Origin of the sequence: Pseudomonas gorinensis, assembly GCF_042015035.1 — a bacterium.
Classification (GTDB): Bacteria; Pseudomonadota; Gammaproteobacteria; order Pseudomonadales; family Pseudomonadaceae; genus Aquipseudomonas; species Aquipseudomonas gorinensis.
Map to the genome: position 1 here is coordinate 5,891,403 of NZ_CP167125.1, position 57,079 is coordinate 5,948,481.

59 protein-coding genes and 1 pseudogene (2 of these 60 only partly in view) are annotated in these 57,079 nt (G+C 55.1%); 57 read left to right on the forward strand and 3 right to left on the reverse strand.

Annotated elements, in window-relative coordinates:
* From AB7933_RS26870 to AB7933_RS27125, 52 genes are all read left to right on the forward strand, one after another.
* Positions 1 to 34 carry the 3' portion of a ParB family protein gene (locus tag AB7933_RS26870; protein WP_056791333.1) on the forward strand. 1,733 nt of this gene lie to the left of the window's left edge, so the window shows 34 of its 1,767 coding nt (coding positions 1,734-1,767); its start codon lies off the left edge, out of view; the stop codon is at positions 32 to 34.
* A gap of 27 nt (positions 35 to 61) precedes the next feature.
* A complete protein-coding gene (locus AB7933_RS26875; RefSeq protein WP_056791329.1) occupies positions 62 to 769 on the forward strand; it encodes a DUF2857 domain-containing protein in 708 nt (235 codons plus the stop codon).
* The gene (locus AB7933_RS26880; protein WP_020303009.1) at positions 766 to 2,076 is read left to right on the forward strand and encodes an STY4528 family pathogenicity island replication protein; all 1,311 of its coding nucleotides are present in this window, start codon (positions 766 to 768) and stop codon (positions 2,074 to 2,076) included. The genes AB7933_RS26875 and AB7933_RS26880 overlap by 4 nt, the downstream gene beginning before the upstream one ends.
* Positions 2,073 to 3,506: a hypothetical protein gene (locus tag AB7933_RS26885; protein ID WP_375156296.1), complete on the forward strand. Its 1,434-nt coding sequence runs from the start codon at positions 2,073 to 2,075 to the stop codon at positions 3,504 to 3,506. The genes AB7933_RS26880 and AB7933_RS26885 overlap by 4 nt, the downstream gene beginning before the upstream one ends.
* Before the next feature lie 7 nt (positions 3,507 to 3,513).
* Entirely contained in the window at positions 3,514 to 4,239 is a 726-nt protein-coding gene (locus AB7933_RS26890) for a PFL_4669 family integrating conjugative element protein (RefSeq protein ID WP_056791325.1), read from the forward strand.
* Between the two features lie 5 nt (positions 4,240 to 4,244).
* The gene (locus tag AB7933_RS26895; RefSeq protein WP_056791646.1) at positions 4,245 to 4,784 is read left to right on the forward strand and encodes a DUF3158 family protein; all 540 of its coding nucleotides are present in this window, start codon (positions 4,245 to 4,247) and stop codon (positions 4,782 to 4,784) included.
* Between the two features lie 15 nt (positions 4,785 to 4,799).
* On the forward strand, positions 4,800 to 5,255 hold the full coding sequence (locus AB7933_RS26900) for a single-stranded DNA-binding protein (protein WP_056791322.1): 456 nt from the start codon (positions 4,800 to 4,802) through the stop codon (positions 5,253 to 5,255).
* Between the two features lie 103 nt (positions 5,256 to 5,358).
* Positions 5,359 to 5,802 carry a hypothetical protein gene (locus AB7933_RS26905; protein ID WP_056791318.1) on the forward strand — a complete coding sequence of 148 codons (444 nt, stop codon included), beginning with the start codon at positions 5,359 to 5,361 and terminating at the stop codon, positions 5,800 to 5,802.
* Between the two features lie 61 nt (positions 5,803 to 5,863).
* Positions 5,864 to 6,061, forward strand: coding sequence for a CrpP family ICE-associated protein (locus AB7933_RS26910; protein ID WP_198712263.1), 198 nt, complete (start codon positions 5,864 to 5,866; stop codon positions 6,059 to 6,061).
* 97 nt (positions 6,062 to 6,158) lie between these two features.
* Positions 6,159 to 8,063 (forward strand): type I DNA topoisomerase, encoded by a 1,905-nt coding sequence (gene topA, locus AB7933_RS26915; RefSeq protein WP_198712262.1) that lies wholly within the window; start codon positions 6,159 to 6,161, stop codon positions 8,061 to 8,063.
* Positions 8,064 to 8,171: 108 nt separating this feature from the next.
* Positions 8,172 to 10,052 carry a hypothetical protein gene (locus AB7933_RS26920; protein WP_106118570.1) on the forward strand — a complete coding sequence of 627 codons (1,881 nt, stop codon included), beginning with the start codon at positions 8,172 to 8,174 and terminating at the stop codon, positions 10,050 to 10,052.
* On the forward strand, positions 10,049 to 12,004 hold the full coding sequence (locus AB7933_RS26925; protein ID WP_305452916.1) for a DEAD/DEAH box helicase: 1,956 nt from the start codon (positions 10,049 to 10,051) through the stop codon (positions 12,002 to 12,004). The genes AB7933_RS26920 and AB7933_RS26925 overlap by 4 nt, the downstream gene beginning before the upstream one ends.
* A 165-nt stretch (positions 12,005 to 12,169) precedes the next feature.
* Entirely contained in the window at positions 12,170 to 13,312 is a 1,143-nt protein-coding gene (locus AB7933_RS26930; protein ID WP_056791304.1) for a TcpQ domain-containing protein, read from the forward strand.
* The gene (locus tag AB7933_RS26935) at positions 13,312 to 15,120 is read left to right on the forward strand and encodes a PilN family type IVB pilus formation outer membrane protein (protein ID WP_305452913.1); all 1,809 of its coding nucleotides are present in this window, start codon (positions 13,312 to 13,314) and stop codon (positions 15,118 to 15,120) included. Before AB7933_RS26930 ends, AB7933_RS26935 begins: the two co-directional genes overlap by 1 nt.
* Before the next feature lie 3 nt (positions 15,121 to 15,123).
* A complete protein-coding gene (pilO2, locus tag AB7933_RS26940) occupies positions 15,124 to 16,455 on the forward strand; it encodes a type 4b pilus protein PilO2 (RefSeq protein WP_106118566.1) in 1,332 nt (443 codons plus the stop codon).
* Complete coding sequence (pilP, locus tag AB7933_RS26945; protein WP_073451680.1) at positions 16,445 to 17,014, forward strand: type IV pilus biogenesis protein PilP; 570 nt, start codon at positions 16,445 to 16,447, stop codon at positions 17,012 to 17,014. The genes pilO2 and pilP overlap by 11 nt, the downstream gene beginning before the upstream one ends.
* A 12-nt stretch (positions 17,015 to 17,026) precedes the next feature.
* Positions 17,027 to 18,586, forward strand: a complete 1,560-nt coding sequence (locus AB7933_RS26950) for a GspE/PulE family protein (RefSeq protein WP_375156298.1) — start codon at positions 17,027 to 17,029, stop codon at positions 18,584 to 18,586.
* Complete coding sequence (locus tag AB7933_RS26955) at positions 18,576 to 19,718, forward strand: type II secretion system F family protein (protein ID WP_305452908.1); 1,143 nt, start codon at positions 18,576 to 18,578, stop codon at positions 19,716 to 19,718. Before AB7933_RS26950 ends, AB7933_RS26955 begins: the two co-directional genes overlap by 11 nt.
* Before the next feature lie 20 nt (positions 19,719 to 19,738).
* Positions 19,739 to 20,254, forward strand: a complete 516-nt coding sequence (locus AB7933_RS26960) for a type 4 pilus major pilin (RefSeq protein ID WP_032905001.1) — start codon at positions 19,739 to 19,741, stop codon at positions 20,252 to 20,254.
* Positions 20,255 to 20,264: 10 nt separating this feature from the next.
* Positions 20,265 to 21,206, forward strand: coding sequence for an ATPase, T2SS/T4P/T4SS family (locus AB7933_RS26965; protein WP_056791287.1), 942 nt, complete (start codon positions 20,265 to 20,267; stop codon positions 21,204 to 21,206).
* Positions 21,196 to 22,512: a shufflon system plasmid conjugative transfer pilus tip adhesin PilV gene (gene pilV / locus AB7933_RS26970; protein ID WP_056791284.1), complete on the forward strand. Its 1,317-nt coding sequence runs from the start codon at positions 21,196 to 21,198 to the stop codon at positions 22,510 to 22,512. Before AB7933_RS26965 ends, pilV begins: the two co-directional genes overlap by 11 nt.
* A 411-nt stretch (positions 22,513 to 22,923) precedes the next feature.
* Complete coding sequence (gene pilM / locus AB7933_RS26975) at positions 22,924 to 23,364, forward strand: type IV pilus biogenesis protein PilM (RefSeq protein WP_073451684.1); 441 nt, start codon at positions 22,924 to 22,926, stop codon at positions 23,362 to 23,364.
* Between the two features lie 927 nt (positions 23,365 to 24,291).
* Positions 24,292 to 24,597 (forward strand): hypothetical protein, encoded by a 306-nt coding sequence (locus AB7933_RS26980; RefSeq protein WP_073451686.1) that lies wholly within the window; start codon positions 24,292 to 24,294, stop codon positions 24,595 to 24,597.
* A gap of 304 nt (positions 24,598 to 24,901) precedes the next feature.
* Positions 24,902 to 25,168 carry a hypothetical protein gene (locus AB7933_RS26985; protein ID WP_056791280.1) on the forward strand — a complete coding sequence of 89 codons (267 nt, stop codon included), beginning with the start codon at positions 24,902 to 24,904 and terminating at the stop codon, positions 25,166 to 25,168.
* 97 nt (positions 25,169 to 25,265) lie between these two features.
* Positions 25,266 to 25,772, forward strand: coding sequence for an STY4534 family ICE replication protein (locus AB7933_RS26990; RefSeq protein ID WP_056791276.1), 507 nt, complete (start codon positions 25,266 to 25,268; stop codon positions 25,770 to 25,772).
* A gap of 96 nt (positions 25,773 to 25,868) precedes the next feature.
* A complete protein-coding gene (locus tag AB7933_RS26995; RefSeq protein WP_056791271.1) occupies positions 25,869 to 26,186 on the forward strand; it encodes a hypothetical protein in 318 nt (105 codons plus the stop codon).
* Positions 26,187 to 26,296: 110 nt separating this feature from the next.
* Entirely contained in the window at positions 26,297 to 26,632 is a 336-nt protein-coding gene (locus AB7933_RS27000; protein ID WP_020302986.1) for a hypothetical protein, read from the forward strand.
* 104 nt (positions 26,633 to 26,736) lie between these two features.
* Positions 26,737 to 27,390: a DUF3275 family protein gene (locus tag AB7933_RS27005; protein ID WP_056791267.1), complete on the forward strand. Its 654-nt coding sequence runs from the start codon at positions 26,737 to 26,739 to the stop codon at positions 27,388 to 27,390.
* On the forward strand, positions 27,387 to 27,650 hold the full coding sequence (locus AB7933_RS27010) for a hypothetical protein (RefSeq protein WP_056791264.1): 264 nt from the start codon (positions 27,387 to 27,389) through the stop codon (positions 27,648 to 27,650). The genes AB7933_RS27005 and AB7933_RS27010 overlap by 4 nt, the downstream gene beginning before the upstream one ends.
* 77 nt (positions 27,651 to 27,727) lie before the next feature.
* Positions 27,728 to 28,333 carry a hypothetical protein gene (locus tag AB7933_RS27015; RefSeq protein WP_056791261.1) on the forward strand — a complete coding sequence of 202 codons (606 nt, stop codon included), beginning with the start codon at positions 27,728 to 27,730 and terminating at the stop codon, positions 28,331 to 28,333.
* Between the two features lie 22 nt (positions 28,334 to 28,355).
* Complete coding sequence (locus tag AB7933_RS27020; protein WP_020302982.1) at positions 28,356 to 29,813, forward strand: DUF6094 domain-containing protein; 1,458 nt, start codon at positions 28,356 to 28,358, stop codon at positions 29,811 to 29,813.
* Positions 29,814 to 29,914: 101 nt separating this feature from the next.
* Positions 29,915 to 32,155, forward strand: a complete 2,241-nt coding sequence (locus tag AB7933_RS27025; RefSeq protein WP_106118562.1) for a DEAD/DEAH box helicase — start codon at positions 29,915 to 29,917, stop codon at positions 32,153 to 32,155.
* A gap of 161 nt (positions 32,156 to 32,316) precedes the next feature.
* Positions 32,317 to 33,027: a hypothetical protein gene (locus tag AB7933_RS27030; RefSeq protein ID WP_056791255.1), complete on the forward strand. Its 711-nt coding sequence runs from the start codon at positions 32,317 to 32,319 to the stop codon at positions 33,025 to 33,027.
* A gap of 40 nt (positions 33,028 to 33,067) precedes the next feature.
* Positions 33,068 to 33,817 (forward strand): TIGR03759 family integrating conjugative element protein, encoded by a 750-nt coding sequence (locus AB7933_RS27035; protein WP_056791643.1) that lies wholly within the window; start codon positions 33,068 to 33,070, stop codon positions 33,815 to 33,817.
* The gene (locus tag AB7933_RS27040; RefSeq protein ID WP_056791252.1) at positions 33,802 to 34,359 is read left to right on the forward strand and encodes a lytic transglycosylase; all 558 of its coding nucleotides are present in this window, start codon (positions 33,802 to 33,804) and stop codon (positions 34,357 to 34,359) included. The genes AB7933_RS27035 and AB7933_RS27040 overlap by 16 nt, the downstream gene beginning before the upstream one ends.
* Positions 34,356 to 34,859: an integrating conjugative element protein gene (locus AB7933_RS27045; RefSeq protein ID WP_073451690.1), complete on the forward strand. Its 504-nt coding sequence runs from the start codon at positions 34,356 to 34,358 to the stop codon at positions 34,857 to 34,859. The genes AB7933_RS27040 and AB7933_RS27045 overlap by 4 nt, the downstream gene beginning before the upstream one ends.
* A gap of 264 nt (positions 34,860 to 35,123) precedes the next feature.
* Positions 35,124 to 37,358 carry a type IV conjugative transfer system coupling protein TraD gene (gene traD / locus AB7933_RS27050; RefSeq protein ID WP_056791246.1) on the forward strand — a complete coding sequence of 745 codons (2,235 nt, stop codon included), beginning with the start codon at positions 35,124 to 35,126 and terminating at the stop codon, positions 37,356 to 37,358.
* Between the two features lie 17 nt (positions 37,359 to 37,375).
* Complete coding sequence (locus AB7933_RS27055) at positions 37,376 to 38,131, forward strand: TIGR03747 family integrating conjugative element membrane protein (protein ID WP_056791243.1); 756 nt, start codon at positions 37,376 to 37,378, stop codon at positions 38,129 to 38,131.
* Positions 38,132 to 38,140: 9 nt separating this feature from the next.
* Entirely contained in the window at positions 38,141 to 39,646 is a 1,506-nt protein-coding gene (locus AB7933_RS27060; RefSeq protein ID WP_056791239.1) for a UvrD-helicase domain-containing protein, read from the forward strand.
* 164 nt (positions 39,647 to 39,810) lie between these two features.
* Positions 39,811 to 40,125, forward strand: a complete 315-nt coding sequence (locus AB7933_RS27065) for a hypothetical protein (protein WP_056791236.1) — start codon at positions 39,811 to 39,813, stop codon at positions 40,123 to 40,125.
* Between the two features lie 163 nt (positions 40,126 to 40,288).
* The gene (locus AB7933_RS27070) at positions 40,289 to 40,588 is read left to right on the forward strand and encodes an RAQPRD family integrative conjugative element protein (protein ID WP_232925741.1); all 300 of its coding nucleotides are present in this window, start codon (positions 40,289 to 40,291) and stop codon (positions 40,586 to 40,588) included.
* Positions 40,585 to 40,824 carry a TIGR03758 family integrating conjugative element protein gene (locus AB7933_RS27075; RefSeq protein WP_056791233.1) on the forward strand — a complete coding sequence of 80 codons (240 nt, stop codon included), beginning with the start codon at positions 40,585 to 40,587 and terminating at the stop codon, positions 40,822 to 40,824. The genes AB7933_RS27070 and AB7933_RS27075 overlap by 4 nt, the downstream gene beginning before the upstream one ends.
* 17 nt (positions 40,825 to 40,841) lie before the next feature.
* Positions 40,842 to 41,180, forward strand: coding sequence for a TIGR03745 family integrating conjugative element membrane protein (locus AB7933_RS27080; RefSeq protein ID WP_056791230.1), 339 nt, complete (start codon positions 40,842 to 40,844; stop codon positions 41,178 to 41,180).
* A gap of 12 nt (positions 41,181 to 41,192) precedes the next feature.
* Positions 41,193 to 41,573, forward strand: a complete 381-nt coding sequence (locus AB7933_RS27085) for a TIGR03750 family conjugal transfer protein (RefSeq protein WP_056791228.1) — start codon at positions 41,193 to 41,195, stop codon at positions 41,571 to 41,573.
* Complete coding sequence (locus tag AB7933_RS27090; RefSeq protein WP_056791225.1) at positions 41,570 to 42,223, forward strand: PFL_4703 family integrating conjugative element protein; 654 nt, start codon at positions 41,570 to 41,572, stop codon at positions 42,221 to 42,223. The genes AB7933_RS27085 and AB7933_RS27090 overlap by 4 nt, the downstream gene beginning before the upstream one ends.
* The gene (locus tag AB7933_RS27095; protein ID WP_093235602.1) at positions 42,223 to 43,116 is read left to right on the forward strand and encodes a TIGR03749 family integrating conjugative element protein; all 894 of its coding nucleotides are present in this window, start codon (positions 42,223 to 42,225) and stop codon (positions 43,114 to 43,116) included. Before AB7933_RS27090 ends, AB7933_RS27095 begins: the two co-directional genes overlap by 1 nt.
* On the forward strand, positions 43,106 to 44,596 hold the full coding sequence (locus AB7933_RS27100; protein WP_056791222.1) for a TIGR03752 family integrating conjugative element protein: 1,491 nt from the start codon (positions 43,106 to 43,108) through the stop codon (positions 44,594 to 44,596). Before AB7933_RS27095 ends, AB7933_RS27100 begins: the two co-directional genes overlap by 11 nt.
* Entirely contained in the window at positions 44,574 to 45,017 is a 444-nt protein-coding gene (locus tag AB7933_RS27105; protein ID WP_050513954.1) for a TIGR03751 family conjugal transfer lipoprotein, read from the forward strand. The genes AB7933_RS27100 and AB7933_RS27105 overlap by 23 nt, the downstream gene beginning before the upstream one ends.
* Positions 45,017 to 47,980 carry a conjugative transfer ATPase gene (locus AB7933_RS27110; RefSeq protein WP_093235605.1) on the forward strand — a complete coding sequence of 988 codons (2,964 nt, stop codon included), beginning with the start codon at positions 45,017 to 45,019 and terminating at the stop codon, positions 47,978 to 47,980. Before AB7933_RS27105 ends, AB7933_RS27110 begins: the two co-directional genes overlap by 1 nt.
* The gene (locus AB7933_RS27115) at positions 47,977 to 48,276 is read left to right on the forward strand and encodes a hypothetical protein (RefSeq protein ID WP_093235608.1); all 300 of its coding nucleotides are present in this window, start codon (positions 47,977 to 47,979) and stop codon (positions 48,274 to 48,276) included. The genes AB7933_RS27110 and AB7933_RS27115 overlap by 4 nt, the downstream gene beginning before the upstream one ends.
* 38 nt (positions 48,277 to 48,314) lie before the next feature.
* Entirely contained in the window at positions 48,315 to 48,908 is a 594-nt protein-coding gene (locus AB7933_RS27120) for a DsbA family protein (RefSeq protein WP_256335325.1), read from the forward strand.
* 397 nt (positions 48,909 to 49,305) lie between these two features.
* Entirely contained in the window at positions 49,306 to 49,995 is a 690-nt protein-coding gene (locus AB7933_RS27125; RefSeq protein WP_052439838.1) for a hypothetical protein, read from the forward strand.
* A 3-nt stretch (positions 49,996 to 49,998) separates the two neighbouring features.
* Here AB7933_RS27125 and AB7933_RS27130 read toward each other — a convergent pair whose 3' ends face one another.
* The 3 genes and pseudogenes from AB7933_RS27130 to AB7933_RS27140 all read right to left on the reverse strand — a co-directional run bounded on the left by AB7933_RS27130 (position 49,999) and on the right by AB7933_RS27140 (position 52,362).
* On the reverse strand, positions 49,999 to 50,634 hold the full coding sequence (locus AB7933_RS27130) for an SOS response-associated peptidase (protein WP_093235613.1): 636 nt from the start codon (positions 50,632 to 50,634) through the stop codon (positions 49,999 to 50,001).
* 28 nt (positions 50,635 to 50,662) lie between these two features.
* A pseudogene (gene umuC / locus AB7933_RS27135) lies at positions 50,663 to 51,931 on the reverse strand (translesion error-prone DNA polymerase V subunit UmuC).
* Positions 51,928 to 52,362, reverse strand: a complete 435-nt coding sequence (locus AB7933_RS27140; protein ID WP_093235615.1) for a LexA family protein — start codon at positions 52,360 to 52,362, stop codon at positions 51,928 to 51,930. The pseudogene umuC and the gene AB7933_RS27140 overlap by 4 nt, the downstream one beginning before the upstream one ends.
* 249 nt (positions 52,363 to 52,611) lie before the next feature.
* Between AB7933_RS27140 and AB7933_RS27145 the strand changes: the two genes are divergently transcribed.
* The 5 genes in view from AB7933_RS27145 to AB7933_RS27165 are tightly spaced (at most 22 nt apart) and all read left to right on the forward strand, a layout consistent with a single transcriptional unit that may run on beyond the window.
* A complete protein-coding gene (locus AB7933_RS27145; RefSeq protein WP_093235633.1) occupies positions 52,612 to 52,992 on the forward strand; it encodes a TIGR03757 family integrating conjugative element protein in 381 nt (126 codons plus the stop codon).
* The gene (locus AB7933_RS27150) at positions 52,989 to 53,930 is read left to right on the forward strand and encodes a TIGR03756 family integrating conjugative element protein (protein ID WP_032905014.1); all 942 of its coding nucleotides are present in this window, start codon (positions 52,989 to 52,991) and stop codon (positions 53,928 to 53,930) included. The genes AB7933_RS27145 and AB7933_RS27150 overlap by 4 nt, the downstream gene beginning before the upstream one ends.
* Before the next feature lie 22 nt (positions 53,931 to 53,952).
* Positions 53,953 to 55,311, forward strand: coding sequence for an integrating conjugative element protein (locus AB7933_RS27155; protein WP_093235618.1), 1,359 nt, complete (start codon positions 53,953 to 53,955; stop codon positions 55,309 to 55,311).
* Between the two features lie 11 nt (positions 55,312 to 55,322).
* Positions 55,323 to 55,691 (forward strand): hypothetical protein, encoded by a 369-nt coding sequence (locus AB7933_RS27160; RefSeq protein WP_093235620.1) that lies wholly within the window; start codon positions 55,323 to 55,325, stop codon positions 55,689 to 55,691.
* Positions 55,688 to 57,079, forward strand: partial view of a conjugal transfer protein TraG N-terminal domain-containing protein gene (locus tag AB7933_RS27165; protein WP_093235623.1) — the 5' portion only. It continues 123 nt past the right edge of the window; the window shows 1,392 of its 1,515 coding nt (coding positions 1-1,392); its start codon is at positions 55,688 to 55,690; the stop codon falls past the right edge of the window. The genes AB7933_RS27160 and AB7933_RS27165 overlap by 4 nt, the downstream gene beginning before the upstream one ends.

Here is a 57,079-nt window from a genome sequence, read left to right on the forward strand (position 1 = left end):
AATGGCCAACAACAATCCGAGTTCACCTAGCTGATTGGGTCGATGGCAGGGAGAGAGTCGTATGTCCAAAACACCTATCAATGAAGCCATCCTGTCTCAGGTGCTGCACCACATGCGCAACGGCCAACTCCGTCGCTGCATAGAGATGGGATTGGAGCCCGAAATCTTGGCCCAGCTTCAACAACCTTCGGTGCTGAGCTTGCTGCTTAACACTCCCGTTTCCTGGTGCAGTGTCACGATAGATGGAGACATGGTGAAAAAGCTTCTGACCGGGGCTCAACGATCAGACGAGGAAGTGCGCATGATTGAACGTGCTCTTCGACTCGGGGCAACGACACAGATGCTGCAACAGTTCTTTGGCTTATCCCCCCAGGATGTTGCCCTTCAACGCCTGGTGATTGGCGTAACAGCACGCCGTGGCCGGTGGCGAGAGTTTAGCGAAGAGATGGATGCTCAGCTTTGGTACCGCTGGACCCATCTGATGAAAGAGCATCAGGTTGAGCTGGATGACAGCCTGGCGTTGCTGGACGTGGCCATGCTGGTGGCAGAAGAACTCAATGCTCCACAGGGCGCCGACTCAATTGAAGGCACGGAAAACCTCAGTTTAGCGATAATCTGGCACCGCGTTCAGTCATGGATCAGAGACGGCCTTTATCCGCCTTCGCATCCAAGCGCTGGATTTACAAAAGGTTTGAAGCTGGTGTCATCGGCCAACCATCAGTTGGCCCTACCAGTAGTTACACTGGGGCAAGGTGACAACGACCTATGAAGTTGTCCCGGCTCCCCTTCTCGACACTTCTGGACTCTGCATCAGGGCATCTTGAGGCTCATCTGCGTCAGAAAAAAGAGTCGATGCCCCCGGGGATTGAGGGCTCAGCGCCCTACTCCGGCATTATTTTCAGCGGTAACCCTCATGAGACAGTTCCTCGTCGATTGCTTCTGGATGATCGACTGTCTCCGCTTGAACGAAACGCCTGGCAGGTATTTCGCCTACTGATCAATGACGACGGCCTGACGGCGTTCCCCACCTATGAGCAGCTACGGCCATACCTGGGCATGCTACCCGGCAGACCGGCGTCCCGTGAAACGGTATCAAAAGCCTTGGTCACCCTTCGCCTGACTCGCTGGCTCAGCCTCGGTCGTCGCGTGCGTAATGACCTCAGTGGTCAGGTTCAAGGCAACGTCTACCTTCTTCACGATGAACCTGTAACGCCTGGTGAAGCGCTGGAGTTCGACAAAGACTATCTGCAGTTACTCGCTCAATCGATGGAGCATCAGACCAAGGCGATTCGTGAAGTTGCTGAAATAGCCTGGAAGGAGTTCGCCGCAGATCCGGAGGTTGGTCAGCGATTACCGACTCGGTTGAACATCATCGAAGCTCGCTTGAACAGTCAGCCATGGGTTCAGGCAACAGCCCTTCAGCCTTTGACTGCTCCCGAGTTCGGAATCCGAACTCAGCAAAATATAGCTGCCTCCACACTGAGTTCGGAATCCGAACTCAGTGAATCCAGCGGTAAGCGAATCGCTTTTGAGCTGAGTTCGGAATCCGAACTCAGCCGTAAATCACTGAGTTCGGACTCAGTTCGGAATCCGAACTCATATAGTACGTATACAGATACAAACAAAGATGTTTGTAAAAGCTCTGTACATGTACCGCCCACGTCAGATGACACGGCTGCAGACCTCCTGGATGCCCTGCACCGGCTGCCCACGGATCAGAAACAGAGTGCCCTTGTGGCGTTGCAGAAAGTCCCACCAGAGGTGAAGCCTGCGCTCATCAAGCAATGGGTGCACCGTTGTGACACGGGAGGCGTTCGAAACCCTTTTGGGTATCTGATGACGCTTGTCGCCACGGCGGTACGAGGTGACTTCAACAGCAATTGGAAGCCAGACGACAAACCACGTCTCAACCACATGAACACGGGTAGCCCGTCGACGGGCTCAAGCACCGTTGAAGTTGCTCAACCGGTGAAAGCGATGGTGACTCCACGCAATCCGGAATCGATACAAACCGCCAATCAAACACTGAGCGAGATGCTGCACCTGCTAAAGCCCAATCGGAGCACACATTCATGACTCCGGACGGAAATGTCAGTCAGCCAAGCTATGCCGCCCGCATGGCGCTGACCAGACTTGATACCGGTTATGGCAGAGAGCTGAGTGATTCGGGCCGAATCATTCAACCAGGATCCCAGGTCAGCGGCATAGCCGAGCTGAGTGTTGCTGCCCGCAACACCCAGCCAGGATTCGATATCGGTGGAGGCATTCAGCCAAGTGATGCGGCCCGCATCACCCTGACAGAATCCGTAATCTGTGGTGGCCGTCGGCTGAGTGCTGTGGCCCACACCACTCACCAGGGATCAGATACTCCAGGTGGCAACTCAAAGCTATGTGGGCCACATAACTACCGGCTGGATGATGCGGCCCGCATCACCCTGACAGAATCCGTAATCTGTGGTGGCCGTCGGCTGAGTGCTGTGGCCCACACCACTCACCAGGGATCAGATACTCCAGGTGGCAACTCAAAGCTATGTGGGCCACATAACTACCGGCTGGATGATGCGGCCCGCATCACCCTGACAGAATCCGTAATCTGTGGTGGCCGTCGGCTGAGTGCTGTGGCCCACACCACTCACCAGGGATCAGATACTCCAGGTGGCAACTCAAAGCTATGTGGGCCACATAACTACCGGCTGGATGATGCGGCCCGCATCACCCTGACAGAATCCGTAATCTGTGGTGGCCGTCGGCTGAGTGCTGTGGCCCACACCACTCACCAGGGATCAGATACTCCAGGTGGCAACTCAAAGCTATGTGGGCCACATAACTACCGGCTGGATGATGCGGCCCGCATCACCCTGACAGAATCCGTAATCTGTGGTGGCCGTCGGCTGAGTGCTGTGGCCCACACCACTCACCAGGGATCAGATACTCCAGGTGGCAACTCAAAGCTATGTGGGCCACATAACTACCGGCTGGATGATGCGGCCCGCATCACCCTGACAGAATCCGTAATCTGTGGTGGCCGTCGGCTGAGTGCTGTGGCCCACACCACTCACCAGGGATCAGATACTCCAGGTGGCAACTCAAAGCTATGTGGGCCACATAACTACCGGCTGGATGATGTGTCCCGCATCACCCTGACAGGAACCGTGATCTGTGGTGGCCGTCGGCTCAGTGCTGTGGCCCACAACACTCAACAGGGATTCGATACTCCAGGTGGCAACTCGAAGCTATGTGGGCCACATAACTACCGACTGGATGATGCGCACCGCATCACCCTGACAGGATCCGTAATCTGTGGTGGCCGTCGGCTCAGTGCTGTGGCCCACAACACTTACCAGGGATCCCGGATCGCTGACGGCAGTCAGACAGACAATGTTGCTTCTCTCCTTCTATATATAGACGCCTCAACAAATCCCCTTCCGTCTGACTATGGATTTAATGCTGCGTCCGTAGCAGCCCAATTGCAGCATGGCCATGTCAATCCTCTTTCCAAGGAATAACTGCACCATGGCTGACAATTACCGGCTCAATATTGGCTCACTACGCAGCGATGTGAAGCTCACCCTTCACACCCATCATGCTGCACGGATCTGGATGGGACGCCCAAAAAACGATCTCAAGGTCGGCATCATCGGATTGTCGGGCTTCTGCACTGTAGTCAACCGCATGTCACGTGGCGCCCAGCAGGATGATCCGTATTCAGACTGGTGGATGATCCAGCTTGAAGAGAAGATCCACGATTCAAAGGAGGCACTCAAAACCATCGAAGATCGTCTCGATACAGCCATGGCTTCCCTCCCCCCGGCCATCAGTATCAGCGAGAACCTGTCCATCCAGCCTGTCAGCCTCCCTCTATACATCGCCAATCCACTCGGCTTCCAAGCCGTGTACCTACTGACCAACTACGACGAAATTGTCAGGCGCATTTTGCTGGCCCAGCACGTCGGTCTGGTCGGTCGTCACGACATGGAAACTTGGATCGATGAAGGCGCTGCCGTGCTGCGCAGACTTTTTGGTCTGGCCCAGATCTATAAATACTCCGGCGCTGCACGCGATGACTTCGCCGCCAACAATGCCAAGGCTGAAGCAGCCCGCAAAATGTATGAGCGTTACGGAGAACTGCCGCAGGACATCCTGGAAGGCACCCGCCGCTCCAACTTTGCTCCCCCCATCATTCGCGGCCAACAGCAATCCGAGGCGAGTGATCACTTTGATGATGCCGAGGAAGGCTGATGGTCATGGGCCAGACGTCCTCAGAAGACGGCGTGCTGCAACAGACCGCCTTCCGACCACTGCAACAGGATGCCTTCCAACGACTGCAACAGGCTGCCTCACTAAAAGGCCTTTTAAAGCCTTTTAAAGGTAAGGGGGAGTTGAGCCAATTTGCCGATCTATGCCGGGTTCAAGAATCGGAATTGAAAGCACTTGCCCAGGAAGTGCTGAGCCAGGCTCGCCGGTATCCATTCACCCTTGTGCCAGTTCGACTGACAGAACAGAACACCCAGGCCGGAACCCAATTTCTGAGATGGCAGCAGGTGACGGACCGCCGAATGGGCGTCGGTGTTTGGGCAGACATGATGGGTTCATCCAGAACACCAGAAATCATGCTGCAGGACTTGTACGCAATGGAACTGCAGCGCATCACGCTGAACATGCAAATGAGCCTGATGCACTCAATTGCCAAACAGGCCGCCGATTGCGCCGAAAAAATGGGCCAGGCAGAGGCCGTGTACACCGCTCGACTGCAGAAGCTCACCAATCAAACGCAACATCCATAACCTCGGAGAATACTCATGTCCACACCCGTACAAGGCTGGGAAGGCAATATCGGCTCCACCCCGGAATTCAAAGAGTTCGCCAACGGCAACAAGGACCCACGGAGGCTCATGCGGGTCAACGTCTACTTCGACAACTCGATTCCGGACGGTAAAGGCGGGTATGAAGATCGTGGGGGGTTCTGGGCGAACGTCGAGTGGTGGCACAAAGATGCTGAACACTACTCGCACCTGTTTCAGAAGGGCATGCGCGTGATCGTTTCCGGCCGAGCCGTAATGGATCGCTGGGAAAAAGATGGGGAGGAAAATGCGGCTCTGAAGGTTCAAGCCTCGCGGGTCGCCATCTTGCCGCACAGGATTGCGAGCGTGACCCTGTCACCGTCGCAGGGCCAAGGCAGCCCGTCACGTGATCAGTCCAGTCCGCAACCTGCCCCTGATTTCGACGACTACCCGGACCCCGACCGTCCGTTCTGATTGCAGGGGCTTAATTTTGGCCCCCCAATCGTTAAGCTCGTGGTGGAGGGAAAAACATCAACGTCTTTCCCTCCCCAATCGTGAAGCCTTAAGGTGTATGACAATGCGGGACGATGATGAGGTGAGGTGTCCAGATGGCTGGCTTCTGGTAGCAGCGGATCACCCCACGTTGGGACGGCTGTACTGGCGGTACTGTGATGAGAGCGACGTCAACGCAGCAGACTTCTACGGTATCACCGACAACATTCGACTCGCCTCCTGGATAAAAGCTGGTTGGCGTGATAAAGACGTCTGGGCTGATGACTACAGTGACATGAGCTCATTCGTTGCACGAAGATTCATACAAGAGCTTTTGAACCCTGATCGCTACGACACCAACTATTTCGAACTTTTCAACTGGGATGATGAGTCTGAGGATCTTGAGCTTCATGGCGATTTACACGATTTTCAACGACGAAGTGGTCAGTCCGTTGAGTTCTTCGTGCATTGGCTAAGGGCCACCAATTGGTTCGACATCCCGGCACCTGGCTGCAACACCCTCCCGTAAAAAAATCGCGCCAAGCGCGGATCTGCTGGAAGATGAATTTGAGCATCGTGGAGCAACCGGCATGGGTGATAACGCTTTCTTCCCTACAGCCTCTGACAGGCGACGGTGCAACAATCCTCACCTGACGGTTTTTGCCACTGGTGCGGCCGCTGCGCGGAAAGGGCTACGGGTGTATGACTGCCCTTACCAACATCCCGCTATGCGTGCGTCTTGGCTAAAGGGCTTTGCCCAGGCACAGCAGCTCTCGCTGGACCTATAGCCGCTTAATGCCCTCCCCCGCGCATTGACCATTTCCTATTGAAGCCCTACCTGCCTGAGGCAACAGTCCCACTCTGATTATTTGAGAGGGACACACCGTGAAGCTATTGATCATCGAGGCACCTGGTAAGCTGAAAAAGCTCCAGCCAATGATGAAGAAGCTACGCCCAGGCGAAGACTGGCAGGTGGTTGCCAGTGGTGGGCACATCCGCGACCTGCCGGCCAAAGGTCAGGACGACAGCATGATCACCACCGGAGTACGTAAAAACTACACACCGGTGTACGAGATCCTGGATAAGAGCGGCAGAGCCGTCAAAACGATCAAGGCCGCAGCGAAACAGGCCAGTGAAATTTACCTCGCAACCGACCCTGATCGTGAAGGTGAAAGCATCAGCTGGCACATCCAGCAGGTACTGGCGGTCAAAAACTACAAACGCATTACTTTTAACGAGATCACTCTCAAGCGCGTTGAAGAAGCACTGGCCAATCCACGACAAATCGATCTGAACAGGGTTGCCTCACAGGAATGCCGGCGTGTTCTGGATCGCCTAGTGGGTTACCTAGTGACCCAAGAGTTGCGGCGCCTGATGGGCAAACCTACTTCCGCTGGCCGCGTTCAATCACCCGCCGTGTTTCTCGTGGTCTTGCGCGAACGCGAGATCCGCAACTTTCAGGTGATCAATCACTTTGGCGTGCGTCTGTTCTTTGCCGACGTGAGTCGGGGCACCACTTGGTATGCCGAGTGGCAACCGGTACCGGATTTCGCAAGCAAGGACTTCCCCTACGTTCAGGATATCAACCTGGCCCAACTCGTCGCCGGCACGCGCAACATCGTTGTCGAGTCCTGCGAGGATCGCAAGGCCGAGCGTCATCCTCCCGCACCATTCATCTCCTCGACCCTTCAACAAGCTGCTAGCAACGCCTTGAAATGGGATCCGGACAAAACCATGCAGGTGGCCCAGCGCTTGTACGAGCAAGGCGTGATCACTTATCACCGGACGGACAACCCCAATGTCCCAGACGAAGCCATGGAGGATATTCGAACGGTGGCCAACGCTCTTGGATTGAACGCCGTAGATGAACGGCGCACGTTTAAAGCGGCCGAAGGCGCGCAGGAAGGTCACCCTGCCATTACACCGACCTATTGGTCCGAAAGATCCGCCGGTGAAAAAGATGACGAACTGGCCCTGTACAAGTTGATCTGGGTTCGGGCGTTGGCCAGCCAGCTTGAGGCCGCTATCTACGACGTGCGTACTGCGAAACTGCTCGCTGTTGGTCCAGGCGGCAAAGCCCTGCGCTTCACTGCATCGGGCAAAACACTCTGCCATCCGGGATGGATGAAGGTGCTCAAGGGCGATGATACGGATGAAGAGGAAGACGCAGAAGCAGACAACCCTGTGCCAGCGCTCACTCCAAAACAGATTCATTCGGTCCACAGCGGCGAACTGCTGAAGAAGAAAACTCAACCACCGTCACGCTACACCAAGGCCAGCCTGATCAAAGAAATGGAACGGCGCGGTATCGGTCGTCCAAGTACGTTCGCCTCCATCTTGAAGAACATCACCAGCAAAGGACTGATCGAGGAAAAGAGCCGCAAACTGGTACCGGCGCCTCTGGGGGAGGAAACGATCGCGAAGCTCGAAGGGTTCTTCAGTTTCGTGGAGCTGGATTTTACGCGGGAATTGGAGCGCGACCTGGACAAAATCGCCCAGGGCCAAGACACCTACGGCGCCGTCGTTGCACGTCTGCATAAGCGCCTGGAAGAGGAACTGTCTCAGCAACGTGGTATGCCAAGTGTGCCAATGGCGTCAGCTCCACGCCCAGCCACAGCCGGTGGCGCTTTCAACTGTCCCAAATGCAATCAGCCTCTCGCAAGGCGTCAGAAAAAAGGGGACGGCGGCTATGACTTCTGGGGCTGCACCGGGTACAGGTCCAACGGCTGCAAAGTCAGCTTTCCCTCACTGAATGGCAAACCAGACTTCGATAAACCCAGAGGGGTTTAACTCTTACTACCGAGAGCATAATTCACTGCTAACGGTGTTATGCATTAACGCTGGAACCTACCTCTTCCGTACCTGACATTCCTCTGCGAATAGCGGAGGAGGTCACGGGTGAGCGAACAGAAAAGACAATCGGTGTTGGGACTGCGCATCTTAGCGCCGAAGCTGGAAAAGTTCTCAGATCGCCAGATTGAAGTGGCCCAGACTTGGGCTTTGCATTTTCAGATCTCACCTTCCCTCCTGACCTCGTTCATCGAGCACTACCTCAACTCTAATGTCCACTCCCGCTGCTGGTGTGTGGCATGGGACAGTACCAATGCTCAAACGCGCCAGGTTCTGGCCAGGATCGGCAACCAGCTTCAGTACTTCGACGGCCAGCAATTAATGGCCTGCAAGATCGTAACTAAAGATCGCGTACATAAAAAAAAGCCGTCCGTCCAGGTAGCCCAGCAGCTGCTGCTGAGATTTAAGGGGCGTTGGTTTGCTGATGTGCTTCTGACGTCGTTTTGCAAGTCTGCACGAGCGGCAGCAGTTGCGCTCGCGGTTGAGGATCTGGGTAGTTTTATTCGCAAAGGCTCGGATGCGTCGGTAAGCAACAATCGTTACTTCAACCCGCGCACGCAGTTTTACTTGAAACAGATCGGCAGCACGCTGAAGCAGTATTGCCAGTGCCTGGACCAGGAACTTCTATTCGCTATTCGTTCAGCGCAGTGCCCTTCCCCAAAGCTCTATAACTGGCTGGCTCAAGGGGACCGCGTACGTCGACTACAAGCCCTCAAGGTTCAACCGGTGCTAATCCCTCTCTTAGTTTTGGCCAACCAATGGCCTTGGCCATGGGACGAAGAGCAAAAGATTTTCCTGGAAAGCCCATGGGATGAACTTCAAGAGTTTCGACCTATCTTGCGCGACGACGACTACTGCGTGGAATCCAGGGAATGCCTAGTGGGCCGTATCACGGACGCTGGCCTCCCCCTGAACGACATCTTGGCATGGCTCTTACAAGCTCCAAGAACATCAGTTCGGTACTTGGGCCAACAACGCGTTTTTGATACCGGCAGCGCATTGACGCGAATAAGCCGTGAAGGTCCGGATACTCCGTGGCATCGATTGCTGCTTGGAGCAGCAATGGTCAACCGCCGCCCTTCGACTAAGACGCACTGGAAAACCTTTTTTGCATTGCTGGATAAGATTCCCTATCAACTTTTGGAGCAGACAAAAGACTGGAGCAGGTTGTTCTCAGGATGTCCGACAGAGTGGTCCAACCCTGATTGGCTTCAAATTGCTGATAGGCTGCAAGATCTGAATGATGTTTTTAATAGCGTTGATGAAAGCGACGGACCCGACGCCCGTGACGCACTGCAAAAACTCAAAAGCTTCATAGGTACTGCTACCTATCACCAGATCGCCAACTTAGTGGATGGCTTTCACCTGGCACTGATAGACATACGTGAAGCTCTTGATGCCGCAGATCCCCAAACAAAAGCGGACTCTTCAACGCCCTGGAGGACGCTGCTTAATTCGAACGACACACTTCTCGTAAGCCCGAATGGGCTGCAAATTGTCGAGCTGAAATGCCCAGCGGACCTTGATGCAGAACATCGAGCGCTAGGCCATTGCATTGATGGTTACGACTACAGCGCTTATCGAGGCAACTGCCGTCTTTTTTCAGTACGCGAAAACGGACAATCATTGGCCTCTGCCGAAATCCAAATGGATGAGAGTGCCTGGGGCAAGACACCGGCAAAATTGACTTCTAAACACTTGGTCACGATACAGCTGAGAGGGCTCCGCAATCGCACACCTAGGTCGGGCTCAAGGGTTGACCGGGCTTACCAATGGTTTTGGGCAAAGATCAAATCAGGTGAGATCGAGGTCAACCTGGAATGGCCCGACCACACACTATCCATGCCCCGCTATACAAATCGAAACCGGAAAAAGCTGCACGCTCAAGCGTGCACAGAATGGATCAACCAGCGTTTGAGTAAAACATGAGCCGTCCGCGCCTTTTGAATAGTCGGCCCCATCTGGTCGAGAAGGTTATTTTCGACGGTTATGACTTCGGGATTCTGCTGCAGTACGTCGAGGGGGCCAACCGCCTGTTTCTTGAGCGTGATGGGTTCTACATACGCCGTGCGGAGCATCCTCAACATCGCTACTGGCGAATGCCCAAGGGTAAATTGCTGGATGACCTGGATCTGCTCTTCCACCGTCTGATGGAGTTGACGGAAGGCCGTTTCAACGAGAGCTGGCAGACCTTCTCTGCAAAGCTTGCAGCAGCACAACAATCACCAGACCGGCAAGCATTCACCTGGGGTCTAACGTTTCGAATTGCTCCACTGGCTCAGGGCGGCATTCTGCTGTCGGGCGACTATCACCCTGGAGCCGTCGCGGTATCTCGACGTATGCACGGCGTGTTCCTTGGCCAGTCGAAGTCTTGGCGCATTGATTCGACCGCCGAACTGGTGCGTTCCAACCTCATTCTTGAGTTGGGGCTTTCTGAAGATCAGTTTGAGATCCTGGACACCGTGCAGGAGCTGCTGACCGACGGATCCATTGTTCCGGCCGATGAAGTCACCCGCATCAGCCTCGGAGGTCCGCCGCAAGAGCGCGCAGCCCCAATCGGAAATGAAGAGGTCTCAACAGACGTTTACCTTGCCGCTGTGCCATCCATCGAGCGGACCGAGTTCACTAGCGAGCAAATCGACCAGGCGTTGACGGGGCATTCATTGCTGGACCATCAACCGGCAGGCATCCGGCATCTGCTGCAACGGACTAGCGCTTTACTTGCAGATGATATGGGCCTTGGGAAAACGCGCCAGGCCATCATCGCTGCCGCAATTCGAGCGGGAGACAGCCCCATCCTCGTCATCACCTTGTCGACTCTGATCATCAACTGGCAACGTGAAATCCAGATGGTGTATCCCGAAGCCAGAATAGGCCAGCAGGTCTTCGATCCCTCGTTGCAGTGGACCATCATTAACTACGAGCGCTTGGGCGACTATGTCCTGCAGGCCGGCCATTTTGAAGTGATGATCATCGATGAGGCTCACCGCCTGAAAGAGCCCACCGCAGCGTGGACACGCCATGGCTTCGACATTGCCGCCAAGGTGCCCAATCGCTATTTGTTGACTGGTACACCCGTCCTGAATCGAGAGTCAGAACTTCACACGCTATTGCGGCTTTCCGGCCATCCCGTTGGGAAGCTGTCACTCAAAGAGTTCTGCGAACAGTTCGCCGGCAGCCCAGAGTTTCGCAAGAACCTTCGAGAGGCGATTGGCGACTGGATGCTTAGGCGCCGCAAAGACGTGCTCACGGAGCTCAAGGGTAAGCAACGGCAGACTTTGCCGGTAGAGCTGTCAGTCGAGGAGCGTCGTGAATACGACCGGACACGCCTTGAAGACAGACCAAGTCTTGCCAGGCTAGGCTCACTGCGCCAGTTGCTGGAGCAGGTGAAAGTTCGGGTCGTCATGGAGCTGCTGTGCGAACTGGATGTGGAAGACAAAGTCATCCTGTTCTGTGAGTTCAAGGACACCGTCAGCACGCTGCGTGCTGAGTGCGAACAAGCCGGATACGGCTGCGTTACCGTGGTAGGCAGTGACTCCCTGGGCAAACGCCAAAAAGCGATCGACCGTTTTCAAAGCGATCCCGACACCAGAGTGTTCGCAGCGACCACCTCTGCCGCTGGTACCGGAAATAATCTAACTGCTGCCAATTATGTGATGTTCCTGGGGCTGCCCTGGACGCCAGGACTACAGGATCAGGCTGAGGATAGAGCCTACCGGAATGGGCAGCTACGCATGGTTGTGGTGAAAATCCCGCTGGTGGAGAACACCATTGATCAGATGCTCTGGCAAATGCTGCTTGATAAACGCCAACTGGCGAGTGACCTAATCGAGCCCGATGCAGCGGCCAAAACTAGATCCGAACTGCTGACTTACTTGTAAGCAATTCAGTAGGCTTTCTCCAAGACTGAATATCACAATGTTATTGGCAGACAGCTTGGTTTAGCGCTCGCATAAAAACCCTAAGACTCAGTTCTCTATTTCCTGCTGCGTCGTCAATGACTGGCTGTCACTGTGCCTCCATCATCAAAGGGGGCCTTTCGGCACATGATCAGGCACTTCACCACACTCTCCCTGCTCGCACTCGTTGCCAGCTGCGCAACCCATACGCCACAGACGCCTAAACCGGCGTTTGATAGCAGCCGTAACCCGGACATGTTGACGCCGGACCTCTACCCCAGCGGCGCCGTGCCTGAAAAAGAGCCCGTCGTGCGCTACGGCCGTTACACCCTGGTCAGTACCTTGCCTGACTCGGGTCAGCGTGACCTGATGGCTCAGATCATTGACATCAGCATTCCTGCCAACATGCACCCCAATGTACGCGATGCTATGCAGTACGTCGTGGACCGTTCCGGATACACGCTGTGCTCGCCCGACACCGGTCACGTCAACATCCTTTACACGCGTCCACTCCCCGCGGCCCAGTACAAGCTTGGACCCATGACACTGCGCAATACGCTGCAAGTACTCGCTGGTCCGGCCTGGCAGGTGAAGGTGGACGAAGTGAATCGCCAGGTTTGCTACGTGCTGCGACCTGGTTACCAGCTCCCGGAAACATCGCGCACTGCTCCAACCCAAGTGGCAGCCATCTCCGTACCTTCCACTCCATCGACTGCAGCTACTCCGAAAAACACTACCATCGGCGAAACGCCCAGCACCGTTGTGGTCGCCACCGTACCCTCACCGGCGCCGATCAAAACTGCTACTGCAGCACCTGCAACTGCAACCCCAGTATCTACCCCAGCAGTGCCCGCCAAGGATGGCCCTATTACGACCTTATCCGGGAAAACCACATCGAGCCCGGCAGTCGCCTCGCCGCTTAACGCTTCCACCACTCAGCCTGCAAGCATTGAGAAGTTTGGAAACGTTGCCCCAAGTACCTCAGTCGCGTCAAAGCCTGCTCTCGCGGTGGTAACCGCTCCAAAGCCGCTGGCCCAGATATGGACGGCGACCACTGGCTCAACACTTCGGCAAACCGTGGAAGCCTGGGCAGCAAGGGCTAAGTGGACGCTTATCTGGAAGGTCGACGACTTGGATTACCCGATTGATGCACCGCTTCGATTCGAAGGCAGCTTTGAGGATGCTATCAAAGAGATCTTTCCGCTGTACGACTCAGCCCCACGGTCATTCATCGTAGACGGCAGCCCGGCACCACAGCAGGTGGTTTACATCGCAGAGAGGAAAAAATGATGACTGTACGCCTCTGGATTCGAGGCACAGCCTCATTACTGGTCATGGCTCTGATCAGCGCCTGCTCGCTGCAGCGCGTGAATGAGTCGGCCAGCCGTGCCGAAAACGACGCAGCGACCGCCTCCCAATACAGCCGTTTCTTGCGCAATCAGCAACAAGAGCCGGCACGCGAAACCGTCGTTTTCAGCGACAAGCCATGGGTCTCAAAACAACCCCTGGTCGCCAAGCGCGGTTTGCCGCTGGCCATGGATTGCGACATTACTTATCGCCCTTCTTACAACGTTGGGATCGCAGAGGTCGCGAACTACATCACCAGCGAGTGTGGCGTTCCAGTCATCGTGGCTCCAGATGCGATCGATCCAAGCGTCCTGTCCATTCGCAATCAAGGTAACGCAGGATCTAATTCGCCTCCGGTTATGGCCTCGCCGGATAACCTGTCCAGTTTCATGCCAGCCGGTGTCATCGGCACCATGCCGAGCAACGCCCGATCTTCGGGTATGGATGGGTTCTATGCACCGCGTACATTCCCAATTAAGTACAGCGGCAAGCTTTCTGGTTTGTTGAATCAGGTGACCGCTCAACAGGGCCTGGCATGGAACTATTTATCCGATGATCGCAGCGTGCACGTCACCTACTTCGATACCAAAACGTTCGATGTCTGGGCCTTTGGTGATGATCAAGTCATCGAAAGCACCGTGAAATCCGGTTTGCTGACATCCACTGGCAGTGGCAGCTCAGGAGGGGGTGGCGGATCTTCATCATCAGGCGCTTCGGGCGAGTCTGGCAGCAACCAGAGCACCACCGTCTCAATCAAGACATCGCTGATCGGTGACATTGAAAAGAACGTCCAAGCGATGCTAAGCCAGCAGCCGCAGGGTCGTATGTTCCTTTCCCGGTCTACTGGGACCTTGACGGTAAGCGATCGCCCAGAGGTTCTTTCCAACGTTTCGAAGTACTTGACCTCCCTTAACCGCAGTATTACCCGCCAGGTGCTATTCAATGTCAAAGTCTTTGAAGTAACCCTCACCGACAAGGATCAAACAGGCCTAGATTGGTCTGCGGTTTACACTAATCTGAGCAGCAAGTGGGGCTTTTCCCTAAAAAATGCCACAACTGGAATTACCACTAATGCGGTCTCCAGCTCGTTCAATGTTTTAGATACCTCCAAGTCACCTTGGGCTGGCTCGAATCTGATCATTAAAGCGCTATCTGAACAGTATCGAGTTTCAAACATCCGTTCGCCCTCGATCACAACTTTGAATTTACAGCCTGCACCTATCCAAGTCGGTAACGTGCAAAGCTATATTGCCTCAAGCTCTACTACCACAACGGCCTCGGTCGGATCGTCCACATCACTGACTCCCGCAACGATCACCAGCGGGTTCAACATGATGTTGCTTCCTCGCATTATCGACCAGGACAACCTGCTGCTGATGGTCACTTTGAGCATGAGCAGCAAACCCACCTTCACCCCGTTCACCAGCAACGGCTCCAGCGTTCAGACCGTCGATTACGACACCAGGAACCTGTCTCCCAAAGTCAAATTGCGCAGCGGCCAAACGTTGGTTCTGACCGGCTTTGAGGAGAACAGCGAAAACGCGACCAAGTCCGGTGTCGGTGATCCTGGATTCTTCGGCCTGGGCGGTAGTCGCATCCGCAGCACGGATCACAACGTGCTGGTCGTGCTGATAACACCTGTTGTTGATAGCGACACTGCAAGCCCTAGCGCCCTGAGTATTCCTGCAGCCAATGATCCGTGGGGCTCTTGCCCCAGCCCTTTGCTGCGTTGCAGCGCATTTAAGGGGTAATTCATGGTCGCGGAAATCGCAAAAAGCACACGCTCTGCACGGGTTCAGGTACTGCTGCATAGAGGGAAATCGTTCGTCACGGGCCTACGCTGGCATCCATTGGGCAGCGTCACCGGCCACATGAAAGAAGCACGGCAGTACGGCCGTGAACACCAGTTAGATATCGTCGCCATTCGCAGGACACCGGCCATCATCCAGGCCGGTTTCGTTGCGCGCAGTGACGAAGTCACAAAAGGCATGTACTCCCTCGCAGCGACGCTCGCTGGTCAATTGGGAGACTCGTGGATTGCGGCCTGGAGAACGGACGCTGACCTCGACCAATACGCCCTTGTCGCTGTATATCAAGGAGGTGTGATTTCTGGATGCGACATGATCGGCACCGGTGCCGAGGTTCGTCGTAGAGTCGTTCAGCAACGCAGTCGCGGCATCAACTTCGACCAAGAGTACCTGCCCACAGAGTTTGAAATGGGTGGTCAACCACTGGACGTGGAAGAGCTACTGCAACCCTCGCACCTGAAACGCGAATACCGGCTTCGACCACTTGTCTTTGGGCTGTCCAAAGCAGAGTTGGTGCAACTGACGATTGTTGGTGCGCTGATCGCTGCCGGCATCATCGCTTGGGTTCAATGGCAGAGTCATCAGGACCGGATTGCCAAAGAAGCAGCTTTCCAGGCCGAACAACTTCGCCTGGCAGAGTTAGCCAGGCTGCAGCAAGAGTCTGGCGTCGAACAGCTGCCCCAGGCGTTGGAGCACCCTTGGGCTAAACGCCCTTCTGTCGACAATTTTCTGGAGCAATGCAGCCGCGTTATTTATCAACTGCCGCTTTCTATTGCGGGATGGGAATTCACAGACGCGCTTTGCAACGGCGCCCAGGTGGTTTCCTCATACAAGCGTTCCGGCAACAGCACAGCTGACAACCTCATCAAAGCAACCCAGGGACATTTCCCAGGCGGGCCAGCCTTTGACGAAAGCAAATCTCTGGCGCTCCTAAAAATCGACATATCGCTACCTGCTGCTGGTGACGAACCTCTCAAGGCGACTGATGACATGTTGGCGAACTTGTCATCGTGGCTACACAACTTTTCGCAAGAACCCACATTTAAGGAAATCCCTGTGGTGGTTCCAGTAAAGCCCGCAGTGCCAGGCCAACCTGCGCCACCTCCACCGCCACCTCCTCAGTGGAGACAGTTTGAGGTGCGTTATGAGACTGGAATAACGCCGCTGGACGCTCTCACGGGTGCACCCGCTCAAGGCCTACGGTTGAGCGAAATAAAGACCAAATATGAGACTGGCCACCTTCGTTGGACAGTGACAGGTGACCTCTATGCGAAATAAAACTGTGCGTTTTCTCTGTTCGGCAATTGCTATCGCTCCATCACTGGGCTGGACGGCAGAAGCCAATCTCTCAGGCATCAATGTCGGGGAGCTGGCTACCGTTCAGAGTCAGACAATTCTATTTAAAGCCCAAGCTGAGAGAGCAGCAGCTGAGCGGTCAATCAATGGCGAAGACAACCATTCAACCGCTCAGTCTCCAGCCTCATTCGTCCCTCAAGGCCTCCTCCCCCCCCCTATTACCGCCACACGCGCTACCGATACCCAGCAAGAACTGCCTGTCGTTAAAGCCATATTCGGCTCCGCAAGGCGGCTGCGTGCCACTTTGCTCTACAGCAGCGGATTTGAAGTGGACGCTGACGCCTCGTCGCGGGAACTCCCAGGAGGCTACCGCGTGGCGAACCTCACCCTGGATAGCGTGACACTTGAACGTGATGGCAAGCGCTTCCCGCTCGGGTTTTCCAATATTCCACCGGGAAGCGCCTCCAGTAGTAGCAACCCGGTCTCCAGTAGTATCCCGTCAGCCAGCACGCTGCCCGGGTTTATCCAAGGACAGCGGTGAGGGTACGAGCCAATGACGACTTTGACTGAAATACATACTGAAGCGGAACCAGTTCTCGATGAAGCCGCTGCCGCGCTGCTGAATTCACACCAGCAATTGCTCACCGCGCCTGGCGGAGCTTTCGAGCTTAGACCGGAGTTACGTCAGCTTTGCGCATTGACCAGCGATGGAATTCTGTATGTGTCCGCCCAGCACCAAACGGATGCCTATGTCATGGCATTCGAGGATGAGTTAGAACACAAGAATCATCAGTTTGAAGTCAAGATCTGCCCGATGAGCACGATCAAGGCGCTCTACCAGGCGAATGACGACGCCAATGGCAGAGCCCTCTCGACCACCGAGACAAAACGCCAGGCGCAGGTGGTGCAGCTGCTAGGCAAAGCCCATCGGGATAATGCCAGCGATGTTCACTTTGTGGTGGGTCACGACATCACCAGGATCTTCTTTCGCATCCACGGACTGTTGTGGGAGGCGGAGCAGCATCAAAGTCAGGTGGGCCTTGAGCTCTGCTCATCCCTCTACAACAGCATGTGTGATGTTGCGAAAGACCACTACCAGCCACAAGTCAGCCAGGACGCACGTATAAAACGATCCTACGTGGATCAACTTGGTCTGTTCGGTGCCCGGGTTGCCACCAGGCCGCTCGTAGAGGGTCCTTTGATGGTTCTGCGTCTGCTGTATGACGACAAAACCAAAATGACCCTTGAGGCTCTCGGTTTTCTCCCCGAGCAAATTGAGGCGTTTAGCCGTATCCGCAGCTTTCCTTATGGCGTGAACTTGGTTACCGGCCCCACAGGATCCGGCAAATCTAAGACTCAGCAGGTCAACCTGAACCTGCTCTATGAAGAGTGCGGTGGCACAAAACACATTTTGACCATGGAGGATCCGCCCGAATATCCAATCATGGCCAACCAGTCCCCTTTGGGCTCAGGAGAAACCTGGAGCGACGGCATCACCAACACGATGCGCCTCGATCCGGACGTCCTGATGTATGGGGAGATCAGAGACCTGGCCTCGGCCCAAGCGGCTTTCCGTGGTGGGATGACCGGGCACTTGGTGTCCTCCACATTGCACACCAATAACTCAGTGGCAGGGCTTCAGCGGCTAATCGACATGGGGGTAGACCGCTACCTCGTGACAGATCCCGCACTGATGACCAGCATCGTCAATCAGTCCTTGCTTCCCGTGCTATGCCCTCACTGTCGTGTACCTGCCGCTGCTCATCTGGACCAGCTCAACGGTGCATTGGTGCAACGCCTGCGCGGCCTGGACGCGGTCGACCTGACCTACCTCAAAGGTCCTGGGTGCCCACACTGCAAAGGTTTGAGTGTCGTTGATCGTACGGTAGCCGCGGAGGCGCTCATCACCGACAACAATTTCATGCACGTTTTTAATAAAAAAGGGGCCAGTGCAGCACGTCGTTACTGGGTGAAGGAAATGGGCGGTATCACCAAAACTGCCCACACAATCCTCAAGCTCAAACAAGGATTGGTAGATCCACGTCACGCCGAAATGATGGTGGGGCCGTTGGACTTTGACCGGCAAACCCTGGAGCTCGCCCATGCTGAGTGACGTCAGAGCGGTGCTAAACCGCTGGGCAGAAACCTTCTACGCCAAACAGTTCGGCAAGAACGAGCGAATTCAATTTTATGAAAGCCTTATGGGCATCCACGGGGATGGCGTTTCACTTGAAGATGCCCTGAATACTGTTGCGCGGGCATTCAGTGATAACGGCCAGAAACGCCACCCTGTATCGATTGCCTGTCGTGAAATCGCGCAATCGGTCAAAGGAGGAAAGTCGTTCAGCGTGTCATGCGAAGGCTGGGTGCCTTATGACGAAAACTCACTGATTGCTTCCGGAGAAGAGACCGGCAACCTGGTGCAGGCCTTTAGGGATTGCGTGAGGATTATTGAAGTACGCCAGAGGATCGGCAAGCTGGTGGCCTCAGCCACGGTTTACCCTTCGGTGGTGTGGAGCGTTATGGCAGCACTGCTGTATGTGATCGCCGCGTGGATGGTGCCCTCCATGACACGTCGGTCTAACCCCGAAGCTTGGACGGGTGTACCGGCGTTTCTCTACGCCCTATCGAATTTCGTGACCCACTACGGACTGGTGACCCTGATCGCGGTCGTCATCTTCATCCTGGTATCGATCTTCACCCTGCCGGTTTTTTGCGGACTTCAGATCACGGCCGCCAGCCCGTCATGGAAGCTACAGTTGAACAAATTGCTCCAGGTCCTGAGAGTCCGAGCAGAGCGCCTTCCCCCTTGGTCGGTCTACAAGGCGCTTCACGGTTCCATCTTTTTGCTCAACATGGCCGTGATGTTGCGCTCAGGCATCAACCAGCTCGACGCATTGAAGTCGCTGCAGCGCAACGCATCTCCATGGCTCAAGGAACGGTTGAGCGCCATTCATTACGGTGTCAGTGCCGGCAAAAACTTCGGTACCGCCTTGAAACTTGCTGGCCATGAATTTCCAGACCCAATGGCCATGCATTTTCTTGAAGTGCTCGCCACCCGCAAAGGCTTCGCCGAGTCGATGGAAAGGTTTTCCAACCGTTGGCTGGAGCAAACGCTCCAGCGTGTCGAGGCCATCGCGAAATCGCTTATTGGGGTGTCCTCGATGGCCATGGGAATCATGATGATTCTGGTGGTGATCGGCATCTTCCAGTTGGCCGGCAATGTGACAGAAACGCTTAAATAAACCCAAATGAGGTCGTAAAGATGAGAACAAATACCCGCCAAAACCAACGCGGATTTCTTTCCCTGGACGGGATGTTCTGGCTGATGCTGATCGCCGTGGCACTCGGTTTTATCGTGTTCATGGGGTACAGAACGTTCGGCAGCTCGGACGTCACCATTGAACAGAGCAACCTGGGAACCTTGCTGAGCAATACCAAAAGGCTGAAAAGCACAACCGGGTACGCAACAGCCGGTACCAACCTGGCCCCGTCCTTGATCAACCTGGAGGCCACGGGTGGTATGAGCATTAATGGCAACGCCTTATCCAACCGTTGGAACGGAGCCGTTACTGTGACCAGTAATGGTATGACCTTCACCATCACCGAATCCAACCTTCCAAAGAATGCCTGCATCACGCTTGCTTCCAACATGGCCAAGGACAAACAGACCACGACGGCGATCAACGGTGGTACTGCCATTGCCGGCGAAATCACAGCGGTAGCCGCTGCGACCAGTTGCTCATCGGATGCCAATACCATCGCCTGGACTTCATACTAAGGAGCGCCGAGTGAGCGTTATCTCCGAAGCTCAGTTCGTCGACCTGTATCTGGGCGATGGTTTTGCGGACGCTAAGGGTCTCCCTGGACAAGCGCGAAGAGTTGAGGCGCCCTTAGAATGGCGGGCTGATCTAGAACGAATCCGTCAACTATGCGCAGAGAAGTACGCCGCGACCCTGGATCCGGAGTTTGCGCTGCTCGAAGATGGCGTTGTCCTTCGAGTCACACAGTTGATAGACGTAAACAGCAAGCCGGTTTTTGTCCTCAGCAAGTCGTCGGTTCAAATTCGTCCGCTGGACATGCTAGGCCTGCCCGATCACATGCAGAATGCTCTGATGAGCGACACGATACGCGGCCTAATCTTCATCTGCGGAGAGATGGGTGCAGGGAAAACCTCAAGTGCTGCATCCCTTGTTAAAGCCCGCCTTGAGGCTTGGGGCGGCATCTGCCTGGCGGTAGAGGATCCACCCGAACCATTTCTACATGGTAGGCATGGAGAAGGTCGGTGCATACAAGTTCCTGTTTCCAGGCGTATGGGGGGCTACGAAGAAGCCTTAGTCCTTGCTCTGCGAACGAGGGCGGACTTTCTGTTTGTGGGTGAGGTACGTGATGGGCCAACTGCTGCGCAAGTCATCCAGGCCTCAATCAACGGTCATCTCATTATCTGTACTGGCCATTCCGGCAGCGTCACGCATGGCATTGAACGCTTAGCAGCCCTAGGCCAGCCCTTGTTGAAAAACGCCCGAGAGCTGCTTTCCAAAGGCCTGGTGGCTGTCATTCATCAGTCATTGTCCATGGATAGTGACGGGGGCCGGCGTTTGACGCTTCAAAGCCTGCTCTTTACGGGCGAGGACGGGCCTAGCATCCGCGAAAAAGTCCACTCAGGAAAGATCACCCTGCTCGGCCAAGACATCGCAAACCAATCTTCGCGGAGCCTCTGGAATGACCAGTAAGAATAAACAACAGGGCTTCTTGAGCCTGGATATGGCAATCGGGTTGCTCGTATTTGGTGTCGTGGTGACCTTGGCGATGGTTTGGCAAATCAAACAAATGGATGCCCAGGATTATCGAATTGCGGCCGATCAACAGCGCACTATTTCAGAGGCCCAGGCCAAGTACCTGAAAGACAATTTCAACGTAGTGCTCGCCAACGCGTCGGCGACCGTGCCAGTGCAAATTACGGTGCCGATGCTCATCAACTCTAATTACCTGCCTGCGGGTTTCAGCTCTACCAATGTTTTCGGGCAGACCATCCTAGGCCTTGCCCGTAAACCCAATCCTAATCAGCTGGAAGCGATTGTGGTTACTACGGGCGGACAGACGCTTCCAGAAATGGGTGTGCGTGCCATTGCTGAAAACCTTGGAGGACCTGGTGGTTTTATATCTACAACCAACCCTAACGTCATTCAAGGCATCCGCGGTGGCTGGCAAGTCGCGCTGAGTAATTACTCCATTACACCTGGGCCAGGCCACACTGCCAGTGCACTGTTTCTCATGGACGGCGCCTTGGCCAACGATTACTTATATCGAAATGCTGTGCCAAACCATCCTGAGCTCAACACGATGAATACTGACCTTGGTATGGGCAACCACAACATTAATAACGCAGGGAGCATCTCCGCCTCTGGCAACGTTACGACTGGTGCCGACGTGACAGCTCGCAACGTCACAGCCACCGCGAATGTAAACGCGGCGACCGCGAACGTCACGGGCGAAACCTACACGGGTGGATGGTTCAGAACTCGGGGCGACACTGGCTGGTACAGCGAAAAATGGGGAGGTGGTATCTATCAGAACAGCCCCGATTGGGTCCAGGTGTACAACGACAAAAACTTCTCAACCGGCGGCCAGCTCTGGGGTGGAAAGATCACTTCAACCGGCAAAATAACGGCCTACGATCGTATTGCCACCAACGAATATGTCTCGGTAGGTGGGCTTGCAACCGAAGGTACAGCGTGCAGTGATCGCACACTTATCGCAAAAAGTGCTGTTGGCATAATCTTATCATGTCAAAAAGGTGTTTGGACTGCAAACAATGGGTGGGAATTTAAATTAATTCAAGGAAGTTGCCAGGCTCCCTACAAGGGAAGTCTAACTTGCACACTCGGCGATACAAGCTGGAAATCGTGTTCCCTTACCGGCGCACTCGGCGTTGGAGACAGTGAGGTCGGATACATCTTTCGCAATGATAGTGGGTGGTTTCTCAACACATCTCGCCTTACTTGGCCGGGACTCTTTTATTGGAGTTGCTTCAAATAATTCAACATAAACGCTCTGCCATTGAGCGCAATGTACGATAGAGAAGTGTGATGAAGAATAATTTGGAGAATGGTGCTCAATATAGTCGAGATGAGCTGCAAAGCTGGTTCGAGACTAGAAGTAGAATATGCTCCACTCCTTTATGGAGTAAGGCACTGCAAGGAAGAGAGACATTTGAAGTCGGCGCTTACACTTACAGTCTCAAACCTACGGCAAATGATAGGTATCTGCTTACCTACGTAGAAACATCCACGATGATTGCTTCCAAGCTACAATCTCGACGTAAAATTCGATTACGCCGACTTCTTTTGACTATAGGATTACTAGTAGCCGTCTTATCCACCTGCGCATATTTTTTGCTGTAATCGTAGGACACAAGCTTTTCACAGTTGATTCAAGGGGGACCAAACGATGACCTTACAATGGGCTATTCTCATGATACTGGTCATCGTCACCGGTATGTGGGCAGAAGATCGATACCAGACTCAAGCAGTTTCGGAATATGCGACGCTTGATTCACTCAGTAGAAATTTTTTAACTTATCGGTCAGCTGCTGCAGGATTTGCACAGTCCAACCCAGGCTTTAGCGGCATACCCAGCGATTCAGTTCTTAACCTACCGCTTTGGTTTGTCAAACCTTCAGGCGTTTCTTCCTTCATTAATGGTGGCACAGCCTACACCTTTTACAACGACACGGCGCCGGCAGGGATGCCATCGACGCTGGTCGATCTGACTCAGTCGACTACCGTTGGTGTAAATCGCGCGGGAGTGCTTGTCTCCCCGAAAGCGGGAGTGACCGGTATCCCCATTCCATCTGTTGTACCCGACGGTGCCGTCACTGCAGTGAACTGACCAAAGCCCAGGTCAACACTGGCTATGTTGCATATCGCCCAGCCTAACAACATAATGCACGCAACAACGTTTCCACCCCGTTGGCTACTGGCGGTCATCAGTAGCGCCCGGAGATGCGGTTCGCCTCATCTCCATCCCCAAAGCACGCTGAGCTCCGGGAAGGGCGTGCGGATCTGGTTCAAAGCTCTCCCTGTGTCTCCCTGTTCAAGCCAGACACGCAGCCGTCTAACTCGTGAATTGCGAGTTCAAAGGCACATAGAGCTTTGTTGAGGTTCGAAGCACAGTAATCTCAGGGCCACACTGGTGTTGTGGCCCATATTTTTTAAAGCTCACACAAAGGGTAGCCTGATAATCTTGCGAAGGATTATCAGGCTACCCTTTGGTAGCTGCTTTTCCCTGCCGGTGGCCCGCCGGCGAAACGCAGGGCTCCCTTTGTGCGCGGATGCGTGCCTTATGTTTGCTGGCCTCAGCCACGATAATCGGCCAGGTGTAGGAAGTGAGACGTTCAGATCACAGCCCAGGGATCGATGACGCCTTTATCCCACACAGGTGGTATTTTTTTCTGAAAGACGCTTAGTACTACATCCGAGAGTGACTGTTGACCCAGCTACTCTCGGTAGCTTCTCCTGTAAAATTCGATCTGCTTTGACCTCCCCGAAATATCCCTCCCCGCTTGACACATCACTATCCCCCCTTCGATGATATGTACGTGTTTTGCTGACGTCGTCGGCATCATGCCCAGGCAACCAGGATCTTCAAGGTTGCGACACGTCAATCGTGTTGATTCGCCCAAGACCGCTGAGCTTCTGGTAGCGCGGTCGGTCGACAATCGTCGATAGAAGCATCTGATGTTACTCACCTCGCGGGGAATCACTTCCCCGACAGGGCCAGTGCTTTCTCCGCATTTCAACCTGCAGGAGAATCACCATGTCCAAACTCACTTATAACTTCGGTTTTGCACTCGGCGTTGTTGCCCGAGAGTTTTTGCGTGCCATGAAGAAGTCGAACATACGTCCAGCAGATCAGCCACAGGCAAAGTCTCACGTCCAGCTTCCACCACCCTGCATTTCTGACAGCATGGTGCGTGATATGGATCACTTGCCAGCCATGGTCCGTGCCAAAGGTGTTGATCTGAATCTTTGGTACAACGCTAATACTCGTGTGGTCGAAAAGCCGGCACGCAAACCGCGCTCTCGAGGCAAGGCTCAACAGCTGACACCAGCTGTTTGCTAAACCTCTCCTCATTCACCCCAGCAGGGAATCCTCCCGCTGGGGAGGCTTCTCTGAATTTTTCACATGGAGCTTGACAACCAGCAATAGGCTTTTCATGCTGTACCCATGTATAGCTGACGTCGTCAGCAACATGCCCATGTAGTCTGGATCCGAAAGACTACGATGCGGTTTACCGCATTGATCCACTCCTAAGATCGCCATAGCTTCCGGTAGCGCGATCAGTCGACTCAGTCGATGGAAGCACCTTTCCCACCCATGACGGGCCTTTCCCGTCAGGGCAGGCCTCTCAATTTTTGGAGGTCTGATGAAAACCGAACTGGCTCTCTACCAAGCGCTGATTTCGATCAACGTTCCGGAACAGAAAGCAAACGCTGTAATTGATGCTTTGGAGGCTGATATGTTTTCACGTTTGGCCACTAAATCTGACATCGCAGCTCTTCGTACTGACCTGTCAGCTGATTTGAGAACAGAGATATCTCAACTTGAGGTTAAGTTGACTATTCGCATGGGCGTCATGATGTCAGCAACCGCTGGTGTGATGATTGCCGCTATGAAACTCATGCTGCACTAAGCTCCACTGTCTGCTCTACCCACCCTCGCGGGGAATACTTTCCCCCAAGGGCGAAGTGTTTCTCCGCTTTCTGCTATTTCGAAATTGGAGAATCACCATGAGCACTACTCAAACCAACGAAACCAAGTTTTTCGACCTGCACACCACTGGTATTGGTTATCTCAACCGTATTCGTGAAGTGAAACCACGCGGCAAAGGCAAGCCATTCATGGCTGTCACTGTTGCTGCATTACGCGGTTCGTCTGACGACACCGAGTACTCCTACATCGACTGCAATGTCGTCGGCGCCGAAGCTGAAAAGCTGATTCGTCGTAGCCAAGCTGCTGTTGATGCAGGAAAGAAGGTCCTTGTGAGCTTCCGTATCGGTGACATCTGGACCGACTGCTTTATCTATGAAAAGGGCGATAAGAAGGGTCAACCTGGGGCAAGCCTCAAAGGACGTCTTCTTTTTATCGGCTGGATCAAGGTCGATGGCGATACTGTCTACCAAGCCAAACCGAAAGATTCTGCTGAGCCCCTTCCTGCCCAGGATCGTGCTGCTGTAGATGACTCGGATGACAACGGCCAAGGACAGCCAGATCCTGAACAACGTCAATCAGCATGATTGAAATCATGGCGCCCCCTGGGCGCCTTTCAATATTCATATCGAAGGGAACGCCTCCCTTCGGGATTGGTGATTTCCGAACGCTGGAGATAAACCATGATGATGAATCCTCAACGACTGCCGCTGCTGACCGAAATCGGTCTTTTAGCTGCTCAAGCTAGTGTTTACAGCAGGTTGGATAAGCTACTGCCGAGCAACCCGACACTCGATCCCGATGAAGATCCGCGCTACACCCTTACTACTGATCTTTGGTTAGAAGTACTGGATGGGGTGATCACATTGGCAAAGATGGACCATCGAGATGAATTCAATCCCGAAAACAGCCCAATGTTGTCGGAGTTCGGACTTCTCAAGGAATATCGAAGGGCTCGTTGGGAGTTGGAAGATGAGCTTGTGCACCCCGAATACTACTAACCCGCCAGGAAACACTGGCTGACTCTCAAGCTGATTCCAAATCAGCATAAAGACCCATCGGGAAACCATCTCCCGAACGGGCCAGGTGGTTTTCGCACCTGGAGATTTACATGCTTACCACCAATAACCTCGTATCGTCTGACTTGCTCAAACTTCCGGTCGTTCTTACGCCTCGGGCCTGGCAAGAAGCGGTGCATATCGAAAACCCACAGGATGTATCAGTTATCAGTAACCGATTGGGCGATGTAGTCCTGGAGGCCTACCGTGAACTGCATATGCAGCCTGACTGTACACAAATCCATTTCGGGCTCTATCGATTGCTGCCTGCCGGCGACAACTCGGATCGAGTCTGGCTGGACCTAAAACTTGACCGCATAGAATCGCCACCAGGTTCATTCTATCTGTACATCTCACTCAAGGAGGAAACTCATACATCCTGCCCATAAACCTTTCTGAACTCACTGCACCACCCCAAGCCCGACACTGTCGGGCTTTTTTCATTGTGCGAGTAATGCACGTAGCCTTACACCCATGCAGTGTGGAGCTGCCCATGATCAACATCCCAGGCCAACTGGCCATTCGTACCATCAGCGGCCGTAACGGCGAGTTCAACGTCGGACGACTATCAACTTCAATAGGCGAGTTCGTTATCAAAGACGCGCTTCTCGACCAATACGATGAAGGCAAATACAGAGGCGATTTCCTCATCACAGAAATACGCCCCTCGTACTACTCAACCGCTGGACGGTTAGTGGTTGAGATCCGGGCCAAGCTCGAAAGCATGAGCCTCGACGACGTAGACAACTTGACGGCGGAAGACGCTGCCAAGCTTTCACCAAGCGAGCCAGATCCCATAGATGAAGAATCATCTTCAACTCAAACAAAGCCTGCGCGACAGCGCAAAACGCTACCCTTCACGACGGCTGTAAGCAACGTCGATAAACCGTCATCACCAGAGGACGCCCCCTTTGGGATGCCACTTCCCAGTTCGGAAAATGCCACAGAGCTAGACGCGATTCTGTTTGGCACGATCTGGCCACTGGGGGATGCGGTAAAACTTGACACCACCGTTGACCGTCAGCGCCTACGTCATCAATGCACTCGCCTCGGCGAGCTTGGCTATGTGCTGGACTTCAAGCAACAAACCTGGAACTGCCAATCTCCCACCTTGCGGGAGCTCCACCACCAAGGAAGCACTCCATGAATCCGACTTTTTCAGACATCGGTGAGCACACTCTGCTGACCGTCGAAGACCAAATGACCAACAACGAAGTGTCCGATGATGACGAAATGCGCGAGCACTTCATCGAAATCGGACTGATAGAAACGCAAGCGAACGCTGCCTTACAACTGCGCCCTCTGTACCGGGTCAACCTCTACATGATAGGTCAGTCGCCGTTGTTCCAGGGCGACACGACCACAAGCTTCGATCCACACACCCGCTCATTCAAGCGCGATCGATAACCCACCAACCATTAACCCCGAGGGGCAGTGTCCTGCCCCTTCTGGGCGGGGCCTCCCTCCGATCCGGAGGATGCTCAATGTCCACACCTTCTCTCACACGGCTGTATCAGGTTGACGAATGTCCTGACCTTTACGTCGATGCTTTCGTCTGTGATGAACAACGCAACCTAGTGTTTTTCTCGGCTTGGGGACGTGACACGGCACTGCAGGAGTTCTTGGCCAGACTGACCCTCGGCTCCGCTGAAAACGGTCTGGACCAGTTTCATATCGTCGTCGACGGCCGGAGTCTTCCTGTCTTCCCCAACGTCGACCTGCTGGAAAAACGAACCACCCGGCAATTTCGCGGGACGTTATTCGGCAGCCTGGTACACCTTTGGCTGTTCGACCGACGTTGCGCGCAGCCCGACCGGGCCAATCACTTCTCCTACGCCCTTCTACAGGACGGGCAATCGCCTCATCAAAAGCTGTGGCCCCTGGTCATGGATACATGCCCATTACCGCTGCTACCGCATTGGCATAACCCAGTTATGGAAGTGCTCACCCAATACGACATGTTGCAGCCCCTACCCGGATCGTTAGGCGCTATCTCGGCCTGGCGTTTGTCGCTGCAGCTCGACGTTCTTGAACCCGCCCTGGGCGATCTGATTCGCCAAGGGCATCTCTCAACCCACGCTCACTTTTGAGCCTTGATTCAGGAGCCCCATCATGGCCTTGATGTTCCCACGCTTGGCACGCAACTTCGCTCGCAATGGCTACTACCCTACCGACGAAACGACTCTGGAACGGACCCTGCAGGCATTGGCCCCCTCTCCCACCGGCAAAATGCGGATCTGCGATCCATGTGCCGGCGAAGGGGTTGCCCTGGCCGAAGCAGCACATTTTCTTGGGCGAGACCGCACAGACACATTCGCAGTTGAATACGACCAGGAGCGTGCTGCGCATTGCAGGACGCTCCTGGATCGTGTGCTGCATAGCGATCTGATGGACACCATGATCAGCCGCCAGGCCTTTGGCTTGCTCTGGCTTAACCCGCCCTACGGTGACCTGGTCGCTGACCATGCAGGTGCCTCACAGTACCAAGGTAGCGGTCGCCGGCGTCTGGAGAAAATGTTCTATCAACGGGCGCTTCCACTGCTGCAGTACGGCGGGGTGTTGGTGTTCATCGTTCCACACTATGTGCTGGACGACGAACTCTGCAGTTGGCTATGCAATCACTTCACTGAACTGCGGATTTACAATGCCGCTGATCCAACCTTCAAACAGGTGGTGATATTCGGTATACGAATCCGCCGCCAAGACCTGGCTCGACCGCAAGAAGTCAAATACGTACGCGCACGCCTTCAGGCGATTGGCGCCGGGACGTTGAATGCAGAAGTGTTACCTGAGAGTTGGTCTTGGGAGCCCTATAGGGTCCTGTCGTCGACCAGCGAACTGGAGCACTTCTATCGCATCAGCCTCGAACCGGAGCAGCTAAGCGCTGAAGTCAAACAGCTTCGCGGCATGTGGCCAGACTTCACCCTGCACTTTGGTCAAACGGGTGTTCAACCACGACCACCAGTACGTGAGCTGTCCCGGTGGCACTTGGCATTAGCCCTGGCTGCCGGCGCAATATCGGGCGTCGTTACCTCGAAGTCCGGGCGAGTGCTGGTGCTCAAAGGCGATACTTACAAAGACAAGGTTCGCAAGACCGAGTTTACCGAAGACCAGGACGGTAACGTTTCTGAGGTAAGGATCCTGACCGATCGTTTCGTGCCTATCATTCGGGCATGGGACATGACGCCGGGATCTGCCAACCAAGGACGCGTTATCACCATCACCTCTTCGGCGGATCGACAACCTGAAACTGACGAGCCGATTGCACCGGCGGTCTCGGACACCACCTCACGCGTGACGTTTGAAGCTGGACAGTTGGTACTGACCCAATCGGTACACCACCTGGTGGAGCACGGCCATCTCGACCCAAGCACCTACTTGCGACGGCATTTCTCCGGTGACTGGGGAGAGCTGCCCCAGGAAGACTGGAGCAGTAACCAACGAGCCCTGGCTACTGGAGAGCGTCTGTTCTCTAGCTACGACATCGACGCCGAGGATGAAACCCGGCTCTGGATCATCACTGAAGCCGACCGAAGCGTAACAACCTTGTTGCTGCCATCGGACTACTGACCCGCTACCAATAAGGCATTCCCTTATCCAAACCTCAGGGTATTCACCATACCCCTAGGGGTGTCGTGCATGCCCTGTTTATCCTTCCAGGAGAAACAACCATGAACGACCTATCACATACCCCACTTTCACCACTTTCCATCGGTTTGACCGAATTCATCGACGAGTTCGGTGATGAGCTGCTGGACTCACTCAACCGATCAAACCCACCGGTCTACGCCGGTCACATCAACCCAGCACGGCAACGGGTGATGGATGAACTCAAACGTCAGCCCTTTTCAGCTCAGGCCGAAGTGGTACAAGCCGTTGCAGCGTTATTGTTGGATCGTAACGAGCAGGCTGCAGTGATCAACGCAGAGATGGGCACTGGCAAGACCATGATGGCCATCGCTGTAGCCGCCGTCATGCACAAAGCCGGCTATCGCCGCACCTTGATCGTTTCGCCTCCACACCTGGTCTACAAGTGGCGGCGAGAGATTCTCGAAACCATCCCAGACGCACGCGTCTGGGTACTCAATGGACCTGACAGCCTGGTCAAGCTGCTCAAGCTGCGCGACCAACTGAAAGAGCCTTACGACGGGCGGCAGGAGTTCTTCATCCTCGGGCGCGTGCGCATGCGGATGGGGTTTCACTGGCGCTCGGTGTGTTGGCCACGTCATGTGGGGGGCGCCCATCACCTTGCAGGTTGTCCCGACTGCGGACGGCTGCTGGAGGATCAGGAAGGCAACCGGCTAACCGTCGAAGAGTTTCACCAAGAGGAACGCCGTCGTAGCTGCCCTCATTGCCAAGGCCCACTCTGGACGCTGATGCGCCCAGGCAAAGCTGAAAGCGGAACACGCCGAGCAACCATCTTGAAGTCAATGTGCCGGATTCCGACCATTGGCCCGGTGCGCGCTGACAGACTGCTGAACGACTTCGGGGAAGACTTTCTCGCCTCGATGCTGATCGATAACGTCAGCGAGTTCATCAACCTGATGGACGCTCAAGGCAATTTCATCTTCAGCGACCGTCAGGCCAAACGCATGGAACGTGCCATGGCCAACATCGAGTTTGGCTTTGGTGAAGGCGGTTACCAACCCACGGAGTTCATCAAGCGCCAGTTGCCTGATGGGTATTTCGACCTACTAGTGGTGGACGAAGGCCATGAGTACAAAAACAGTGGTTCTGCTCAGGGCCAGGCCATGGGCGTACTGGCAGCTAAAGCACGCAAGTGTGTTTTGCTGACCGGTACGCTTATGGGCGGCTATGCCGACGACTTGTTTTATCTGTTATTTCGGATCCTTACCCGCCGCATGATCGAGGACGGTTATCGACCAAACGCACGCGGCAGCATGGCCCCTGCGGCCATGTCGTTCATGCGGGATCACGGCGTATTGAAGGATATCTACACCGAGCGAGATAACGAGTCACACAAAACCGCCAAGGGAAAAAAACTCTCGGTGCGAACGGTGAAGGCCCCAGGCTTCGGTCCAAAAGGCATCCACCGGTTCGTACTGCCGTTTACCGTGTTCCTGAAACTCAAAGATATCGGTGGGAACGTGTTGCCGGCGTACCAAGAGGAGTTCATCGACATCGCCATGTCTGCAGAACAGGCTTCAGCCTATCAGCAGTTGGCAGGAAAACTGACCCAGGAGCTTCGTCAGGCACTGGCACGCCGAGATACGACCCTTCTGGGGGTTGTACTCAACGTATTGCTGGCCTGGCCAGACTGCTGTTTCCGGCCGGAGATTGTCAAACATCCACGCAGCAAGGACACGCTGGCTTTTGTGCCGTCGATCTTTGCAGATGGGCAACGTATGCCCAAGGAACAGGCACTACTCGACCTCTGCCTCACGGAAAAAGCCAAAGACCGCAAAGTCTTGGTCTACACCGTGTACAGCGGCACTCGTGACACCACTTCACGTCTCAAACGGTTGCTGGAACAGGCCGGGTTGAAGGTGGCGGTGTTAAGGGCGTCAGTCGATACCGCCAGGCGCGAGGATTGGATTCTCGACCAGGTAGATCGTGGGATCGATGTGCTGATCACTAACCCGGAGCTGGTTAAGACCGGTCTGGATCTGCTCGACTTTCCGACCATCGCGTTCCTGCAGACGGGGTACAACGTGTACACCCTTCAACAGGCAGCTCGGCGGTCTTGGCGGATTGGGCAGAAGCAAGCCGTGCGGGTGATTTTCTTTGGCTATGCCAACAGCTCTCAGATCACCTGTCTGCAGCTGATGGCCAAAAAGATCGCCGTGGCGCAAAGCACGTCGGGAGATGTTCCTGATTCGGGCCTCGATTCGTTAAACCAGGATGGGGACTCAGTTGAAATGGCACTTGCAAGACAATTAGTTGCTGCATGACTGTATGGCCACCTCCGGGTGGCCATTTTTATGGACATAAGATGTGATTCATTGATGTCTTGCTACAACTTTCGAAAACTATGCATCCCGGAAAATCTATTTCCTACTGCACCTAATACGCGGGTTTGAGAGGGTGTCTTCGCTTTTGCGCGAGGACGCTCATGAACCTACCACGCCCTTCTCGAACCACTGTGATACTCAGTCTCTGCCTCATCGCCCTGACGGGCATGTTGGCTTATGAACATCATCAACTGTCCCTACTCAGAATCAGCATGTCTACGACTGCTGATAAAGAATCCCTGGATGCAATGCTGACGCGACTGAGCAAAGTCGATGAACGGCTGGACACTGTGGATGGCAAGCAGTGGGTCAGCAACGATGACTTCCGCTCCGGACAACAAGCGCTGTCAAATCGGATCGATGCCGCACAGGCCTATGCGAAGCAAGCAACCGAATCAGTGCAGGATCTCTCCCGTAATGCCGCGTCTTCTGGTGAGCTAGTGGTGCTCAAGGCAAATGTCGAATCGCTCGATGGCCGTGTTCACGAATTAAGCCAAGCCCAGACCAAGCAACCTGCAGTTCCTCCGTCCAAGCCCAAAGCCGCTGTCCGCAAGCCTCGTCCCGCCCAGAAGCCCAATACCAGTGTTATCACACCACAAGCGCCGCCCTTCACCATCGTCGGTATTGAATACAGGGGCGGTGAGCGTTTTTTGTCTGTAGCACCTCCTGGCAGCACGCAGTTAAACCAGATCTACCTCATCCGACCAGGTGATGCCGTGGCGGGTACGGCCTGGCGCCTTAACGGGCTGGACGGCAAATCCGCACGTTTCGATGTGGCCGGAACGCCGCAAACCATAACCGTCGCGCAATAGGACCTCCTTTATGTATGGCCTTCGAACACTCTCAAAGAAAATGAATGCTTCAAACGCCTCGTTGATTATTGGCTTGGCAGCCATTGTGCTGGCTTATGGTTGCTCAGCTGCTCCAGGGCCTTCAACGTCCATCACCAGTACGCAGAACAGCGAAACCCAGAACTCTTCTCAAGGGACCAGCCAGACAGAACTGGCCCGCGAGTGGGGATTAACACCCCAAGAGTGGAGTCGCTATCGCACCGTCATGGAAGGTCCCCGGGGCATCTATTCACCAGGACTGGATCCTCTGACTGCACTGGGTATCGAAGCTAAATCAGCGGAAGAACGCCGGCGTTACGCTGAACTGCAGGTGCAAGCTGAACGGCAACGTATCGACAAGGAACTGGCTTATCAAAAGGCCTATGACCAAGCCTTCGCTCGCCTATACCCCAACGAAAAAGTCATTCAAATTTCAACAGAGCCGCTGTCTCCTAAAATTTCCGGCGCGACAAATGCTCTAAAAGGCTCAGGTCGATTAGCTGTTTTTGTTCAAGACAGTTGCACCAGTTGTATTGCCCGGGTGAAGGACCTTCAGGCTCAGAAACAACCCTTCGATCTGTACTTCGTGGGCAGCCAAGGTGATGACGAGACCATCCGCCGTTGGGCGATCCTGGCTGGCATCGAGCCAACCAGCGTACGCAGCCGCCAGATAACACTGAATCACGATGCCGGCCGCTGGCTTGGCCTTGGGCTCGGCGGCGAGCTACCTGCTGTGGTGCGCGAGGTGAATGGGCAATGGCAGCGACAGTAGTACGCGCCGTATTGGCTGGCTGTTTTATGTTGGCCGCGGCGTTGGCCAACAGTGCGGAGGTTCCTCCACCGGCCTATCAATTGATTGCCCTGCCTGCCGGCGTTCCGTCCGAGGTGCTCTATTCCGTCGCACTGCAGGAGAGCGGTACGCGACTACGCGGCCAAATAGTGCCCTGGCCATGGACATTGAATGTCGCCGGCGCCGGCTACCGGTTTGCGACCCGAAGCGATGCGTGCAGGGCATTGATGCTTGCGCTTCAAACCGCTGGTCCCAGTCGGGTCGACGTTGGTCTAGGTCAAACCAACATAGGTGCCAATGGCCACCGTTACAGCTCTCCCTGCGAAGGTTTGGATCCCTATAAGAACCTCTCGGTTACCGCCCAGATCCTGGCAGAACAAAAAGCCAAGGGGGGTGACTGGATCACTGCCGCCGGCCGGTACCACCGACCGGCTGGAGGTGAACCTGCCGCACGCTACCGCCGTGCCTTTGCCAAACACCTTAGCCGCGTAACCGGTATCAACCTGATGGCGAACAACCCATGAAGAGAATCTTAAGCTTAATGCTGTTGCTGTGTTCGATCTCGCCCATTGTGGCGAATGCCAGCTCATTGATTGTGGTGGAAGACCGTGGCGGCGTTTCCGCCCTGCCCTACTACCAAGACCTGGTCCCGGAACCTACCGGCCAGTCTGCACCGTTAGAAAACATCGGAGTGCGCGGTCAAGGGTCGTTTCCAGTGCGCTCAGACCGACTGACACCTGGAGAACTACAAGGCCGGGTAATCAATGCCCCGGGTCTGCAACCACTGTTCTTGGTTGGCGACGATGAGCTGTCTAGAAACTGGCTTTCACAACGCCGCGATCAACTGCAGCAACTACACGCAGTCGGAATCGTAGTGAATGTGGCCAGCGCCGAACGCTTTGCCGAGGTGCAGCGTTGGGCGGATGGTCTTCAGATGGTCCCAGCCCCCTCGAATGACCTGGCGCAACGTCTTGGAATCAAGCACTACCCGCTGCTCATCACTGCAACAGCCATTCAGCAATAAGAGGCAAGGATGCCACCACCTCAGTCACTCACCGTGGTGATCAGACAACCGGAAGACCCGCGAACATGCCAGCTCATCTTGGAGCAAGTGAGGTATGTGGTCTGGCTGTATGGCGGTCGTGTGACCTCGACAGAACAAGGTGATGCCATCGCAATGTGCTTGAAATTAGCTGATCGATTGGCTTCACACGAGATATCACAAGTTAGCCAGGAGCTGGACGAACAGTTCCCATTGAAAACCCCCTAGCTATAGAAGGCTCCAACCATGGCTGGTTCTTTCACCATTGAGGCATTGCTTCGTCCTGCCGTCGAGCTTTACACGGTCTGTGTCTGCGCCGCTGCAGCACTGCTCTGTATTTTTGCGCCCTGGGCCTTTGCACTGACTCCCTTATTTGGAGCGGTTTCCGCCTTTGGCTTTTTGATTCTTGGATATGTGCGCCTGAGACAGGCTTTGGTTGTATTGCGGTATCGACGCAATATTCGGCGTCTCCCCCACTACACCATGACCAGCAAGGACATGCCGGTCAGTAATGAACGCCTGTTCATCGGTAAGGGCTTTCGCTGGACTCAGAAACACACCCAGCGGTTGATGGACACCTATCTGCCCAAATACGCCGAGTATGTCGAGCCAACCTCGATCTATTCCCTGGCACGGCGCATCGAGGAGCGGCTGGAGTTCGCCCCCTTTCCACTCAGACTCCTGACCAAAGCCACCTCATGGAACGTAGCGATTAACCCGGTGCGGCCACTGCCGCCAGTGGGTGGATTACCGCGTTTACACGGTATAGAACCCCATGAAATTGACGTTAGCTTGCCGCTGGGTGAACGGGTTGGTCACTCCCTGGTGCTGGGTACGACGCGCGTGGGCAAGACCCGCCTGGCGGAACTGTTTATCACCCAGGACATCAGACGCACCCGTAGCCGAAGCCGGTCTCGGCGCCGCGTTCAGATGGGTCGACGCGTTCAGCCAGTCCATCGTAGCCAGCGCACAGCGGCACAAAACGAAGAGATGAACCTTGATCGGGAGGTGGTGATTGTCTTCGATCCTAAAGGCGATGCCGACCTTCTCAAACGCATGTACATCGAATGCATGCGTGCCGGCCGACTGGACGAATTTTATGTGTTCCACCTGGGTTGGCCTGACTACTCTGCACGCTACAACGCCGTGGGCCGCTTTGGCCGTATTTCCGAAGTGGCGACCCGAATAGCGGGTCAGCTATCAGGAGAAGGTAACTCAGCAGCGTTCCGTGAGTTCGCTTGGCGGTTCGTCAACATCATCGCACGTGCCTTGGTGGCCCTCGGCCGTCGGCCAGACTACGAGCAGATCCTCAAGCACGTGACCAACATCGATGCGCTTTTCATCGAGTATGCACAGAAGCACTTTGCCGAACATGATCCTAAAGCCTGGCAGACCATTGTCGAGCTTGAGGGCAAGATCGATCGCAAGAACCTCAGTTTCGCCATGAAGGACCGTCCACTGCGTGTAGTGGCCTTGGACATGTACTTGACTCAGAAGCGCATATCGGACCCTGTAATGGAGGGTCTGCGATCAGCAGTGCGCTATGACAAAACCTACTTCGACAAAATCGTTGCCAGCCTGCTGCCGCTGCTGGAGAAACTGACCACAGGACGCATTGCTGAGCTGCTATCGCCTGACTACATGGACCTTGAGGATCCGCGGCCCATCTTCGACTGGATGCAGGTAATACGTAAACGAGCGGTGGTCTACGTGGGACTGGATGCATTGTCGGATACCGAAGTGGCTGCGGCCGTTGGGAACTCCATGTTCAGCGACCTGGTGTCAGTCGCAGGTCACATCTACAAGTTCGGTATCGACGACGGTTTGCCCGGCGCCTCCGGCGCCAAGGTGGCGATTAACGTGCATGCCGATGAGTTTAACGAACTCATGGGCGAAGAATTTATACCAATGATCAACAAAGGCGGCGGCGCCGGCATGCAGGTCACAGCCTATACCCAGACCATGAGCGACATTGAAGCCAAGATCGGTAACCGGGCCAAAGCTGGCCAGGTCATCGGTAACTTCAACAACTTATTTATGTTGCGTGTGCGCGAGACCGCCACTGCCGAGCTGCTGACCAATCAATTACCCAAGGTTCAGGTGTTTACCAGCACACCGGCTAGCAGCGCCAACGATGCAATCAACGGCAAGACGGCCTTCACCTCCAACACCCACGACCAGATCCAAAGCGTCAGCGTGCCAATGATCGAGCCGGCGCATGTGGTTGCTCTGCCCAAGGGACAATGCTTTGCCCTGATCGAAGGCGGCAACCTCTGGAAAATCCGTATGCCGTTGCCGGCAAGTGATCCCGACGAGGTGATGCCTAAGGATCTGCAGGCCCTGGTTGAAGGAATGCGTAAAGGATCAGGAACCAACAGCGAATGGTGGCAAGCGCCGGGATATCAGTCACTAAGCGAATCGCTACCCGAAGACCTGGTCGACGATTTCCGCCTTATGGCCAACGACGACAAAGTCGCTTAGCGTAAAGGAGCAAAGCGATGGCCGATATCGCGGAAAAAGCCCAGCAACAGCAGGAAGGGCAAAAATCCTTTCTGGGCATGGTGATCTCAGCGCCCTTCCACTTTCTGGGGGTGATGTTCGGCTCACTGCTGGGCGCCATTCTCGTTGAGTGGCTGTGCATGTACGTGTTTTGGCATGATGCTGGATGGAGGCACGCCCAGCAGATGTTTGAGCATGAACTAGGCTGGCTGTCCCAGGACTTGTTACATAGCGTTGTCATCAAAGAACCGGGGCGCACCGCAACCTGGCTGGCAAAAACGACCTATGATTGGCTGATGGTAAAAAGCGGCCTGCAAGACAGCATTAACTCATTGACCCAATACGCTCGCTCCACGTCGCCGCAGCACGCCGGCATGTTCGACCTGCGCTACGAACTCGGTCGGGTCATGATCAAGTTCCAGGATTACGGCTTGGCCATGCTTTATACCGTGCTCACCTTTTGCGTACGAATGGTCATCCTGACACTGACAATCCCACTGTTTGCACTGGCGGCGTTTACGGGCCTGGTGGATGGCCTGGTGCGACGTGATCTACGCAAGTTCGGCTCCGGCCGTGAGTCGAGCTACCTGTATCACAAAGCACGCGGAACCATTATTCCGCTGGCCATCGTGCCATGGACAATTTACCTGGCTATCCCGATCAGCGTCAGCCCCCTGCTTATTTTGCTGCCGTGCGCGTTGTTATTGGGCGTATCGGTTTACATCACTGTCTCCAGTTTCAAAAAATACCTCTAGGAGCTGCCCATGCAGTGGACACAAGAACAGCAGCCCATCGTCGATTCAACAGCAGAGAAGCTACTGGTCCAAGCCTTCGCCGGCACAGGCAAAACCACAACACTGGTTGGTTATGCCACCCACCACGCCTCGGTGAAAATGCTTTATCTCTGCTACAACAAACCCGTCGAGCTCGCAGCCAAGGGACGCTTTCCTCGCAATGTGGTCTGCAAGACGGCGCATGGCCTGGCCTACGCGGTCTATGGCAGCCAGTACGCCGCCAAACAGACCAATAACTTACGCCTTACCGATATCGCCAGGGCCATCAACACGCAGGACTGGGAGCTGGTACGAGATGTACTGAGTACGCTGAACAACTTCATGGCCAGCGCCGATAACGAACTCGGCCGCGGACACTTTCCAAGGTTTCAGGGACAACGAATGCTCACCAGCGCGCAGGAACGATTTCTGGACAATGCGCTGGCTGTTGCGAAAGCGATCTGGAACCGGATGATCGACCTCCAAGACACGGGAATGTCTATCACCCACGATGGATATTTAAAGCTGTATCAGTTGAGTAAACCTGACCTGAGCCAGCGGTTTAAGGCGATTTTGCTCGATGAAGGTCAAGACGTGAACCCGGTCATTGCCGACTTGGTAAGGATACAGCGCATCTGCAAAGTAACCGTCGGCGACCCTCACCAGCAGATTTACCGTTTCCGTGGTGCCGAAGACGCTCTCAACAGCGATTGGATGGCCGATGCAGAGCGTCACTACCTGACCCAGAGCTTTCGCTTCGGTCCAGCAGTCGCGCATGTGGCTAACATCATACTTTTTTACAAGGGTGAAACTCGAAAGCTGCAAGGGTTAGGCCCCAAAACCCAGGTTAAACGTGCGCTTCCTGAAGACCTACCGCATCGCACATACATCCATCGCACGGTTACCGGCGTCATAGAGAACGCGCTTAGCTTGGTAGCGAGCAATCCAAAGATCTATTGGGTAGGTGGCATCGACAGTTATTCATTGCGCGACCTGGAAGACTTGTATCTGTTCAGCCGCAACCAAAACCAAGCCGTGCAAAACCGTAAGTTGCTGCGCGATTACCGGGACTTCTCGCAATACGTTGAAATTGCCGAGGTGAGCCAAGACACAGAGATGCTGCGATCGATCAAGATCATCGCTGCCTATCCCGATCTGCCTCAGCGCATCCAGACACTGCGCGCTCGGTCAGTAGACAACGAGTTGGATGCCACAATCACACTGACGACAGGGCATAAAGCCAAAGGGTTAGAGTGGGACTTTGTCAGCCTGTATGACGACTTTAGCGCTGACCCTCTGTCCCCCGATATCGATCAGGGGCGTAAAGACGATGAGCTAAATTTACTGTATGTGGCCGTGACGCGTGCAATGAAAATTTTGGCGCTGAACTCGATGGTTTTGTCCATCATGCAGCGCTATGTTGACGCTAGAACACCCAGCACCTCACAACTGATGGATAACAGAATAAACAGTGACAATTCGGTGTCGAGCAGCTAAAAATGTTTGGCCCGTCCGCTCTTGGACTGATACCGATCACCCTGGATCAAGATGTCGGACGGGCACCTACCATAGAAAATGTACAGGGTTCTAAATCTCATTTCTTATTGGCATGACCTGGTGTTTTCGAAAATCTGGCGGCTCCACACACCGAGAGCATCGCCATGAGCCACCGGGCATTTGAATACCATACCGAATTCGCTCCTCTGTACTACCTCGTCCGAACCAAAAAGCTCCTCATGTTCAAGTCCGAAGAACCAACCACCGATCCAGACATTCAAGGATTTCTCCAGGATCCTAACCATCAACAGCGCCTTGTCCAGCTAGGCCGAGAAGGTTGGGAACTGATCAGCGTTCAACCCGTGGTCAGAGGTGAGGTCAAAGTCGGCAATCAAAATGCTCAAGGCTGGGCCTATGGCATCGCTTTACCGACGGGCTACCTGCTGTTCTTCAAACGCACTATTCAAAGCGATTGCTAGGCCCGCTATGGCCTGAAGAAATCCTTGCGCCCCTGAATATGGTTTTCTTGCGGCGACCATAAATAGATCACGGCAAGCTGACGGCAACAGGAATGACTTGAGCCCAGCCGTGATCCAGACACTGCGTTCCACCGCACGTACTCGCCGACTTGCCCTAACAGGTTTGATCGTACTTTCAGGATTCGGCCTGCCTATCTCCCATGCAGCGGCCGCTTCTGCTTCCGAGCAGGCGAACCTGGACGTGATGATCCGCCAGTTGAACGCCCTGGAAGACACCGCACGTCGCAGCGCACAAATTGCTGATGAGCCGGGTAAACGCTACTTCTTCGATTACCAGCGCCTGGCGGGCGACATCGCCCGAATCCGCCATGGCTTGGAGGGCTACCTGACGCCAAGCCGAGCCCAACCTCGCGATCCAGCCGAGCTTTCGGGCCAATACACCACCGAAGGTCGCAAGCCATGAGCATGAACGGTACTCAGGCGTCCGCCTTTCAAGCGGCGAGTGGCTTCCCGGCCTCGTCGAGCTACCTATTTTTCGTCGGCGTGGCCGTGGCCATCATTTTCGTGTGGGGGGCTTGGGCCGTCTGGAGCTGCTACCGGGGATGGGCCACAGGCAACCTTGACCGGACGATTGCTTCGACCTCTTTGGTTCGCATCCTGCTGCTTTGCATGATCCTCACAGCCTTTGTTCTCAGTTGATTTATTGGAGATTCGTTATGACTTTGCATCAACAAACGCGCCGCTTGCTGATCGGCATTATTGCACTTCCACAGTTGGCCATGGCTGCCCTCCCTCAATCTCAGCCGCCCACACGCGGCGAAGGCTCTAACCTGATGCAAACCATGCAGAACTACGCCTTTGATGGTTTTTCTCTGCTCGGTCTGATCATCTGCGCCGTCATTTTCAGCGGGGTAGCGTGGCATGCCTTCGGCACCTATCACGAAATTCAACTCGGCAAGAAGAAATGGGGCGATCTCGGTGCCACGGCCGCTGTTGGTGTGGCCATCTTGGGTGTCGCCATTTTTCTGATCACCAAGGCAACTAACATTCTTTAACGAGCCTTGGCCATGACAGAACTCTCTGACGATGGGACGCTAATTTTCCTACCGGTGCGACTGAACAATCAGCCGGTCATCATGGGCGGCCTCACTGCCGATGAAATGTGGGCAACCCTAGCGATCAGTGCCGGCTCAGGATTGATAATTGGGATTCTGGCAGCAATTTTGACCCATATCTGGGCGCTGATTATCGCCACCGCCATGCTCTTTGCGATCCTTGGGCTGACCCTCTCCAGCCGTTTTTTACGGCGTTGGAAACGCGGCCGACCGGACACCTGGCTCTACCGCCAGATGCAACTGAGCATTGCACGATATCTTCCTACCTGGAACAAGGCCCACCTGATCACACGCACGGGTGCGTGGACCTGCCGTAGAACGGGGGCTCAATGACTTATCGAAAAAAAGTGGACGCCCAACTGTCCCATATCAACAGCCTGCGCCTGGTCATTGGCCTGCTGATCGCCCTGGGGCTGTACATGGCCTATGGCTGGCAGAGCGCACCGCGTGACCTGACTGTTCATGTACCTCCAGATCTACGTTCAGGTAGCACCCGTAAGTGGTGGGATATTCCACCGGAGACGGTATACGCCTTCGGGCTGTACATTTTTCAGCAGATGAACCGTTGGCCCGTTGACGGTGAAACCGACTACGAGGACAACATTACCCGCTTGGAAAGCTACCTGACGCCCAGTTGCAAAGCTTATCTGCAAAAAGACTTCGAACTGCGCCGCAACAGTGGGGAGTTGCGCAAACGCGAGCGCGGTGTATTCGAGATTCCTGGCCGAGGAATTGACGATAAATCAGAACAACATATTGAGCAGCACAGCATCAACGACTGGACGGTCAACTTGGATATCACCGCTGACGAGCACTACGGCGGAGAACGCGTGAAACGGGCACTAGCGCGTTATCCGCTGCACATCATCCGATACGACATTGATCCCGAGAAGAATCCTTTTGGACTCGCCTGGGACTGCTACAGCAGTAACCCTCAGCGCATCGAAGTCTCCGCAGAACCTGCCCGGTCGGGAGGCAAGTGATGATGCGTCGACTGCTGATTATCGGGTTGCTCATGCTCAACTTCTTCGGCATGGCCAACGCCGTCGAGATCTTACGCTGGGACCGAATTCCACTGGCACTGCCCTTGATCGCCGGCCAGGAACGCATTGTTTTTGTCGACCAAAATGTTCGAGTGGGTCTGCCCCGGAATTTGGTTGATAAGCTGCGCGTCCAGAGCACCGGTGGCGCACTGTACCTTCTGGCCAAAGAACCCATACCTCCGACTCGCCTGCAGCTCCAAAATATGAGCAGTGGCGAAATCATGTTGGTGGATATCATCGCTACAGAAGGTAAACCAAATCAGGCCGCGGCCGAGCCTGTAAAAATTGTTTCCGGAGAAGGTCCCTTGCCTCGTTACGGGCAGGCTAGCTCAAAGCCGACGAGCAGCCGCGCTCCGGCCCCCACGTCGGAGCCCAACGTTCAAGACGAGGATCCGCCGACTCCGCGCCGTGAGACGCCTCTGCCTGTGGTCATGACGCGCTATGCCGCGCAGATTCTCTATGCCCCTCTACGCACCGTTGAACCCGTGGATGGTATCGCCCAGGTCAATCTTAAGCGGGGCCTTAACCTCACCACTTTGCTCCCGACGTTGCCGGTCGAGGCCTCTGCATTAGGAGCATGGCGGTTAGACGACTACTGGGTGACGGCAGTGAAACTGCGCAACACCAGCACTCAGCACCTTGCACTGGATCCTCGGGAGCTGATGGGAGACTTCATCACGGCGACGTTTCAGCACCCTTACCTCGGCAACAAGGGTGATGCAAGTGACACCACAACGGTCTATCTGGTGACACGCGGCCATGGCTTGGCCGAATCGTTACTGCCGGCGGCCGTCAGCCAGATCGATCCGAAAGGAGGTCGCCGTGAAGAGTAATCCCCTGGTCAAATTCCTAGTCATCCCTTTCGCGATCCTGGCGTTATTTGTGGTGGTCAAACTATTCAGTAAGGACAGTTCTGAGAAACAGACTCAGGCTCCAGAAACGCTCGTGCTCAGTACGGGTGAAGCTAAAAAGCTTGGCGTTGACGGCGATACCCCCGGCGACACGCTTCGCACCATCGTCGTGGAAAGCAGACAGCTCAAAGACCAGGTCTCCAATGCGTTGAAGAACAATGATGAGCTGAAGCAACAAAACCTTGATCTACAAAGACGTTTGCAGTCGATCAACGACAATGTTGACAGCAAGCTGCAAAACGCCCAGCAAACAATGAAACAGGAGTCACAACAACAAAGCCAGACCATCCTGGATACGCTGCAGCAGCAATACAACACACTGAGTAACAAAGCTGCGAACGCAGGCTCTTCGAACGCTGATTTGCCGATCGGCTTTGGCATTCAGCCTGGTGATGGGCAGGACTTCAAAGGCGCGCCTGGACCGGATGTCGTCTGGATCGAGCCGCAGGACGCAACCCCTGTCGATATCAATGGAAAGCCCATCGCGGCCGGTTCCAATCAAACCGCCTCGGGATTCAACTTCCCAACCTCATTCGGCGAGTCAGTAGACCGTGGGCAAAATGCTCTGCGTACGGGCGCTCAGAACGTTGCGAGTGAGATCTCGCCACAGGAGGCCCGCAAACAGGTACGCAAGGTCTATACGCTGCCACAGAACTCCACATTGATGGGCTCTGTCGCGATGTCAGCTCTGATTGGCCGCGTGCCCATCGACGGTACAGTCAACGACCCCTACCCCTTCAAAGTGCTGATAGGTCCGGACAACCTCACCGCCAACGGTATCGATTTGCCCGACGTTGCCGGCGCCGTGGCCAGCGGAACAGCGTCCGGCGACTGGACTCTATCTTGCGTACGCGGGCAGATCAAAAGCCTGACTTTTGTCTTTAATGACGGCACGGTACGGACGCTGCCACAGCCACAAGAAGAAACGAATGGCAGTCAGAACAGCAATAACCAGAACAATGGCAACCAGAACACCATTCAGGGAGGTCTGGGCTGGATCAGCGACGCCTACGGTATTCCGTGCATCAGTGGCGATCGTAAAAGCAACGCCTCGCAGTACATCGGTTCCCAGGTACTGATTACCGCGGCCGGCGCCGGCGCTGCCTCCCTCATCAAATCTGATGGAAACAGCAGTTCATTTATAAATCCGCAGTCCGGGACCATCGGTTCTGTTGGCGGCTCGGGGAGTGATGCCATGGGCAAGATCATCGGCCAAGGCGTCAATGATGTCTCCAGTTGGGTGAACAAGCTCTACGGGCAAGCCTTCGCGGCAGTGTACGTGCAGCCCGGGGCGAAGGTCGCGGTGCACTTGGATCAGCAACTGACCATCGATTACGAACTCCAAGGCCGCAAGGTCAACTATCGCTCAGGAGCCCGTCATGCCTCGACTTCGCTTGACTAACTGCGGCCTCAAATTAGGTGCATACATCGTCATCTCACTCATTGCCTCGGGCTGCTCTACGAGCAAGGACGAACTACTCCCCCATGGCGACAACACGATGATGGATGTTTGGGATCAAGGTGCCAGTGGTTCAGGCAATAGCACGAGTAACCGTCAGTTGCTCGATGCACGACAGGATCTGCGTAGGCCTTTGCAACCTACCCAGACTGGGACCCTGGACGACACTGCCAAATTCACCCGCACAGCCCAAAACGAGATCTACAGCCAGTTTAAGCGCCTGCCCAATCCGGACCTGGTCATGTATGTCTTTCCCCATCTAGCGGGCTCAGACCCTGCACCAATTCCGGGGTACACAACAGTATTTCCACTGTACCAGCGCGTGCAATACGCCATGCCCGGTGAACGCACGGAGGCCTATTAATGAGGTTTTTTGAGCGGTTTAAAACACGACGTAGCTCAGACCGAGTCGAGCCGGACCTCGCCTCTAATGCTACCGAGCACGTCGACGTGCAGGCATCAGCGACTGAGTCTTTTGAGGCGGCGACCGAGCGGTATTTCGCACGCTTGGCTGCCATGGGCATTCCGTCGCCGAGTGACTGGCGTAACCCAAAGAAAAAACCAGCGACTACCGCTGACGTCGACCGAATGTACGACGTGAATCCCTCTTTCGTGGATCTTCTACCGTGGGTGGACTATCTGCCGGCGGAAAAAGCCATGCTGCTGGAAGATGGCGTGTCTCGTGCTGCGTTCTTCGAGCTGACACCGATCGGCACCGAAGGTCGAGATCCCGACTGGTTGCGCAAAGCCCGGGATGCCCTGGAAAACGCCCTGCAAGACTCTTTCGATGAGTTGGAGACCTCCCCGTGGGTCGTACAGTTGTACGCTCAGGACGAAACCAGTTGGGACAACTACCTGCAGCACCTGCACGACTACATCCAACCCCGGGCACAGGGCAGTGACTTCACTGAGCTTTACTTGAAGCTGATCAAGCAGCACCTGGAGGCTATTTCCAAGCCAGGCGGGCTATTTGAAGACACCAAGGTCAGCCAACTGCCTTGGAGGGGCCAGCAACGCCGTGTCCGCATTGTCGTCTACCGACGCACTCAGGGGGCACAAGCTGATGTGCGCGGCCAAGCACCTGCCCCCTACTTAAAAATCATCTGTGATCGTTTGGTAGGCGGGCTGGCGAACGCCGGCATTAAAACCCATCGCTTGGACGGTCACGCTATACGTCATTGGTTGATTCACTGGTTCAATCCACGGCCTGACCATCTCGGCCCTGCCGACGCTGATATCCGCCGTTTCTATGAGGTAGTTTGCAAGCAGATGCCGGCAACGGAGGAAGGCGAGTTGCCGCTGGCCAGCGGGACCGACTTTTCGCAAAACCTGTGTTACCGCGAACCGCTGTCGGACACAGAGAAAGGCTTGTGGTACTTCGACGGTCTGCCCCACCGCGTGGTGATGCTCGATCGTCTGCGGGAAGCGCCCAAGACAGGTCACCTGACCGGTGAAACACGTAAGGGTGGTGATGCGCTCAACGCGCTGTTCGACAAAATGCCGGAGGACACCATTCTCTGTATCACCCTCGTGATCACTCCGCAGGACATACTTGAAGGCCACTTGGAGCAGCTTTCACGCAAGGCCGTTGGTGACACCCAAGCGTCAATCCTGACCCGCGAAGACGTCGCTGTCGCCCGCCAGTTGCTTGGTCGCAAGCACAAGCTGTACCGGGGAAGCGTAGCGTTTTACCTACGCGGGAAAGACGACTTGGAGTTACAGGAGCGCAGTTTGCAATTGAGCAGTGCCTTGCTAGGAGCGGGCATGGAACCTGTGGAGCCTCGCGATGAGGTTGCCCCTTTAAACTCGTACCTCAGATGGTTGCCCGGCAATTTTGATCCCAATGAGCGCAAAGCACTTGAGTGGTACGCGCAACTCATGTTCGCTCAACACATTGCGAACCTGGCTCCCGTCTGGGGACGGTCGACCGGAACCGGGCACCCAGGCATCACGCTGTTTAATCGTGGGGGAGCACCGATCACCTTCGATCCGCTGAACAAGCTGGACCGCCAGATGAATGCGCATCTGTTTATCTTCGGCCCTACAGGTTCAGGAAAGTCGGCCAGCGCAACGAATATCCTTAGTCAGATCGTTGCCATCTATCGGCCGCGACTGTTCATCGTTGAGGCCGGCAATAGCTTTGGCCTGCTGGGAGACTTTGCCAAGAAGCTCGGATTGACGGTCAACCGTGTCCGGCTCGCTCCTGGATCTGGGGTTAGCTTAGCGCCCTTCGCCGATGCTGAAAAACTCATTGAGCCGACCGCGAACGTCAAAACGCTCAAGGCTGATGACCTCGAGGCCTCGGACGAACACCTGGCAAGCCAAACCGAAGACGAACAGCGCGACATCCTGGGAGAGATGGAAATTACGGCCAGGCTGATGATCACTGGCGGGGAGGATAAAGAAGATGCGCGCCTTACCCGAGCAGATCGCAGTGCCATCCGCCAATGCATTCTCAATGCAGCACAGAAATGTGTAGCGGAACAACGCATCGTGCTCCCTGAAGACATCCGTGAGGCACTGCGAGAGATGGGGCATGAACCGGGTATCCCAGCCGCTCGAAGCTCACGCTTCCTGGAGATGGCGGAAGCCTTGTCCATGTTCTGCATGGGCACTGAAGGCGAAATGTTCAATCGCCCTGGTACGCCATGGCCCGAAGCAGACATCACTATTGTCGACTTGGCCACGTATGCCCGAGAGGGCTACAGCGCTCAGATGGCCATCGCCTACATTTCGCTGCTCAACACCGTCAATAACATTGCCGAGCGGGATCAATTCAAAGGCCGCCCCTTGATCTTCTTCACCGACGAAGGCCACATCCAGTTGAAGGTTCCGCTGCTGTCCCCCTACTCCGTCAAGATCACCAAAATGTGGCGAAAGCTGGGAGCCTGGTTTTGGATGGCCACTCAAAACGTTGACGACGTACCGCCAGAGGCATCGGCCCTACTCAACATGATCGAGTGGTGGATCTGCCTGAATATGCCGCCTGATGAGGTGGAGAAGATTGCACGCTTTCGTGAACTGACCCCAGCTCAGAAGTCGATGATGCTGTCCGCACGCAAAGAAAGCGGGAAGTTCACCGAGGGCGTAGTGCTGTCCAAAAGCATGGAAATGTTGTTCCGGGTAGTTCCGCCTAGTTTGTACCTGGCCCTGGCCATGACAGAACCGGAAGAGAAGAAGCAACGCTACGACATCATGCAGGCCAAAGGCTGCAACGAGCTCGACGCGGCCATTGAAGTTGCCGCAACGCTAGACCGCTATCGCGGTATCGAACCTCACATCATCACTTTTCCCGAGCAAGTCACGGCCTTGGAGCGCCACGTATGAGAACACTGAATTCCTTGACCCAGAACCTGATTGAAAGTCTGACCCAGTTGCTTGAACAGCCCGGTGAGGATGCTTTACAGGCTTTGGAGGTTTGCGCCCCCGTCCTGATAGAAGAACTGCAACAGGTCTTGATACGTGCAGTGGACCGTCGTGACATCGAGTCCCAGCTTCAAACGGTGTTGGCCAACTGGCTTCGGCAGCACCCGCAACCCGAGAACGCGGAGAGCGCGCTTCTTGAAGCCCTGCGCAAACAAGCGCTGCTGTCATCGAAATCCGCGGCAGAGGCTCAGACCTGATGCGTCTTAGTAGGCGATGGGCAATTCCAGGTCTCGTTTTGGCAGGCGTATCGTTGGTATGCCTTGCCCTCATTAAAAGCGAGGCACAAATACCACAGCACACCGGACCTTGGGTGTTGGGGCCAGCCGATGCTCGCTGGACTGTGACAGAGTTTGCGGATCTTGAATGCCCGTATTGCAAGATCTATACACCGGCTCTGAAAGCCTGGGTTCAGAAGCAGAAGAGCGTGAACTTGCAGTGGCACCATCTGCCACTGGATTTTCACGGTTCGGCCGCGATAAACGAAGCCAAAATCGTCGAGTGCGCTGGAGAGCTGGGTGGCGCGCTGGCATTCTGGCAAGCCGTCGACCAGGTCTTTGAACGAACCCGTAGCAACGGCCTAGGCTTTAATGGTCAGTTGGACGTCAACGACGTTGGTCACCAGGCACTGATGGCCTGTGCTGCAAACAATAAACAGATCTCTCTACGCATCAGTCGGCAGGCAGAAGATGCGATGAAGTCTGGGGTCACAGCGACACCCACTGTGCTGATTAGAGACAACAAAACCGGCAGGTTTCTAAAACTGGAAGGCCCTGCCGATGATGTGATGTTGCTGTCGGCAATTGACTTGTTGATTCAGAAAAATAACTAGTTGCGCACCTTATTTGCCCCATGTACACACGCGGCCGGCAACTGCCACTCATGTGCGAAAGGTGAAATGTTGGTTGTGTCGAGCCCAGGCGATTTAAACGACCGCCCACGCCGGCGTATAGAGTAGAGCGAGCCAACCTGCAGCAGCCTGGTACGGACCAAAGGAACAAGCGCTGCCTTCCATAGTTGACAAGTGCTTCAGGTCGTTTGCCGCATACGATGCAGGACGCAGCAGTTTTTTGTACCACATACACAAAGCCCACCTTTCGGTGGGCTTTGTGTGTACTGTCGTACATCCCTCGGCGAAATCAATCCTGCTGTAGGTTGACTCCTATCCAAGTGGTTAGTGGAACAATAGTATGGCTAAATGACGGCTTCGTCAACTTCGGCCCAATTTCATGTCTTTCACGTCGCCTGATCTTGCCAAGCAGACTGCCCTTTCCATGCCAAGGATGGGCACCTACTTGACCGCTTGCAGCAACAAGCCTTCGCCGCTGAGCGCCGCCATCCACTTATACGCTTGGAACGCAGCGATTTCGGCTGCTTTCATCCATCCTCTTCATTTCTGTGAGGTTGTGGTCCGAAACGCCGTATCTGAAGCTTTGACTGCTACCTATGGCGCTCACTGGCCCTGGAGCCAAGGTTTTTTTCTGAGTTTGCCTGACCCAGGTGGTTCAGCGTTTAAGCCGCGTCAAGCTCTGTTGGCGGCCAGGCAGAAAGCAGAACAAAGCGCTGGTGGTAACCCGCCGTCTGCGGACAAGGCGATTGCCGAAATGAGTTTTGCTTTCTGGGAGTCCATGTTTACTGCGCGTTACGATCACGGGCTCTGGGATAACCATCTTAAGCGCCTGTTCCCACACGCTCCGGCTGCTCTTCCTTATCACAAGCTACGCGCGGAAATTCGAAACGCCTTGGAGGCGACCCGAAAATTTCGCAATCGCATTGCCCACCATGAGCCCATCTTCGCACGCCAACTCGCGCAGGACTACGCGCTGATATATAGGGTCGTCAGATATCGCTGCGACCAGACTGCTGCCTGGATGTCCCAGACTCAGACGGTCAATGCGGTGTTGGCTACCAAACCCTGACGATCACATCGCGACTTTCATCCGGTCTGCCGGGTACTGACGCATGAACTCCATGCTTTCGCCTGCAGGCGCTTTAAGCCAATCGCCGTAAAGTCCCTGGGGCAGGATCACCACCATGCGTTTTTCATCCTCGGGCTTGTGGTAGTTGCGAATGAACGGGTGATCATCCGCATTGATGGTCAGCATGGTGAAGCTGTGAACAGTCTCCCCGGTACCGGGATTGCGCCACTGCTCCCACAGGCCGGCGATGCCCATTATCTCACCGTCTGCCCGCGCAATACGCGTGGCGATCGCCTCTCCTGATCGCCAGTCGGGCTCATAAATGGCTGCGGCCGGGATAATGCAGTGCTGCGCTTTTCGCCAAGCAGTGCGGAACGACGGTTTTTGACTGGCCGTCTCTGATCGGCAGTTGTAGGTGCTGCGCACGATTTTCGTGTCCTTGCTCCAAGTTGGGATCAGCCCAAACGCACCTTGCAGCACTTCCATCGGCGCCGGCGATTCGTCGTCGACGTGCTCCGCACGGCGAATGAAAGGCCCGGTGTAGCCTGGGTACAGGTCCAGCTTGCCCTGTTCAAACGGCTCAACGCCAAATATCTCGGCCACCCGATCCGGCGCCGGTGCCTCATAATGACTGCACATACACACACTCCTTCCAGATCCTGACGCCTCAATTGGCGTTGACCGTCCACAACTGGTCAAGCCGGGTGGTGTAGCTCGGACTCATCAACTCACGGCGCATCGCCCAGGCCGGCGCCGCCGGCACAGCCGCGGCGCGCAGCGTACCGCGTCCCCACCGGTTGTTGATTTCGTCCAGGACGCTCATCACCTTGTCGGCCGCGGCCGGTTGCGTGTGCGCAAACAGATCATCGGTGAACTCACCCGGTTGACGCAGATCCATCAGCAACACTTCGGCCTTGCTGTATCGGAACCCAGGACGGAACAGGCGTTCCACAGCCTGCGTAGCGGCTTTGGTGATCAAACGCACGTCATTGGTGGGGTAAGGCAGTTCAACCAACACGCCGTTAGCGTAACGGGCTTCATCGGGGTTAAACATGCCGGTGCGAATGCTCACGCGGATCTTCTTGCACAGCGAATGCTGGGCCCTGAGCTTTTCCGACGCACGCTGCGCGTAGGTGGCCACCGCCTCTTTGATCGGCTCGATGGTCTCCAGGCGCACGCCGAACATTCTGCTGCAGCAGATCTCCTGCTTGGCCGGTGCGGCCTCTTCCAGGGCCAGGCACGAAGTGCCGGCGAGCTCGCGCACCGTTTTCTCCAGGACAACGCTGAATTTACGCCCGAGCAAGACAGGATCAGCCTTAGCCAGGTCCATGGCGGTGTGAATGCCCAGGGCCTGCATATGCGCCGTCATGCGTCGACCAATACCCCACACCTCTTCCACGGCGGTGTTGCGCAATACCCAGTCGCGTTTGAAGGGGTCGCACAGATCCACGACGCCGCCAGTCTGCGCCTGCAGGCGTTTTGCGGTGTGATTGGCCAGTTTGGCAAGGGTTTTGGTGTGGGCAATGCCCACACCCACCGGAATTCCGGTGTGTTTTAGGACCTTGGCACGGATCTTTCGGCCAAATTCGGTGAGGTCCCCGGGCATGCCGGAGAGGTCGCAAAATATTTCGTCAATCGAATATACGGAGGATTCGCTAACCATAGATTCTATTAATGTCATTACGCGCTCTGATAGCTTACTAAAGCGCGTAATTGCTGCTAAACGCCACGATGCCATGCCGACGCAACACATCCTTGATTTGAAAATACGGGGCTCCCATTTTCACGAATGGCTTGGCGTCATAGCTGCGCGCGATAACTGCTGAGTCGTTGTTAGAGAGAACTACGATTGGCGTGTTGGCTAGGGTCCGGAAGCGATGCAGTCCACCAGTGCGAACACCGGGCCCCCAAAATGCAGCCCACTTTTCACACTCATGTCGAGCGCTCGTGGTCACGCACGCTGTAATTGACCACACCCCAAATCACCAGATCGTCACCTTCCATCACGTATCTGGGCGGAAACTTGGGATTTTCGGCCATCAACACCACTTGGCCATCTCGATGGTGCAAACGCTTGCACACGCACTCGGCATTGAGCGCCGCAATGACGATGTCGCCATGCCGCGCCGTTTTGCTTCTGTCGACGATCACCAGGTCACCGTTGAAAATACCGGCACCCTGCATGCTGTGCCCAGAAATCTTGGCCAGGTACACGTGCGGTGCCCTGATTTCGAACAGCTCATCCAGCGATATCAACCTTTCGAGGTGATCCGCTGCCGGCGATGGAAAACCGGCAGACACCTGGGAGGAATACAGTGGGAGTGATACGCCGCCACTGGCAATGGGACCAAGAAGGGTCACGCTCATAAACCTGGCCTGAACAAATAACTGTATGGATACACAGTTAACTGCGCCGCGGAAGTCGCGTCAATTTGAGCCGACCAAATCCCCTCCGACCTGAATTGAGCCCTGCCGAAAACCCATACTACTCGAACTCCTATTTCTTACTGCACTCAACGCGGCCATCCGGTTTCCTGTACCTGAACTCACTTTAGGTACGGTGCGATGCCCCATATCCATAAGCCTTCCCCCACGACGAAGCATTGGCTTGCTTCCATGGCCTTCACGTTCCTGTCTGCCACAGCACACGCGGAAACGTGGGTCATCACTGATCAGGCACATCCTGTGTCCGTACCTACTGGCGTGCGCATCATTCGTCTCGACGACCAGCAACGCCTCGAAGAGCTGCTGTCTCAACAGCTTCCTAACGATCAACGCCAGGCTGAAGCAACCATTCAACGTTACTTAGCAACCCCAGCCGGCAAACGTCTTCAAAGCGACCTGGTTCAAGCACAGCAGGGCATTACAGATGCCTGGAGTGTGGGGGTTGAAAAAATCCCCGCAGTTGTCATCGACCGCCGCTACGTTGTGTACGGGGAGGCGGACGTGGCAAAAGCCATAGCGCAGATTGATCGAGCTAGGAGCCTGTCACGATGAGACGCTCACGCTTAGCGATCCGCCCACTGTCACTGGCCATCGCCTTCAGCTTGTCCTTCAGCGCATCAGCTGCGATCACTTCGGCCACAATCATTGCTTCGACGCTGTCGCCGACCTGTCTGGAATACAAAGTCGTCGGCATTTGCTATTGGCTGCTCTGCACACCCTTCGGCTGCAAGGTCAAAACTTCGACCAAGGTTCGTCACTACGTCCCGGACGCCGTGGTGTCTGCATACTCAAATACGGGGATGAACCCCTGGATAGAGATGTCGCCTCTCGGCACACCTAACCCGATGGCTCAAGCAGGTAACGATGGCACCACCAACCACGTCGCCGAAAACAACATGATCAAGTTCAAGGAAGCCGACGTGATCGGCCATCCTGGTGGTGCGGCACTGAGTCAGTTCGCCAGCGCCTCTGGCTATGTCTGCAAAGGCGCAACGTTACCACTTGTCCCCTACTTCCTCAGCACCCTGGACCCCATAGCCTGGCGGTACGGCGTACCTGAAGCTGTATACCCCGAGGCGCTTATCCCAGGGATGCGTGAGGTCGGTAGCCTGCTCACTGCAAGCAGCTGGGGGAATGTCTACCCCCGTAGCGGCTTTCTCAACCAGACCGATGACTACAAGACCGGTGCCGTCATTGCACAACGTGCAGGCGATGTGACCACTCGCCTCGGTCAAGTTCACGTCTACCTGCCGATGCTCGCCCTTCCCTATCCAGGTTACTGGCCAGCGGGACCACTGCGCGAAGGTGACGCCTCCACCGGCAAATGGCAGGAACTGACCCCGGTGCTCAATCCCACCTGCGCAACATTTCCTACCATCGGACCCAACATCGATGCCCAGGACGGTGGCTACGCCTGGGCGCTTTGGCGCCCGTATTCGTGCTGCCAACGTCGTGGCCAGACTTTCCTCGGCAGTACGGACTTCCAATGAACTTCAGCGACCGGAGCACTACATGAAACTCACCCCCTTGGCGATCTGCCTCATCTGCTGTTTTAGCAGCGCAGTAGCGCAATCTGCTGACCCAATCAACGTCTCCTCCTCTGGCAGCGTCATTGGTGACGACGTGCTCTACAACATCGGCGGGGGGAACGCCGTGACAATGGGGAGCGCCGGCAACATGGACAGTATTTCCGTCGGCGGTGGCTGGAACAACAATCTGGTCTGCGGAAACATGAGCATGAGCAATACCCTGCAGAACCAGTTGAATGGTGCCACCTCTGGATTCCAGAACATCATGAGCTCGGTGGTACAGAACGCCACCAGCGCCGTCGCCTCGCTGCCAGCCTTGATCCTCCAACGCGCAAATCCAGCGCTGTACAACCTCATCACGAATGGCATCTTGCAGGCTCGATTGGACTTTGACCGGTCCAAAGGCACATGCAGGGCCATTGGCGAAAAAATGGCGGATATCGCCGGCAATCAAATGGGCTGGGGCAAGCTCGCTGAAGGTCAAGCAATGAGCCAGGCGCTGACGTCCAACACGGACGCAGTGTCGGCTGTGGAGCAGGTCGAAAAGAAAGGTGGCAACGATGGCGTCACTTGGGTTGGGGGTGATCGAGCAGGAGGTTCCGGCCAGAAGCCAATCCGCATTGTCGGTGACGTCACCAAAGCGGGTTACAACCTGCTGAACAAACGCGCGGCCGGCGACACCGGCTCGATCAGCAAAGACAACTGCAACAACGGCATGGTCTGCAATGTCTGGTCATCGCCCCAAGAAGCGACCACATTCGCCAATCGCGTGCTGGGAGAACAGCAACAACAAACCTGTGACAGTTGCCCTAAAACGGTGACAGCAGCAGGTGTGGGCCTCACGCCGCTGATCCAGGAAACATACGACACCAAGCTTAAAGCACTACAGGAGCTGCTGACTGGAAGCAAAAGTCTATCGGTCGAAAACCTTGAGGCTGCAAGTAGCAACTCTCTACCCATCACCCGTGGTGTTGTGGCGGCTCTCAAGGATGAGCGAGATCAAGACGTACTCGCTCGCAGACTTGCCTCTGAAGTCGCACTGTCCGACGTACTGGAGAAAGCCTTAACCCTTCAACGCACCTTGATGGCAGGTAGCCGAGAACCAAACGTCGCCGCTAACGACCTGGCTGTTCAGGCAGTCGGTCAACAAAGCTCGTCGCTGCAACAGGAAATCAGCAATCTGAAGATGGAGCTGGACATGCGTCAGCAGCTCGCGAAGAACTCACCACTCACAATCATTGAACGTGGCAAAGCTCGGGCAGAAGACTCTCGCGGGGTGTTTCCAGGAGATCCAGAAACGGATCGCCTGAATCAGTTGCAATCACCTGCCAAGAGCAAATAGTGAGGTAGGCCATGACTGATATTCAAGATCCTGTCACCTTCCCCAACCGCTCGCTGACTCGACGAGTCGGGCGGGGCATTCTATTTGCGCTAGGCACTCTGCTTGTAACTACCGCCCTCGTAGTGCTACTCAGCGCCTTCTTGATGAGCGTGTTCGACAGTGCTGAGCAATGGCAAGCATGGCGTGTCGACAACTACTGGCCGCTCTTCACCTGGCGACTGATGCTTTATATCGCGTTGACGGTTGCCTGGCTCAAGCTCAAGGCTCGTTTGCCACAATCCAGGCGCAAAGGCTTGCTGAAGATCGAGGTCATGGTGGTTTTATTGTTTGTCATGATCGAACTGAGCAAAGCTTTTCTCCCTAGTGGAGGCATCCAATGACGCTCTACACCAATGACTATCTGGAGTACTACCTCACGTTGGTGGGTTGGATCATCAACAACGGCATCTGGGACATGATTTCAGACACCGGCCTGTTCGCTCTGCCCTTCTGCATAATCGTGATTCGAGAATGGCTCAAGGTCCGTGGTGAAGGGGCTGATGAGGGTAACAAAGGCGTTCTGTCACTGGCCCGAATCGAGACCAACATCTATGTTGGCTACGTCGTCGTCGCATTCTTCGCAGTCCCTGCCGTCAATGTGAGCTTCGATACCTTGGCGTTCGATCAAAGTAGAGCCCAGCAATGCCAGTACAACTTACCCAAACCAGCTGACACGGGCTGGAACACGACATTTAGCTCTTTGGCTGGAAAGAGTGCGCAGATGCCAATGTGGTGGGCATTTATGCATGCGTTGTCAAAAGGGTTGACCAGCGGGGCGGTCGCAGCCATCCCTTGCGGGACCGACCTGCGACAAATGCGAATGGACGTAAACAACACCAAGATCAATAACCCATTGCTGGCACAGGAAATCGGCGACTTTACTCATGACTGTTATGGACCTTCACGCGCCCGCCTCTTCATGCGTCAACCAGACATGGGCACGAAAGCCAATGATCCCCAGTTTTTGCAGGATCTTAGTTGGATCGGCTCACACTTCTTGCTGAACACTTCGGGCTACTACGACACGGACTACTCCAAGACACCCAGAACGTCCTGGCCATACAACGCTTCGCGTGATGTGGGGTTGCCACAAGTGAGCGGAGGTGGAGGATATCCAACGTGTAAACAATGGTGGTCCGATAGCGGAGTAGGCTTACGAGATCGTATCAAAGATCAAGTTTCACCTGACCTCATGACAAAAATGCTTGGTTGGGCGAAGTGGCTGTCCCAGGACGAAGTGACCGACTCGCTTGTTCGGCAACTGGTCTCGCCGTCGAACCAGGTGAAAGGAGATGTTTATACAGACTACGGTGGGCAAATAAACGGGACGGTGTGGAATGGCGCAGCTCGCGCAGCCGGCACTCTTGGAGTTGCGCTGGGATCCATGGCCTACTTCCCGGCTATGGACATGGTTCGTCAGGCCTTACCAATGGTTATGGCGTTTTTGAAGATGGCGATGGTGATTTGCATCCCGCTTGTACTGATCGTCGGCGCTTATCAGTTGAAAGTAGCCATGACCATGACAGTGGTTTTTTTTGCGCTGATCTTCGTGGACTTTTGGTTTCAACTGGCACGGTGGGTAGATACAACTATCTTGGACGCCCTGTATGGAGCAGGCTCACCCCATTTGTCATTTGATCCTGTCATGGGATTGAACGCTACGACTCAGGATGCAATCCTGAACTTCGTGATGGGTTCGATGTTTATCATCCTGCCTTTGTTCTGGATA

Bases quoted from the DNA above. Each gene is read 5' to 3' on its own strand.
- AB7933_RS27020 (WP_020302982.1), top strand. From the start codon at position 28,356: ATGGCCTTGATGTTCCCACGCTTGGCACGCAACTTCGCTCGCAATGGC.
- AB7933_RS26985 (WP_056791280.1), top strand. From the start codon at position 24,902: ATGAAAACCGAACTGGCTCTCTACCAAGCGCTGATTTCGATCAACGTT.
- AB7933_RS27045 (WP_073451690.1), top strand. From the start codon at position 34,356: ATGAAGAGAATCTTAAGCTTAATGCTGTTGCTGTGTTCGATCTCGCCC.
- AB7933_RS27105 (WP_050513954.1), top strand. From the start codon at position 44,574: ATGCCTCGACTTCGCTTGACTAACTGCGGCCTCAAATTAGGTGCATAC.
- AB7933_RS27145 (WP_093235633.1), top strand. From the start codon at position 52,612: ATGGCCTTCACGTTCCTGTCTGCCACAGCACACGCGGAAACGTGGGTC.
- AB7933_RS27055 (WP_056791243.1), top strand. From the start codon at position 37,376: ATGGCCGATATCGCGGAAAAAGCCCAGCAACAGCAGGAAGGGCAAAAA.
- AB7933_RS27005 (WP_056791267.1), top strand. From the start codon at position 26,737: ATGATCAACATCCCAGGCCAACTGGCCATTCGTACCATCAGCGGCCGT.
- AB7933_RS26995 (WP_056791271.1), top strand. From the start codon at position 25,869: ATGATGATGAATCCTCAACGACTGCCGCTGCTGACCGAAATCGGTCTT.
- AB7933_RS26875 (WP_056791329.1), top strand. From the start codon at position 62: ATGTCCAAAACACCTATCAATGAAGCCATCCTGTCTCAGGTGCTGCAC.
- AB7933_RS27140 (WP_093235615.1), bottom strand. From the start codon at position 52,362: ATGAGCGTGACCCTTCTTGGTCCCATTGCCAGTGGCGGCGTATCACTC.
- AB7933_RS27155 (WP_093235618.1), top strand. From the start codon at position 53,953: ATGAAACTCACCCCCTTGGCGATCTGCCTCATCTGCTGTTTTAGCAGC.
- pilM (WP_073451684.1), top strand. From the start codon at position 22,924: ATGACCTTACAATGGGCTATTCTCATGATACTGGTCATCGTCACCGGT.
- pilO2 (WP_106118566.1), top strand. From the start codon at position 15,124: ATGGTCGCGGAAATCGCAAAAAGCACACGCTCTGCACGGGTTCAGGTA.
- AB7933_RS27035 (WP_056791643.1), top strand. From the start codon at position 33,068: ATGAATGCTTCAAACGCCTCGTTGATTATTGGCTTGGCAGCCATTGTG.
- pilP (WP_073451680.1), top strand. From the start codon at position 16,445: ATGCGAAATAAAACTGTGCGTTTTCTCTGTTCGGCAATTGCTATCGCT.
- AB7933_RS27010 (WP_056791264.1), top strand. From the start codon at position 27,387: ATGAATCCGACTTTTTCAGACATCGGTGAGCACACTCTGCTGACCGTC.
- AB7933_RS26910 (WP_198712263.1), top strand. From the start codon at position 5,864: ATGGGTGATAACGCTTTCTTCCCTACAGCCTCTGACAGGCGACGGTGC.
- traD (WP_056791246.1), top strand. From the start codon at position 35,124: ATGGCTGGTTCTTTCACCATTGAGGCATTGCTTCGTCCTGCCGTCGAG.
- AB7933_RS27015 (WP_056791261.1), top strand. From the start codon at position 27,728: ATGTCCACACCTTCTCTCACACGGCTGTATCAGGTTGACGAATGTCCT.
- AB7933_RS27125 (WP_052439838.1), top strand. From the start codon at position 49,306: ATGTCTTTCACGTCGCCTGATCTTGCCAAGCAGACTGCCCTTTCCATG.
- AB7933_RS27130 (WP_093235613.1), bottom strand. From the start codon at position 50,634: ATGTGCAGTCATTATGAGGCACCGGCGCCGGATCGGGTGGCCGAGATA.
- AB7933_RS27030 (WP_056791255.1), top strand. From the start codon at position 32,317: ATGAACCTACCACGCCCTTCTCGAACCACTGTGATACTCAGTCTCTGC.
- AB7933_RS27085 (WP_056791228.1), top strand. From the start codon at position 41,193: ATGACAGAACTCTCTGACGATGGGACGCTAATTTTCCTACCGGTGCGA.
- AB7933_RS26955 (WP_305452908.1), top strand. From the start codon at position 18,576: ATGCTGAGTGACGTCAGAGCGGTGCTAAACCGCTGGGCAGAAACCTTC.
- AB7933_RS26880 (WP_020303009.1), top strand. From the start codon at position 766: ATGAAGTTGTCCCGGCTCCCCTTCTCGACACTTCTGGACTCTGCATCA.
- AB7933_RS26980 (WP_073451686.1), top strand. From the start codon at position 24,292: ATGTCCAAACTCACTTATAACTTCGGTTTTGCACTCGGCGTTGTTGCC.
- AB7933_RS27065 (WP_056791236.1), top strand. From the start codon at position 39,811: ATGAGCCACCGGGCATTTGAATACCATACCGAATTCGCTCCTCTGTAC.
- AB7933_RS27160 (WP_093235620.1), top strand. From the start codon at position 55,323: ATGACTGATATTCAAGATCCTGTCACCTTCCCCAACCGCTCGCTGACT.
- AB7933_RS26890 (WP_056791325.1), top strand. From the start codon at position 3,514: ATGGCTGACAATTACCGGCTCAATATTGGCTCACTACGCAGCGATGTG.
- AB7933_RS27095 (WP_093235602.1), top strand. From the start codon at position 42,223: ATGATGCGTCGACTGCTGATTATCGGGTTGCTCATGCTCAACTTCTTC.
- AB7933_RS26990 (WP_056791276.1), top strand. From the start codon at position 25,266: ATGAGCACTACTCAAACCAACGAAACCAAGTTTTTCGACCTGCACACC.
- AB7933_RS27150 (WP_032905014.1), top strand. From the start codon at position 52,989: ATGAGACGCTCACGCTTAGCGATCCGCCCACTGTCACTGGCCATCGCC.
- AB7933_RS26930 (WP_056791304.1), top strand. From the start codon at position 12,170: ATGATCAGGCACTTCACCACACTCTCCCTGCTCGCACTCGTTGCCAGC.
- AB7933_RS27110 (WP_093235605.1), top strand. From the start codon at position 45,017: ATGAGGTTTTTTGAGCGGTTTAAAACACGACGTAGCTCAGACCGAGTC.
- AB7933_RS27025 (WP_106118562.1), top strand. From the start codon at position 29,915: ATGAACGACCTATCACATACCCCACTTTCACCACTTTCCATCGGTTTG.
- AB7933_RS26925 (WP_305452916.1), top strand. From the start codon at position 10,049: ATGAGCCGTCCGCGCCTTTTGAATAGTCGGCCCCATCTGGTCGAGAAG.
- AB7933_RS27090 (WP_056791225.1), top strand. From the start codon at position 41,570: ATGACTTATCGAAAAAAAGTGGACGCCCAACTGTCCCATATCAACAGC.
- AB7933_RS27060 (WP_056791239.1), top strand. From the start codon at position 38,141: ATGCAGTGGACACAAGAACAGCAGCCCATCGTCGATTCAACAGCAGAG.
- AB7933_RS27040 (WP_056791252.1), top strand. From the start codon at position 33,802: ATGGCAGCGACAGTAGTACGCGCCGTATTGGCTGGCTGTTTTATGTTG.
- AB7933_RS26900 (WP_056791322.1), top strand. From the start codon at position 4,800: ATGTCCACACCCGTACAAGGCTGGGAAGGCAATATCGGCTCCACCCCG.
- AB7933_RS26935 (WP_305452913.1), top strand. From the start codon at position 13,312: ATGACTGTACGCCTCTGGATTCGAGGCACAGCCTCATTACTGGTCATG.
- AB7933_RS26885 (WP_375156296.1), top strand. From the start codon at position 2,073: ATGACTCCGGACGGAAATGTCAGTCAGCCAAGCTATGCCGCCCGCATG.
- AB7933_RS26960 (WP_032905001.1), top strand. From the start codon at position 19,739: ATGAGAACAAATACCCGCCAAAACCAACGCGGATTTCTTTCCCTGGAC.
- AB7933_RS27080 (WP_056791230.1), top strand. From the start codon at position 40,842: ATGACTTTGCATCAACAAACGCGCCGCTTGCTGATCGGCATTATTGCA.
- AB7933_RS26895 (WP_056791646.1), top strand. From the start codon at position 4,245: ATGGGCCAGACGTCCTCAGAAGACGGCGTGCTGCAACAGACCGCCTTC.
- AB7933_RS26950 (WP_375156298.1), top strand. From the start codon at position 17,027: ATGACGACTTTGACTGAAATACATACTGAAGCGGAACCAGTTCTCGAT.
- AB7933_RS27115 (WP_093235608.1), top strand. From the start codon at position 47,977: ATGAGAACACTGAATTCCTTGACCCAGAACCTGATTGAAAGTCTGACC.
- pilV (WP_056791284.1), top strand. From the start codon at position 21,196: ATGACCAGTAAGAATAAACAACAGGGCTTCTTGAGCCTGGATATGGCA.
- AB7933_RS26905 (WP_056791318.1), top strand. From the start codon at position 5,359: ATGCGGGACGATGATGAGGTGAGGTGTCCAGATGGCTGGCTTCTGGTA.
- AB7933_RS27000 (WP_020302986.1), top strand. From the start codon at position 26,297: ATGCTTACCACCAATAACCTCGTATCGTCTGACTTGCTCAAACTTCCG.
- AB7933_RS27075 (WP_056791233.1), top strand. From the start codon at position 40,585: ATGAGCATGAACGGTACTCAGGCGTCCGCCTTTCAAGCGGCGAGTGGC.